The organism is Xanthocytophaga agilis (assembly GCF_030068605.1).
Lineage (GTDB): Bacteria > Bacteroidota > Bacteroidia > Cytophagales > 172606-1 > Xanthocytophaga > Xanthocytophaga agilis.
In genome coordinates, this window is the sequence record NZ_JASJOU010000015.1 from 57,672 (window position 1) to 115,342 (window position 57,671).

The 57,671-nt window shown below is 40.2% G+C and carries 46 protein-coding genes and 1 pseudogene (2 of these 47 cut by a window edge); 35 read left to right on the forward strand and 12 right to left on the reverse strand.

Translation table 11 applies throughout. The features are described 5' to 3' along the window. From QNI22_RS31215 to QNI22_RS31230, 4 genes are all read right to left on the reverse strand, one after another. On the reverse strand, positions 1-3,488 hold the 5' portion of the coding sequence (locus tag QNI22_RS31215) for a DUF6443 domain-containing protein (RefSeq protein WP_314517043.1). Its footprint begins 2,182 nt before the window's first position; the window shows 3,488 of its 5,670 coding nt (coding positions 1-3,488); its start codon is at positions 3,486-3,488; its stop codon lies beyond the left edge, outside the window. A 77-nt stretch (positions 3,489-3,565) separates the two neighbouring features. Continuing rightward, a complete protein-coding gene (locus tag QNI22_RS31220) occupies positions 3,566-6,031 on the reverse strand; it encodes a LamG domain-containing protein (protein ID WP_314517045.1) in 2,466 nt (821 codons plus the stop codon). Positions 6,032-6,106: 75 nt separating this feature from the next. Next, positions 6,107-7,399 carry a hypothetical protein gene (locus QNI22_RS31225; RefSeq protein ID WP_314517048.1) on the reverse strand — a complete coding sequence of 431 codons (1,293 nt, stop codon included), beginning with the start codon at positions 7,397-7,399 and terminating at the stop codon, positions 6,107-6,109. A 136-nt stretch (positions 7,400-7,535) separates the two neighbouring features. Then, complete coding sequence (locus QNI22_RS31230) at positions 7,536-11,213, reverse strand: hypothetical protein (protein ID WP_314517051.1); 3,678 nt, start codon at positions 11,211-11,213, stop codon at positions 7,536-7,538. A gap of 525 nt (positions 11,214-11,738) precedes the next feature. Between QNI22_RS31230 and QNI22_RS31235 the strand changes: the two genes are divergently transcribed. The 3 genes from QNI22_RS31235 to QNI22_RS31245 are packed head-to-tail and all read left to right on the forward strand — an operon-like array spanning position 11,739 to position 15,141. After that, a complete protein-coding gene (locus QNI22_RS31235) occupies positions 11,739-13,409 on the forward strand; it encodes a leucine-rich repeat domain-containing protein (protein WP_314517053.1) in 1,671 nt (556 codons plus the stop codon). Between the two features lie 23 nt (positions 13,410-13,432). Continuing rightward, positions 13,433-14,488 carry a T9SS type B sorting domain-containing protein gene (locus QNI22_RS31240; protein ID WP_314517054.1) on the forward strand — a complete coding sequence of 352 codons (1,056 nt, stop codon included), beginning with the start codon at positions 13,433-13,435 and terminating at the stop codon, positions 14,486-14,488. Between the two features lie 35 nt (positions 14,489-14,523). Beyond that, the gene (locus tag QNI22_RS31245; RefSeq protein WP_314517055.1) at positions 14,524-15,141 is read left to right on the forward strand and encodes a hypothetical protein; all 618 of its coding nucleotides are present in this window, start codon (positions 14,524-14,526) and stop codon (positions 15,139-15,141) included. Positions 15,142-15,176: 35 nt separating this feature from the next. Here the strand turns inward: QNI22_RS31245 and QNI22_RS31250 are convergent, their stop codons facing one another. Together QNI22_RS31250 and QNI22_RS31255 are read right to left on the reverse strand one after the other, a co-directional pair. After that, positions 15,177-15,563 (reverse strand): DUF6876 family protein, encoded by a 387-nt coding sequence (locus QNI22_RS31250; protein ID WP_314517057.1) that lies wholly within the window; start codon positions 15,561-15,563, stop codon positions 15,177-15,179. A 458-nt stretch (positions 15,564-16,021) separates the two neighbouring features. Further along, positions 16,022-16,465: a JAB domain-containing protein gene (locus QNI22_RS31255; protein ID WP_314517060.1), complete on the reverse strand. Its 444-nt coding sequence runs from the start codon at positions 16,463-16,465 to the stop codon at positions 16,022-16,024. 621 nt (positions 16,466-17,086) lie between these two features. Here QNI22_RS31255 and QNI22_RS31260 point away from each other — a divergent pair. The 6 genes from QNI22_RS31260 (at position 17,087) to QNI22_RS31285 (ending at position 21,526) form a co-directional block, all read left to right on the forward strand. Further along, complete coding sequence (locus tag QNI22_RS31260; RefSeq protein ID WP_314517061.1) at positions 17,087-18,220, forward strand: tyrosine-type recombinase/integrase; 1,134 nt, start codon at positions 17,087-17,089, stop codon at positions 18,218-18,220. A 144-nt stretch (positions 18,221-18,364) separates the two neighbouring features. Beyond that, entirely contained in the window at positions 18,365-18,892 is a 528-nt protein-coding gene (locus tag QNI22_RS31265) for a hypothetical protein (protein WP_314517063.1), read from the forward strand. A gap of 58 nt (positions 18,893-18,950) precedes the next feature. After that, positions 18,951-19,343, forward strand: coding sequence for a hypothetical protein (locus tag QNI22_RS31270; RefSeq protein ID WP_314517065.1), 393 nt, complete (start codon positions 18,951-18,953; stop codon positions 19,341-19,343). A 102-nt stretch (positions 19,344-19,445) separates the two neighbouring features. Further along, positions 19,446-19,838, forward strand: a complete 393-nt coding sequence (locus tag QNI22_RS31275; protein WP_314517066.1) for a hypothetical protein — start codon at positions 19,446-19,448, stop codon at positions 19,836-19,838. 279 nt (positions 19,839-20,117) lie between these two features. Next, positions 20,118-20,330: a hypothetical protein gene (locus tag QNI22_RS31280; RefSeq protein ID WP_314517067.1), complete on the forward strand. Its 213-nt coding sequence runs from the start codon at positions 20,118-20,120 to the stop codon at positions 20,328-20,330. A 185-nt stretch (positions 20,331-20,515) separates the two neighbouring features. Then, positions 20,516-21,526, forward strand: a complete 1,011-nt coding sequence (locus QNI22_RS31285) for a HEPN domain-containing protein (RefSeq protein ID WP_314517068.1) — start codon at positions 20,516-20,518, stop codon at positions 21,524-21,526. 6 nt (positions 21,527-21,532) lie between these two features. Here QNI22_RS31285 and QNI22_RS31290 read toward each other — a convergent pair whose 3' ends face one another. Together QNI22_RS31290 and QNI22_RS31295 are read right to left on the reverse strand one after the other, a co-directional pair. Next, positions 21,533-22,099: a hypothetical protein gene (locus QNI22_RS31290; protein ID WP_314517070.1), complete on the reverse strand. Its 567-nt coding sequence runs from the start codon at positions 22,097-22,099 to the stop codon at positions 21,533-21,535. A gap of 724 nt (positions 22,100-22,823) precedes the next feature. Next, the gene (locus tag QNI22_RS31295; protein WP_314517071.1) at positions 22,824-23,171 is read right to left on the reverse strand and encodes a hypothetical protein; all 348 of its coding nucleotides are present in this window, start codon (positions 23,169-23,171) and stop codon (positions 22,824-22,826) included. 208 nt (positions 23,172-23,379) lie between these two features. Here QNI22_RS31295 and QNI22_RS31300 point away from each other — a divergent pair, with 208 nt between their 5' ends. Together QNI22_RS31300 and QNI22_RS31305 are read left to right on the forward strand one after the other, a co-directional pair. After that, positions 23,380-24,399 carry a leucine-rich repeat domain-containing protein gene (locus QNI22_RS31300; protein ID WP_314517073.1) on the forward strand — a complete coding sequence of 340 codons (1,020 nt, stop codon included), beginning with the start codon at positions 23,380-23,382 and terminating at the stop codon, positions 24,397-24,399. 557 nt (positions 24,400-24,956) lie between these two features. After that, positions 24,957-25,205, forward strand: a complete 249-nt coding sequence (locus tag QNI22_RS31305) for a hypothetical protein (protein WP_314517074.1) — start codon at positions 24,957-24,959, stop codon at positions 25,203-25,205. A 110-nt stretch (positions 25,206-25,315) separates the two neighbouring features. On the opposite strand, the gene QNI22_RS31310 is transcribed toward QNI22_RS31305, so the two are convergent. After that, on the reverse strand, positions 25,316-25,948 hold the full coding sequence (locus QNI22_RS31310) for a phosphoribosyltransferase (RefSeq protein WP_314517076.1): 633 nt from the start codon (positions 25,946-25,948) through the stop codon (positions 25,316-25,318). Then, on the reverse strand, positions 25,938-26,618 hold the full coding sequence (locus QNI22_RS31315) for a DNA-processing protein DprA (protein ID WP_314517078.1): 681 nt from the start codon (positions 26,616-26,618) through the stop codon (positions 25,938-25,940). Before QNI22_RS31315 ends, QNI22_RS31310 begins: the two co-directional genes overlap by 11 nt. Before the next feature lie 492 nt (positions 26,619-27,110). Between QNI22_RS31315 and QNI22_RS31320 the strand changes: the two genes are divergently transcribed. The 3 genes from QNI22_RS31320 to QNI22_RS31330 all read left to right on the forward strand — a co-directional run bounded on the left by QNI22_RS31320 (position 27,111) and on the right by QNI22_RS31330 (position 33,684). Then, complete coding sequence (locus QNI22_RS31320; RefSeq protein ID WP_314517080.1) at positions 27,111-29,291, forward strand: peptidase domain-containing ABC transporter; 2,181 nt, start codon at positions 27,111-27,113, stop codon at positions 29,289-29,291. Between the two features lie 86 nt (positions 29,292-29,377). After that, positions 29,378-30,544: an HlyD family secretion protein gene (locus tag QNI22_RS31325; protein ID WP_314517082.1), complete on the forward strand. Its 1,167-nt coding sequence runs from the start codon at positions 29,378-29,380 to the stop codon at positions 30,542-30,544. A gap of 29 nt (positions 30,545-30,573) precedes the next feature. Beyond that, entirely contained in the window at positions 30,574-33,684 is a 3,111-nt protein-coding gene (locus tag QNI22_RS31330; protein WP_314517085.1) for a lantibiotic dehydratase, read from the forward strand. 7 nt (positions 33,685-33,691) lie between these two features. Here the strand turns inward: QNI22_RS31330 and QNI22_RS31335 are convergent, their stop codons facing one another. Beyond that, on the reverse strand, positions 33,692-34,855 hold the full coding sequence (locus tag QNI22_RS31335; RefSeq protein ID WP_314517087.1) for a S41 family peptidase: 1,164 nt from the start codon (positions 34,853-34,855) through the stop codon (positions 33,692-33,694). Positions 34,856-35,351: 496 nt separating this feature from the next. Beyond that, positions 35,352-35,516 (reverse strand): hypothetical protein, encoded by a 165-nt coding sequence (locus QNI22_RS31340; RefSeq protein WP_314517089.1) that lies wholly within the window; start codon positions 35,514-35,516, stop codon positions 35,352-35,354. 368 nt (positions 35,517-35,884) lie between these two features. On the opposite strand from QNI22_RS31340, the gene QNI22_RS31345 reads away from it, so the two are divergent. The 21 genes and pseudogenes from QNI22_RS31345 to QNI22_RS31445 all read left to right on the forward strand — a co-directional run. Next, positions 35,885-36,697, forward strand: coding sequence for a sensor histidine kinase (locus tag QNI22_RS31345; RefSeq protein ID WP_314517092.1), 813 nt, complete (start codon positions 35,885-35,887; stop codon positions 36,695-36,697). 145 nt (positions 36,698-36,842) lie between these two features. Next, positions 36,843-37,484 carry a LuxR C-terminal-related transcriptional regulator gene (locus QNI22_RS31350; RefSeq protein ID WP_314517095.1) on the forward strand — a complete coding sequence of 214 codons (642 nt, stop codon included), beginning with the start codon at positions 36,843-36,845 and terminating at the stop codon, positions 37,482-37,484. A 194-nt stretch (positions 37,485-37,678) separates the two neighbouring features. Further along, positions 37,679-38,044, forward strand: coding sequence for a hypothetical protein (locus QNI22_RS31355; RefSeq protein ID WP_314517097.1), 366 nt, complete (start codon positions 37,679-37,681; stop codon positions 38,042-38,044). 160 nt (positions 38,045-38,204) lie between these two features. Beyond that, the gene (locus tag QNI22_RS31360) at positions 38,205-38,585 is read left to right on the forward strand and encodes a hypothetical protein (RefSeq protein WP_314517098.1); all 381 of its coding nucleotides are present in this window, start codon (positions 38,205-38,207) and stop codon (positions 38,583-38,585) included. A gap of 83 nt (positions 38,586-38,668) precedes the next feature. Beyond that, positions 38,669-39,166, forward strand: a complete 498-nt coding sequence (locus QNI22_RS31365) for a hypothetical protein (protein ID WP_314517101.1) — start codon at positions 38,669-38,671, stop codon at positions 39,164-39,166. Between the two features lie 368 nt (positions 39,167-39,534). Next, entirely contained in the window at positions 39,535-41,889 is a 2,355-nt protein-coding gene (locus tag QNI22_RS31370; protein ID WP_314517103.1) for a VirB4 family type IV secretion system protein, read from the forward strand. After that, entirely contained in the window at positions 41,886-43,091 is a 1,206-nt protein-coding gene (locus tag QNI22_RS31375) for a TraJ family protein (protein WP_314517106.1), read from the forward strand. Before QNI22_RS31370 ends, QNI22_RS31375 begins: the two co-directional genes overlap by 4 nt. A 90-nt stretch (positions 43,092-43,181) precedes the next feature. After that, the gene (locus tag QNI22_RS31380) at positions 43,182-43,784 is read left to right on the forward strand and encodes a hypothetical protein (RefSeq protein WP_314517108.1); all 603 of its coding nucleotides are present in this window, start codon (positions 43,182-43,184) and stop codon (positions 43,782-43,784) included. A gap of 102 nt (positions 43,785-43,886) precedes the next feature. Next, the gene (locus QNI22_RS31385; RefSeq protein WP_314517111.1) at positions 43,887-45,044 is read left to right on the forward strand and encodes a DUF4138 domain-containing protein; all 1,158 of its coding nucleotides are present in this window, start codon (positions 43,887-43,889) and stop codon (positions 45,042-45,044) included. Beyond that, a complete protein-coding gene (gene traM / locus QNI22_RS31390; protein WP_314517113.1) occupies positions 45,034-46,785 on the forward strand; it encodes a conjugative transposon protein TraM in 1,752 nt (583 codons plus the stop codon). The genes QNI22_RS31385 and traM overlap by 11 nt, the downstream gene beginning before the upstream one ends. Positions 46,786-46,878: 93 nt before the next feature. Then, a complete protein-coding gene (locus tag QNI22_RS31395) occupies positions 46,879-48,087 on the forward strand; it encodes a hypothetical protein (protein WP_314517114.1) in 1,209 nt (402 codons plus the stop codon). Positions 48,088-48,121: 34 nt separating this feature from the next. Next, positions 48,122-48,964 carry a hypothetical protein gene (locus QNI22_RS31400; protein WP_314517116.1) on the forward strand — a complete coding sequence of 281 codons (843 nt, stop codon included), beginning with the start codon at positions 48,122-48,124 and terminating at the stop codon, positions 48,962-48,964. A 109-nt stretch (positions 48,965-49,073) separates the two neighbouring features. Further along, the gene (locus tag QNI22_RS31405) at positions 49,074-49,604 is read left to right on the forward strand and encodes a hypothetical protein (protein WP_314517117.1); all 531 of its coding nucleotides are present in this window, start codon (positions 49,074-49,076) and stop codon (positions 49,602-49,604) included. Between the two features lie 670 nt (positions 49,605-50,274). After that, positions 50,275-50,709 (forward strand): annotated as a pseudogene (locus QNI22_RS31410) (recombinase family protein); the annotation flags it as partial. Continuing rightward, a complete protein-coding gene (locus tag QNI22_RS31415) occupies positions 50,709-51,008 on the forward strand; it encodes a hypothetical protein (RefSeq protein ID WP_314517119.1) in 300 nt (99 codons plus the stop codon). The pseudogene QNI22_RS31410 and the gene QNI22_RS31415, both read left to right, overlap by 1 nt. A 514-nt stretch (positions 51,009-51,522) precedes the next feature. After that, positions 51,523-51,576, forward strand: coding sequence for a hypothetical protein (locus QNI22_RS40520; RefSeq protein WP_474004537.1), 54 nt, complete (start codon positions 51,523-51,525; stop codon positions 51,574-51,576). A gap of 742 nt (positions 51,577-52,318) precedes the next feature. Next, a complete protein-coding gene (locus tag QNI22_RS31425) occupies positions 52,319-54,640 on the forward strand; it encodes a TonB-dependent receptor (protein WP_314517123.1) in 2,322 nt (773 codons plus the stop codon). 29 nt (positions 54,641-54,669) lie between these two features. Further along, entirely contained in the window at positions 54,670-55,407 is a 738-nt protein-coding gene (locus QNI22_RS31430; protein WP_314517126.1) for an HmuY family protein, read from the forward strand. A 66-nt stretch (positions 55,408-55,473) separates the two neighbouring features. Further along, on the forward strand, positions 55,474-56,289 hold the full coding sequence (locus QNI22_RS31435; RefSeq protein WP_314517129.1) for an HmuY family protein: 816 nt from the start codon (positions 55,474-55,476) through the stop codon (positions 56,287-56,289). Between the two features lie 145 nt (positions 56,290-56,434). After that, positions 56,435-57,175 carry a hypothetical protein gene (locus tag QNI22_RS31440; RefSeq protein WP_314517131.1) on the forward strand — a complete coding sequence of 247 codons (741 nt, stop codon included), beginning with the start codon at positions 56,435-56,437 and terminating at the stop codon, positions 57,173-57,175. 27 nt (positions 57,176-57,202) lie between these two features. After that, positions 57,203-57,671 carry the 5' portion of a hypothetical protein gene (locus QNI22_RS31445; RefSeq protein ID WP_314517133.1) on the forward strand. The gene runs 464 nt beyond the window's last position, so 469 of the gene's 933 nt are visible here — the first part of the coding sequence; it begins with the start codon at positions 57,203-57,205; its stop codon lies off the right edge, out of view.

Consider the following 57,671-nt stretch of genomic DNA (forward strand, 5'->3'; position numbering starts at 1 on the left):
TTTGAGAGTTGATTACCACTTGCGTAGCTATACTCCAGATTATCTACTACATCCCACTGGGTGGCTTTACTGGCTGTTCCAGCAACCATCCCTTTGCGTACCAGAGAAAGAACATTGCCGTTCTTATCATAACTCATCGATGGAATATCATACTTTTCATTGGCATTGGCAGCACTGGCATAGGTAGCCTGAATCAGACGGTTCAGGGGATCATACGAATATGTATAACTTCGTTGAACGCCATCCGTGCGTGACATCCACTTCTGAGACACAATATTTCCACTGGCCTGGCCACTTTGAGCCGACTCATAGGAAAGTTCAAAGCCAAATTTATCATCACTATCTCCACTAAGCAGCGCATCATTTACACTTTTGAGCCAGCCCCGGATATTGTATTTGTAGTCTACTGTCTGTAACGCGTTGCCCTCGGAAGAAGTATTGCCATAGGCAGGTGAGTATTGGCCCAATTTCTTCTGAGTCATTTCACCCAATTGGTTATAGACCATCACAGCCAGTTTTTCTTCCACTCCGGTTCCAATCTTCTGATAGGAAACAAGTACTCTACCTGCATGATCATACTGAGTACGTCCCCGAACAGTAAGCGTTTTGCGGTCCTGATCCTGAGCAGCCGGATTTTCGTGACGAACAAAAGATTCAAGCATCTTACCGGAAAAATCATAGCGGCTTGAGGCAATATCCACACCATTCTGGTGATTTTGTGCATGAGATTGAATTACCCGTCCATACTCATCAAAGTAGGAAACATTGACTAGCCATTGTGTGGATTCTGCGCCAGTAGACGTAGTCAACATTCGCACACGTGTTCCCGTTGGTTTCCCATACACATTCATATCCGGTGCATTGTCAAATAGAGGTGCCGGTTTACTGTATACAAACTCAGAAGAATTCTTAAAACTATAATCATCATAATACTTAATAGTCAGCGGGATATAGTTTTGTGCATTGTTCCCCGGCTGCGGAAAAGCAACTGCGCTATAACCTGTTTCGGTAGAGGAAGCAATAGTTGTATTACGTTCTTCCCATAACTGTGTCTGACTGTTAACTACCTGCTGTAAGGTAGCACGATCTCTTGCAGCCTGGTCAATCCATCGTCCAGTGATTACCACCCGTCCTAACACATCATATTTGGTAAAATTCCATTCATTGGTGATCTGACTAACACCATCAGCTGATTTATACCCTTCTGCCTGATGAGCATCCTGACTAAGCACCACTTGATCATTCACGTTATAAACCATTTGGGAAAGTCCACCCCCAGGCACTCGTTTGCGAATCATCCGATGGCGCTCATCATAGTCATAGGCAAACAGCCAGGTTTTGGTAAACTCAGCAGTAAAGTCAAAGCTATAATTTGCAGACGCAAGCTGATCGGTTGCTTTGGGTGGAATTACATAACGCAGTAAACCAAAATCATCATAAATATAATAAGTGGTAGCCCAACCTGAGTTTACACTTTCCTGCAGGTTTTCCAGACTGGCCAGATTCTGAGTTTCTTTTTCCTGTACCCGCTTGCAGATAGTTTGTCCGTCTCTGTTAATGTATTCGAATACTTTTCGCTCACTTTCACTAGTCCCTTCAACCACTATCAATAATCCTTCACTGGTAGACGGGTCATAAAAGCCACTACTTCCATTCACACTTGAGGCAACTCCTGTTGCAAAGTTGTATGTCCAGCGGCGAACTTCTCCTGGTAGATTGGTTCTCTGGCTCCCACGGGTAATCTGATTAATCGGATCATCCAGATTGGCACGATTCTTAATCTGCCAGGCATCGCCCACTGCCCCACGAGCCAGTGTTTTGCTTAAAGGCGAATTGTCAAAAACAGTTTCAGAAAAAGCAGCTCCTTCTCCTGGTTTAATAGCAGAATAGAAAGCTTCCTGTTCAGGCAACGGATTACTTCTGAAATGTAGTTGTGCATTGGCTGTATTAACTAAATCAGCGGTATAGGATAGATAGCTTTTGGGTTGTCGTCCAAATGGATCATATTCTACAAATGAGACTATATCGTTTCGTTTTCCATCGATCTCAGGAGCCCCCTGCACTACCACCGATTGTAAAGATCTACCCAGTCCATCTACATAGGTAATCTTCTGACCAATCTGGCCCACCGGAAGTGTTTTCAGACTCGCTTCAGTAGTTTGTGCTTCTTTGAAAACAGTATTTTCCACCACAAAGTTACGATCGGTTTCGGCTGGCAATCCTACAGCGGGTAAAGCTCCCTTCACAGTAATCGTGACTGTTTCGACAATCTTGCTATTAGTATTATCATTGGCCAGTGATACGATAAAACGGTGAGTACCCTCAGTAAGTTTAGTTTCAGCAGGAGCATCATTTGTTGCACACAACTTGATAGTTCCATCAGGTTGCATAGGTAGAGCTGTTGAGCTTCCTTCTCGTGTCCAGACTATAGCGGAAGAGGTAGCCTGCAAACTGACTGTGGAGGAAACTCTGGCGGCTCCATTGAAAAGAGTCCCTGCCGCACCATTGGTCACTTGATTGGGAACCTGAGCACTCAGATCGGAATTGTCCATCGACCAATACCCTACCAGATTGGCACTGGCAGGATCTGTTTTCTGCTGAAAACCAGACTTGATATCTGTTTCACTCCTTTCCACACTCCATACTTTGACTTCATCTATCTGTCCGGCAAAATACTGAGACGTACCTTGTCTGCCTCCTATGCGAAAATCATTCTGGGTGGTAGCTGCATCCCCAATCACCCCTGTTCCTGTATAGGTATTGGCAAGGGTTCCATTCAGATAGGTCTTCACTACTCCATTCTGATAACTAACTGCCACATGCGACCAGGTGTTTAAGGGAGCCACTACACCTGTGTTTATCCAGCCCCAACCCGGAGTGGTGTTGGCAAAGGCACATTGAATGGTTCCATTGGGAAAACGGGCCAACAGATATTCGCCTTCTTTAGAAAGAATAACTCCTCCAGCGGTTGCATGACTGCCTGCTCCTGTAGGATAAATCCAGGCTTCAAAGCTAGCAGTAGTAGTAAACTTGAGGGCAGCGACAGTGCCTACCTGTACAAAGTCATTGACTCCATCAAACAGCAGAGCATTACCAGCAGTAGAGCTAGCTGTGGCAGAAAGCGAAGCACACTCTCCTACTGAAATGACCTGATTGGCCACTGTGGTAATAATTGCATTTTCAGATGCAGGTACTTCCCCACTGACAGGAGCGACAATCTGCATATCCAGATCCAAGCCTGCTGGGATCACTACTCCAGCAGTGCCTGCACCGGGATAAAGGGTAATTTTCTCACTGGCACGGGCAGGAGACTGATACGAGTTCAGGTTCAATTCCTTGGGCACACTCTGGGCATAGGTAGCCCATCCATTCCCCACTAAGCTACTCCAGAACAAGACCAGCAGAAGTATACCTATCGGGAGTCTACCTAGCTGGTAATACTTTCGAAAAAAGAGTGTTTGTTTCGTAATTTGTATAGAAGATAACATAAAATAACAATAGTGAGTCAATAAGGTGGTAAGGATAAGAATCAGACAGGCTGTCTATCAAAAGATCTATCTGAGACCTACTGACTTTTTACAGTTTGATCTTGGACCTGAGTAGCCATCTGAATAGTTCCTGAAGAAGCCCGGTTACGGATCAGTACCTTGTCATTGAACACATTGCCCCCAAGACTCACATTATCGCCTGTGCCAGTTTTGGTGAAAGTAGAAGCCTTCTTAAAGGTGCTTCCATTCAGATACAACCTGGGGGCTGTAGCAGTGAGAACACTAGTGAAGATAGTACCTGCACCAAAAACCAGCCCTGCACTGCCTGTTAAACTTAGTGTTTGTTCATTATCAGACCCGAGTTGAGTAAAACCTTTCAGACGCAGTTCTCCAGCAGGGAAAGTGACAGTTTTTAGCTTAAATCCATCTTTCAGCAGCGTAGTTCCTCCATTGCCACCAAACTCAATATACCCGGTTGTGCCTGCGGAAGTGGTTAGTGTTACGTCATTATTTAACTGGGTACCTGCCGCCTGATACCCAATCCCAAACACACTGCTGCCTCCATGGGTGATAAACAGTTTACCATTGAAAATATCCGGATTGCTGCGACCCAGAATCATCTGACCCGAAGCAGACGAATTAATAAAATAGGTATCTCCTTCAAATCTGTTACGTCCCTCACTGATGCCTCCATTCACTAAGTTTCCTGCTGTTTTCTCAAAAGTGGCTTTTTCTGCGAAAACACTTCCACTGATATTGACATCCATGGATTTGAAACTAACCTCCCGATTGAAAGTTGAACTGGCAATGCTAATACTTGCAGAGGCCACAGCCGGTTGATTCTGAGCAATGGTCATTGGTCCTGTTCCTTGCTCTACAGTCACATTATAAAAATTCAGTAGCCCGCTCACATATCCACTTGTCCCTTTTTCCATAGAAGCGGTCGATTTAAATAGTACTTTTCCCACTCCACTGGTCGTTCCAAACTCAAGTCTTCCTCCACTACAATTGTAGGTAACTTTGTCATAGAAAATAACGTTTCCTGCTGTTCCGACTGTAATCCAGGCTTGCCAGTTGGTCGGATCCCACTGGTTGGTAAAAGTCACTGGTCCATAAAAGTTTATCACCGAACTGGCAGAAGTACCAAGGTTTAACTGACTGGCTGAAGAATTATACATCAGCGCTTCTTTGCGGAAATTAGACGCTGACACATTCGTTGATCCCCCTTCATTGCGGATTTCAGCATACTCTTTAAATTCTCCCTGTGGCCAGTGATAGCTACCCGATTTGCTGACAAACTTATAGGTATCTTCATAGGTATTCCATCCGGGACGATAAGCTCCACCCCCTGATTCAAACGTGACCACCACAGGACCTTTGAATGTATTACCTGTAGGAGAACTAGCCGCATCATTTTTCTGGCGCATGATATGGCTCAAAGCCCCGAAGAAAGTACAGTTTGTCCAGCTAGGATAGGGTGTGATGATGGTTCCTCCATTACTTTGAATGGTAGCTGAGGTCCAGGTAGTAGTAGCAGCTGTCAGGGTTTGTCCATTTAGATCCAGTTTACCCCCTGTATTAATAGCAAAGTTACTCACTGTGGTAGCAGCGGGTAACACAGGACAGGTGGTACAACTGTTAATCACTATATTACTTACTGAGGTAGGTGCCAGTTCTCCCTGCCAGTTGGAAGCAGTGCTCCAGTCAGTGGAAACAGGGGTGCTTTTCCAGACAGCTGTAGCCGGTCCATGCGGGTAAGCAGCCAGGTTAAATACTTCTGTGTCAGTAAGTGCACGGTTATAAATACGCACCTCATCTATTTTTCCATGGGTGGCATTGGCAGCCGTGGCACTACTCATATAAAATCCACCCCAGGTAACGGGATTAGTCATGGCTTTGGATCCGAGTAACACTCCATTTTTGTAGACTCTGCCTGTTCCGGTAGTACTGCCACTACTCCCAGCGGTAAAGGTAAAAACCATGTGATACCATTGATACGTACCAAACTGGACATTAGAAACGCCTGAGGTATTGTAGGGACTGATACAGGTATTCTGATCGGTTCCTACATACATCCCACCATAATTATCCATATAAAAAATAAATCCTCCCCATCCTACTCGTGATCCTAATTGGGACACTGTGGTTCCAAATGAATAGGGAGCAATCCAGAAGGAAACCGTAAAGTTGGTTGGTTTCCAGTTAAGCCCTCCAGTAGCCGAAGTCACAGCCGTCCAACCTGTTCGGCTCGCAGCTTCCAGACACGAGCCTACCCGACCTGCAGTAGTAGAACTTACTGTTCCCGATAAGGTTCCTGTATTGTTATTGCCTGATCCATCGGCTAACGTGGTAGAAGCCCCATCTTCCAGTGCCCAGTGCATCACCAGCCCATCGGTTGGAGGAGCAGTCTGTGCCTGTACTCTTTGGCTGAACAAAAGCAGTAGTACTAAAACAACGCCTGGTACGGGTTGTATCAATACACCTTGAATACGTTGTTTTATGATTTGTTTGAGAAAGAATCGTATATAAACTGTGTGTTGCATACATGTGTTGATTAAAGTCCGGATAGGTGAGAAGGTACTACCATTTTCAAGAAAAGAGTGAGTTAACTATCCTTCTCAGATCTTACGAATAGTCAGATTCCCATTGTGCACCCATAGACGAATGAGCTTATTTCCAGCGCCAATCTGTTGCTCTGAGTAGGTGTTAAAGCCGATGAATCTTCCTTCCTGATCGGTTTGAGGGCGGGCTTTTCCAGCCCATATCTGCTGCTCAAGCGGTAATCCATTGGGATATAAGCGGGTATCTGCTGTCAGATTCTCAACAGGGGCAAATCCATTCTCCACCTTATAGACAGCAGGCACTATCTCTGTGCTAGGTGCAGAAAGGTCTTCCTGTTGAATGATCACTAACTTACCTTGAAAGCTAGCCGGAATAGCCAGTGTGAGATTGGCACTCTCTACCCGAATATCCACTGGATCCGTGCTTTTTGCTCCGCTAGCACTTAGTTGCAGTGACACATCGGATTGCTGACTGGTGAGGGTAATAGCTCCTTCTGCGGAAAGAATCTGAGTAGGGGAATGATCCAGACCCAGTGTCAACTCCTTGGTTGTTTTTTCGATTTTGACTGACCCATTGGCAATAAACAGATTACCACCATAGGGCAAGGTTTCGATTTCTACGATCTGATTATTGCTTTGCAAGGAAAGCGGCGTTTGATTGGAAGTAAAATAAGCTGAACTATAGCGCCTGGTTATGGTTCCATCCTGGGTAAAAGCAGCCAGGTTCCCTTTCAGATTTTGTAATGTCAGATTACCTTTCTGCACACTGATAGCTCCTTCCAGTTCTGAATCGGAAAGCATGACATTGCCTTGTCCAAGCTGCATACGCAGATTTCCTTTCAGTCGGGTCAGCATGGCATTTCCCTGTTGTAAATCTCCTTCCAGAAAAGCAGACAAATCCGAAAGCTCAATATCTCCTTTCTCCAGTTGAAAAGACAGCGAATGATTTGTAGGAAAAGCGAGCTGTAGCTTCTGATGAGAAATCTCAGAGTATTTGGAAAAAATATGTATCCCATCAGTCGCCTCCAGGCGGTTAACAAGGGTATCCAACTTTTTGTCAGATGTAGTATTAGCTACAAATACAGATGTAGTTTGATCCTGACCTAGAGTATTAGCTTGTGTAGCAGTCAGATTAGCTGACTGAGAAGCCAAACGCATGGCAGCTTTGATTTGGGAACTGCCTACTACCTGTAATCCGCCTTGTGTACGTAGATTTATCTCTATTTTTTTTATGGATGGGCTATTGGATGTAAGTGTATCTGATGGTAAATAAACCAGCCTTGTCCTATATGAGCTGGCAGACAAGGCTATCGACCAGAAGAAAACAAACAGATAAAGACAATATTTCATAATAAGCAATTAAAAGCAGAATGGTTACAGATTAAATGAATCAGGTATCGTATTTCTCTTACCAGCAGACAGTAAAGTTATCCTCTGATCTGAATGACAGACAAGAAAATACTTCACACAGGATATATTTTAGTGTTTACTCGAGTGCAGGTTGTCCCTGATAATGATAGCGATACTGCTTGACAATGTAACCTTTCTGATCTCGGATTACACGCAACCGTTGCAGCGAATCATACTCATAGGTGAGTGTTTTGCCATCTACTCCACTGACTGTCTTTACTCCTATCAGTGGCAAATACGTATAGGTGCTTACCATCGCTTTGGGAATGGTACGAAGCTTGGCCAAATCATCCAGGTAATCATCTATTGTAGGACTCTGGGCAATGGCATCCACCACACTTTGTCCGCCTATCGCATCAAGCACCTGCTGATAGGTAGCATTTTTAATCTCAGCTACCGGATACTGATGGCCATAGCCCCACAGATAAATCAAAGGAATATCAGAGGGTTTGCTTAGCTGACGGATATTGGCAAATGAATCATAACTATAACTGATACGGCTCTGATAGCGGTTGTCAATAGCAAAGCCTGTGGCAGTAGTGTTGCCAAACGGTAATTGTCCCACTGCCCGATTAGAAAACTTAAAGTTAGCCAATGCAACTGGCGAAGCAGTCTCAAGTAGAAAGGTCTGATCTTTGCAAATTGAGCAGGTTGTCTGATAGGTAGTGATCTGTCCGGAAAGAATGCTGGTGGTATTGTCTGCATTGACCTGATAGCTTACAGTTTCGATTGGCAAGGCATGCAGGAAACGGGTTTTCATCGCATCAATGAAAGGAGTACCTGCTGGATAATCTTCCGGATAGGTAGTAATGCTAACTAGTATTTTGCCATCACTGCCAGTTGTTTCACTACGTGTAGGCAAATAGTGTGACGGGTTGTCTGAAAAACTTCGGCTTACAGAAACCACCGGATGGGCAGTTCCCTGGGCATCATAGGAAACCGCAGTTTGAGTTTGGGTAGTATTATTCTGCCAGCGAAAGGTCATCGTGTACGACTTCCATGTCCCCCAGAAACGATAGGACTTTACCGATTGTAATACGACAGTGTTAAAACTGGATTCCTCTTTCTGAATCAAACGTAACTGATTGTCTTTTTTCTCATAAATGTTTTTCTCCTGTAAAAATCCATTCATGTTTTTATCTTCATTCACTGGAAAGTCAGGAATATAAATACACTTATTTTTAGCCGTCGGATAACGGATCAAATCTGGTTCATTATAGTAATAGTATACCTCTCGCCCTGCATCATCGTTCTGTCCTGTGCTAACAGAAACCTTACTATATCCTACACTACTACCCTGTGCAGTAGAACTTAAAGGATAGGTTGAGGACGAACGTATCAGATATCCTTTATAAGATAAATTATTTTCATCAAAGTAATCTACAGGAAAAAGGTACTTAATCACATTGGACATTAGTTTTCCGCTGCTTTTCTCTATACCATCTGTATAATTATAGTTGTAAGTACGCACAATATCCTTGGAAAGATTGATTCCATCTGAATCGATTGTTTGTCTAATGCGAAGTCCACCTCCGATTCGGGCGGTTGCTGTACTAAAGTTTGGAAACAAAATCTTAAAAGATATATTAAGCACCTCAATCCCTGTCTTAGGATTCTCATATAAGGGAGTACGAACAAAGATGTTTTTAAATACGATTCTGTATCGACCTGGGTACATAGTAAAGTCGTATCCAGGCGAAGTAAATGTTTCACTCGAACAGTCGTAGGGATTGCTTTGTCCCGGATTCTGCACCTGCCCCAGACAACCTGTTCCTGAACTGGTATACACAGGAGTAGGTCCTAACGTTCCATCAGAGTTAACAGGATAAATGGCAATCATATCACTTGGGCGTGCATAGGCTTTAAGAAAAACAAAAGATCCATTGGTCACAGAGAACTTTACATTCGTAGTTTGAGAGACCTCGAATATGTCTGACATTGTAGTGGGAAGTAAATTTCCACTAGCATCGAATTTGTCTACATTCCCTGCTGTAATGATTCTCATCTCATAACTGTCATCGCTTTCATTGACTAATTCTGGACGCAGTTCATAAGTATTAGGTTCAAATTCAAAACTGGTGAATCCTCCTGTAGGATAGATTATTTTAGTTAAAATACCAGCCTTCATATAAGGATAATCTTTTTTTCCATCGCTTCCAGTACTTCCATAATCTGGAGTCCGGATACAAAATACATCCTGCCCTTCGTCTGAAGAGTTCAGAATGGTAACAGCAGTTGAGCCAGAAGGTTGATAACGCATTAGAGGAATTTGTGTTCCTGTTACGATGGCATTGTTCCACTCACCATTGTAATATCCCCAGTGGTCCTTATCAAAACTATTTTTGGAAGGAAGAGACTTTCGTTCATCATAAAAGAACTGATGTCTTTTTTCTGTATTTTCAATCACTTCCGTTAATTTCAATCGTTGATATTCTTGTGTTTTTCCCTGATTAAAATAGCCATATTTCAGTTCAAACATTTTATTGAATACTGCATTGGCGGCATTCAGTGTTCGATTGGTCGCAGTAATCTTAATTTGCTTGAGCCGCTGGGGAACCGCTGGGGTGAAGGTATATCCACTAGGAGTAGTAAATGTGCCCAGATAGCCTATATCCGTTCTGTTTTCAGTAATAAATTCTACTTTTCCATCGCCAAAATGAATTTCTTTCAACAATCGTTCTTTTGTTATTAATTGTGAGGTGGACACACTAGTACCTGCTCCGCTTACAGAATACCAAGCTCCACTGCTTTTTTCATTGCGCATTAGAGGAGATAAAGAAGCATAGTTGGTCGTCATATCATAGACAAAATCCACTGTTGTACCGGAGGGAGAAGTAATTTGATCCAGTTGCCAGGCACCAACCTGTTTGCAATTGATAGCGGAGTTGACATAGTCGTTATTGTAATCCTGTAATGCAAACGTCGAGCCATTACTACCAGGCTCTTCTCCATTAGATATATTTTCGATACACTTATTGTCTGCTGCTGCCAGAGTCGGCCATTCGCCAATACTTCTCCGAGTAAAGGTGAATTCTTTCGTTTCAAAGTGATATTTCATTCCATCTGCTGTAATGATTTCCCAGTAACCAGGTAAGTTGGTAGGAACTGTAGGCGTTGAGTTGGAATAATAGGTAATCGATATTTTCTGAGCATCCAACGGAATCCCTTTCATAATGATCTTTTGACCGGCAGGGGTAGAAGAAACTTTATCCAATATAAATTTACCGCTTTGTCCTCCTATGTTGTAATAAAATATATCAGGCTCATAATCAGCAACATTCTGATTATGATACTCAGTACCAGGATCATCCTCTTGAGGAAAATCCCATCCCTGCTGAGTCATAAAAGCCTCTGTCAGAGAAGGGTATCCCACACGTGTATTTTCCTGTAGTATATCATCATACCCTCGAATAGTCCGTGTAATGGTCCCACCAGCCATCAACGCCCAATTTAGACCTACTAAACTTGCTTCCTGGTCTACTTTTACTCCCTGAGCATGATAGGATAAAGATATGGGAAGTGTAATATCCCGATACTGAATCGTGTAGATGGGAATAGTCACATTGGGTAAACCAGTGTAAAGAGAAACAGGTACATTGCCAAATACACCCAGCGAAGCTGCATTAGGTGAGGGAGGTACAACCTTTGGCTGCCAATCTTGAGCTTGGACTAAAATTGTCGTTAGTAAGGCCAAAAAAAGCAATCCCCATTTCCTGTGACGGATTAGTGGAGATAAGAGTAAAATCTTAATCATAGTAAGTGGTAGAACTATACAGGTAACAAATTAAAACAGACAGACAGGAATTTTACAAATGAAACAGCAAGGCAAAGCTATGTACATCAAGCACTTAACCATGGCAAAATCTTTCTTTCAATAGGTTATTAAGAATTGAATTTATCTAATGCAAAGTACATGTAAACATAAGCTTGATATCTCTCTGGAAGGTTTAATTACAGAAAATAAAAAAGGTAAACATAGATTTTATCAAAAAAGAAGAAAATATTTTCTCCCTGATAAAATCCTATTTTAAGCTTAAAATCAAAAGTTTTTTCTAGGAAATGTTTACCTTTTGCTTTATTTGAAAACATATATACCTATTCCTATCATTGGGGGCATTGGTTAGTATATATAGCTTAACAAGCATAAATTCCTTACATTACCAATTTTAGTATTTTTTTCACACAATCGGCTGATTTGAAACACTTTAAGTAGAAAAAATTCATAAAATCCATATTTATCAGTTATAAAACGCTAATTAGTAACAAAATATAAATTCATATGATTTTATCTTTATTCTCGTCCATCTTTTCAGCAGCCACAATCTCAGAGAAGAAAAAAATATTCTCAGAGGTAAGAAGAAATTCCATTGTTCAGTCTCTATGTCTCTTCCTGTTTCTTTTAGGTGGACTAATCGAAGTTTCTGCACAGCAAACTAAAACACAGACAAAGCCGGGAAAGGTAGCATCAGCAAAAAGTACGTCTGCTAAATCGAGCAAAACAGACTCACTTACCTTCATCAAATCTCCAATATATACTTCTTTGCAGGAGGCACTCAAGAATCCTAAAAAAGTTTATAAACTTAAACTAGCTAATCTGGATTCGTTACCTTCTTCAATTGGGTCATTTCCTAATTTGAAAGTATTGGATCTGACCGGCTCTCATCTAAAAACACTTCCGTCTCAGATTGGTAATCTCAAACAACTACAAGTACTCAAAGCAGACTCCAATCAACTGTCTTCCCTGCCAGAATCGATTACTCAGCTCAAACAACTACAATTCCTTTCTCTGACTCATAATAAACTGACTTCTCTACCTGAAAAAATTGACTCGTTGCCTAATCTGAAAAGTCTCCAGATTCGGGGCAATGCAGAACTGAATCGTCTTCTTTCCAAGGACGAACTGGCTATGACCAAAACCTTCCAATCACTACAAGAAGCACTGGCACATCCGGATCAGGTGTATAAACTAGCGTTGAGCAAAGTGACTCAGCTACCTGAATCGATTGGTAGTCTGAAAAATCTGCAATCACTTTCAGTAGACAATGGAGCACTCACTACACTACCCGATCAAATTACTCAGTTAACCAAACTGCAGGATTTGTCGCTGGTTAATAATTCGATTAAGGAATTGCCTGCTTCGATTGGAAAGCTGCCCAACCTGCAAAGCCTGAATCTCTCACTCAATCCACTCGAAAAACTGCCAACAGAACTGGGTAATCTGTCTAAACTTGAATCGCTGACAGCTTTGCAGAATCGGATTTCTTCGCTCCCTTCTGAGTTAGGTAATTTGTCCTCATTAAAATCGCTGAATCTGACAGGCAACCAGTTAACGTCTCTGCCCGAATCGATTGGAAAACTGGGTAATCTACAACAGTTGAATCTGATGGGAAATAAGCTCGAAAAACTGCCCTCTTCTCTGGGAGATATTTCCAAACTGGAAAAGTTGAATCTGTTTGGAAATAAGCTCACATCACTTCCCGAATCCATCAGCAAACTCGAAAAATTGCAGTCAATGAATCTGTCTCAGAATGCCTTGCAAACCCTGCCTTCGCTGGATGGACTGAAAGGACTGGAGTCTCTTTCATTGAATGAAAATCCGCTGATAGAGCTTCCATCTTCGATAGGAGAACTAACTAACCTGAAAGAGCTGAATCTGGCTGGAGGAAAACTCTCTAGTTTGCCTGAATCAATCGGTAAGCTGAAAAACCTTTCTGCGTTGGATTTGTCAGCCAATCAGTTATCAAGCCTACCTTCTTCCATTGGAGGACTCGAGAAATTAGAATCACTCGATGTCTGGTCGAATAAAATTACTTCGTTACCTGAACAGATTAATGGACTAAGCAGTTTGCATGATCTGAAGCTGCCTACTCAGTATCTGTCACGAACTGAACTGGATAAGCTCCGAATGAGCCTGATGAAAACCAAAGTGGTTTCCCTGCCTGGATTGTAAAAGCATAAACATCTCTATTCGTAGTGAGAATCACTTTTTTTTATCAGCTTTTCTTATTGCTATTGCTGAGTATATCAGCCGTAGCACAAACACCTATTGTGTTCTCCAATCCCAGTATGGAAGGGTATGTTCAAATAAATATTCCTCCGCCAGGCTGGGATATTTGTGGAGAAGGAAGCACTCCTGACACACAACCAGGTTATTTTGGCGTGGTTACCCCTCCTTCAGATGGTAAAAGTTATGTAAGCATGGTTTGCCGGAGTAATAATACCTATGAAGCTATTTCACAAAAAGTCTTTCTTCAACAAGGCAATTCCTATTGCTTTCGGCTGGATCTGGCTTTTTCTGCTACGTTTACAGATGCAGATGGGGATCACCGCCCTGCCTGCCTGAGGGTATGGAGTGGCAATGAATCTTGTGACAGAAAGGAACTTTTATGGGTTTCTCCGAGAATTGATCATTACAACTGGAAAACATATCAGGTCTCTTTTACATCGCATCAGGCACAACCCTTACTCATCTTTGAGATTTATTTCACAGAAAGTAAACCCTATCTGGGTCGTCTGCTGATAGATCATATCCAGAGTGTAGAAAAAGCAGACTTTCTTCCCGAATCACTTACTGTCTGTGTAGATGATTCGCTTTTCGTAACAGCGGCCTCTTCTTTGCCAGAATCAATGACTCACTGGCAATGGCAGGATGAGCAGGGAGAATTACTCTCCAACGAGCAGAATCTCTGGATTCAAAAAACAGGAAAATACTATCTGACTGCCAGTAATGGATGTGTGATTTACAGAGATACCATGCTGGTAAAAGACAAAGAATGTGAGTCGGTATTTTTTATTCCCAATGTATTTACCCCCAATGCAGATGGACGAAATGAAATATTTGCTTTTCGGGGATTCAAACGGGAAGGATGGAATCTGCAAGTCTGTAACCGATGGGGAGAAATTGTCTATCAAAGTACTAATTATCAACAGGACTGGACAGCAGAAGGTCTTTCATCAGGTATGTATTATTACCGCCTGGAAAAAGCTGGATTTAAACCCAAACTTGGTTGGGTAGAAGTGTTACGCTAAAACTATTGTAGAAAATCATTGTCGATGAAAAACGTATGAAAACCTATTTATTCGGACTGCTCATACTTATGTCTGTTCTTGTTCAGAAAAGTTTCGCTCAGTCTGCTTCCGATTCGCTTTACACGCCACGAAAAGAAAAGCCCCAAAAGAAAAAGTCAAAAAACAGTCCATGGGTATTTGCGGGCAATGTCAGCTTTCAGATTAAACCGCTACTAATCAATGCATCTCCCCTACTAGGTTATAAGTTTACAGATAACTTGGTGGCAGGCTTGGGACCTACCTATATTTACAACAACGAAGGGTTGGTTTCCCCAGCGGTTACCAGCAAACCCAGTAGTAGCAAACCGGGTCCGATGCATGTGTATGGAGGCAGAGTATTTGTAGCCAGAAGGCTCTATAAGCCATTGTTTTTACAGGCCGAGACCGAAGCGTTGAATTATCCTTATTATGATGACAGGGAAGACAAAAAACGTGATTGGGTAGTCAATCCACTGGCAGGGATTTCGTTAAACATGAATATGGGTGGAAAATCGTTTTTTCAAATCACAGTGCTATACAACTTTACTTACAATAACAATGCTTTCAATAAACAATTGTATAATTCTCCCTGGATATTCCGCTTAGGAGCTGGTTTAGGTGGAAAGACGAAATAAATAGAGGTAGGTTGTCACACCTACCTCTATTTAGATTAATATTCAGAAGGCAGCAGCAGCACTCCATCTGAAAACCACAATGTGAGATAATCTGCTACAAAATCTGAGTAGGGAATGATCTCTTTAAACAATTCCCTGTCATTGCCGTCTGAACAATGCAGCTCAAAAACGTCTTCTCTGAGCCATGTAAGTTTCCAAACCTGAAAGTCTTCTTTAAGCAGATTCTTATTGAGCGCTGCCTCAATCAGGATTTTGTCCACTAGCCAGTAGCATCTATAGTGTTCAGCCATGTATTGTACTCCTTCCGTATAGTAGAGGCGAGAGAGCATATGGCGGTAATACGATTCGCTGCCTGTAAAGTGAGCCAGCTGTTGGTTTAAGTTCGGGATACGATTCGAAGAGCCGTTAGAAGAAGCATTCATAGAAATAAAAGATTTTGGTGAGGCCTAACCCTGTGTCAGGCGATAGCTTCACACCAGATGAAAAAAAAGGATCGGCTTTGGGTGGGTTTAGCAGGTAGCCTCTTGTTTTCAGGGGCTGAGTCCGTTTTAGGGCGGGAGGGGAATACTAAATGAGCTAAATAGGAATCAGGACACAGTCTTTACCCTTGAAAAGATCCTTTTTTCTCATCTATCTTTGCTTTCGCCTGTCACATAGTAGTGGGCGGGATAAAAGATAAGGAACAGGTCAATCCTGGACTTATCTTAAAAGTAGTATTTGTGAAGATGCATGTGGGTTATAATGGTTCAATCAAATCATCCACATAGAAGAATCCATATTTATTCCTCCAACCTATCTTGCGTAAATTCTTGCATAAGTAGTAGTAAATAAGAGGTCAACTAACTATAGTGCTATAGGCCATACAGGTAGAAAAGAAGGGCTATAAAAGCCCTTCATCGGCAAAGGAGAAATAGCCTTCACTGCTAAGAATCAGATGATCCAGAAGCGGAAGTTCCAGCATCTTTCCGGCTTGGCGAAGTTTTTCTGTCAGATCCTTGTCTGCCTGAGAGGGTTTGAGATTCCCGGAAGGGTGGTTATGGGCAACAATGATAGAGGAGGCATTGCAGCCAAGCGCTGCCTGGAAGATCAGTTTCACATCGGCTACAGTACCTGAAAGACCACCTTCACTGACCCGAAAGTAGGATACTACCTGACTGGATCGGGAAAGAAACAGTGCATAGAAGGATTCGCGATGATCGAGTGAGCCTTCTTCCCAAATTGACCGGAAGATAGATTCTGCTGTGTGGGAGGAGTCAATGGTTTTGGAAGTGATTTCCAGAGAGCGGCGTTTGTAGTGGATACGGATTTCGTTTAGATAACGCATGGTAGTGAAAGTTTAGGATACGGCCCGACCCTGTGTCAGGCGATAGCCCTCTCCCACCCGCCTATACGCACAGATCTATATTGGCTATAGCAGAGTCAGATCCTTGCTTTCCAGTGCCTTTTCCGATTTACGGTGCGTTAGAAAACTAAAGGATTAGTAGTTGGGAATGAAGAGCTAAAAAGGAAAAGGCAGCGTTTACACTGGAAAGTGTACGGATAGTAGGGTAGTTTTGCTCTCGTCTGACTCAGGCCACAGGCAGAACTTAGACTACAATAAAAAACTCGTTGTTACAGGGTTCGAATCCTAGTGGGATCACAACCCTCAATTATAGCTCTAAAAACGGTGTTTTTAGGGCTTTTTTTATGCCCTTTCCGGAAGAAAAAGCGCCCTGCTGATACTAATTTCCGTGTTTTCTACTGAATTCGCTTGCCCTGTTTTACAAACCACTTGCTCATTTCACTTGCTCTCTCTACTTGCTCACCTAAATGTGCTACTTGCTCACTTTTATGCGCTTGTTTGTAGGTGTTACTTGCTCTTTAGAAATATTTCTTTTTTTTGTGAAAAATTTACAGATGTTACATCTACTAACTTTTCACTAATTCATTTAATCATGCTTAAAAAATGAGTATTCTTTATTGGCTTAGAAAGAATCAAGTCAATCGTAAAGGTGAGTGTCCACTATGGTGCACTATCTCCATTGAACAAAGTAAAGCAGAGTTCTCCTGCAAGATTACTATTGATCCTGTTGATTGGGATCAAAAAAATCAAATAGCCACTGGTCCGCTTGCTGGACATATAAATGTTCAGCTGGAGTTGATTACTAAAAAGCTCCTGGAAATCAAATTAGCAAGCCATGCACTTGAGAAAACAGTAACACCTGCATTAATCAAAGATCAGTTTTTAGGGAAAACAATTTCCCGATCTACATTTCTGGAGATGTTCGAAAAATGTCTCAAGCGCAAAACTACTCTTAGCCAGACTACTAAAAAGCGCTATGAAAGAAGACTCAAGCACATAGAAGCATTTCTGAAGCTTCAGCGCAAAGACAAAATTTTACCTGAAGAATTCACGCCTGGTCTGCTCGAGGAGCTGGAGCACTATTTACGAACTGAGAAAAAAATTAAATCACAGGAATACCTCTATCGGTATATTGATTCTGTAAGAGAGGTATTACGATTTTGTAAAACAAAGCAGATTCCCATACACCTGGGAGCACTAGATTATAAAATTTCAAAAGGTAAACCTAAAACACCAATCTATATGACAGAGCAACAGATCAGCGACATGGCCGCATTTGATCACCAGAATTTTCACCTTATTAAAGCTAGGGATTTAGCATTATTTCAGAGATACACTGGCTTTTCTTTTGGTGATATGATGAGTTTCGATTACGAGAAAGATGTTATTATAGCCAATAATAAAAGGTGGATAAAGAAAGCAAGGGGTAAATCCGGACAGATAGCACTGTTGCCTTTTTTTGATGAGGCGCTGAAGATCCTGCAAGCCTATGAGTATACTTTGCCAAAAATCAGCAATCAAAAGTATAATGCATACCTGGGAACAATAGGAGAGCTGATAAACTTACCTTTCAAACTTACCAGCCATGTGATGAGAAAAACAGCTGGCGCTCTCTGGCTCCAGTCTGGTGTTCCGTATGCTCTTGTAAGTAGTATGCTTGGACATTCTAACATTGCTACCACACAAAAGCACTATGTAAGAGTAGATCTTACAGTATTACAAGCGTATTTCAAATAGGAAATTATTTGATTTGTCAAAAGGTGTTTTTCCCGTTTTTAACTGGGGAAAATACCTTTTTTCTTTCAGATACAATCCTTTTCATTTACCTGGATAGTCATTTTTAGTATTCATCAAAAAAATAGCATACTCAAAAACGAAACAATGAATAAAAAAACTCTCGTCATTTTAATGACGGTTATGCTTGGCACAACTTCACTGGCATTTAGTCAGACATTAGAAGAAAATAAGGTTGACGAATTCACCAACAATAAGGTCAAACGTACTTCTTGGGAAGCGTTAAATATGACAATGAAGTTTACTACCTATTTCAGGATATCACGAATTAATGATCAGGACTATTTTGATTTAAAGATGATGAAAGGAGCAGGTGTATTTTCTATTGATAAGGATCAGGAAATAATGTTTAAACTAAGCAATGGAGAGTTTGTTAAGCTTCCTAATCTCAGATACACTGTTACTTGTACAGGCTGTGGCGCTAAAGGATTAGCAGGTAGTACTGGACAAGGAATAGAAGTATCCTATCCTATTAATAAAGAACAATTTGAGCAATTGAAAAATAATATTGTTGTTAGAGACAGAATCTATACAACAGATGGCTATGTTGAGGATGACACTAAAGAAAAGAATGCAAAGAAAATTTCAGAAGCTTTAAAGTTAATAGAGAAATAAAATATTTGACATTAAGCAAAATACCTATTTAATCATACTCACTTTAAAGAAAAAAGATATGAAACTTAATATTTCTAAAGTAGAAGCCTGGCTTAGTTATATTATTACTCTTTTTGCTATAGTAAGAGAAAAAAGTGAAACACAGAGGCTTGTTTTTATAAGGGAAGATAATCACCATTTTCTGGTAAGGCTTGAAAAAGATCCAGAGGATATTGTAAATCTTGAAGTCGAATATGATGACATTCGCAATAAAATTTTAGATTGGATGGAAGATAGATATAATCTGAGACCTGTAGAGTTGAACGAAGATGAGTCTAGACGTTTCATATTATTATCTGATGCAGCTTATTATTTTGTTACAGAACGTGAACAAGAGGCTTCACCGGCAGAGAAGAATTTTATTGCTTGTCATTTAGATATTAAAAGAGTTTGGAATACCTACAATAGATAATATACTATTATATAAGAGCATTAAGAAAAGCCTGGTCAAACTAACCAGGCTTTTCTTATATTGAAATGTCTTATTAAAATTATTCATAAAAACCTAAATGTAATGAACAATTCATTAACTATTAGCCATGTTGTAAAACTTGGCAATGAAGGTCGAGAGATGACTATTTTCGATCAAAGTGTGGGAATTAGTCATTGTATGTATTTCGATGCCAAAAAAAACCTTCACACTATAGAAATACCTACTGAATTGCTTGGAGTTGTTGAGAAAGGCTTGCCTAATTTAATGACTTTTGAGATGGGCAAAAAAGTGTATTTAAGATCTAATTTAGACATTGAACTATGGTGTGCTGGGCTCAAAGACCATAAAGTAGCATGTTATTGGTGGAATGACGATCATATACTGCAACAAAAAGACTTTGATTCCAGGGTTTTAACTCCTGGTCCTGAACCAACACCTTATATTGGTTTTGCATTTTCAAGACGTAGAAATTAAATAAAAAACGCCTGGTCAAATTGTCCAGGCGTTTTCTTTAGCAATATTGTAATTTCGGACTGCAAATATATATTTGTACAGCTTATAAGTGGCAGGCTCTAGTTATCCTGCTCAGTTGTGCGAAGCCAGACGGGAGTGTCTGGCTTTTGCCTTTTATGCATTAGTAGCAAATTGAAATTTATAAAGGGTGTTTTTCCTATATACAACATGGGGAAAATACCCTTTTTCTTTCATAAAGAAAGACGTTGATTTACTGCAAACCTAAACTCTATTCAATATATGGACCCTATCAAATTTAAAGATCTGGATACCGCTAGTTTTATAAGTCATGACCTTACTGCACTTACAACGTCCTGCAAAGAGTTCTTTCTTAAGAACCCATATTGTATTTACTCAGAGTCTCATCTAGTCTTCAATGGAGTTGAATATGTGCTCATTGTCTTTTATAAAAAAGGAATGGCTCCAACACCTGCTAAGTCAGGTATAATTTAAAAATATTAATAAAATTGTACTAACCCGTTATTTGCCCTATGGTCCACGATGGAACAGGCTTGCTAACGGGTTTAGTTTTCTCTTGGAAAAATTTCTTAACATAAAAGGCGTTATTTTTCGACCCTCTTTTTTGTCCTATCCTTTATAGAAATAAAGAATTAAAAAACTTCATTGTACTTTCTAACATGCTTACTGTCTCTAGATATTCTATAGTTCAAAATACTAAATCTTTTGTTTTTTTGGGAGATTGGATTGATGCTAAACAATTAGTGCCACTTCAACTATTCGATCATTATCAATTAGTCAAAGCTTCAAAAGTTCAAATAGAGTACATCAAAAGACAGATTGACTATTTATTGTTAGCAAATGTACCTAATATATGGACAAACAAATTTGAAATAGAAAGAGTCCCTACAAGCAATGGCGTCCTTTATCAGGGTGTTCCTGAAGCAAAGTGGAATTATTATGTGATTGAACACAAAAGAAGGCAAGCCGGAAACTCTTTAAAACTTGCGCTTACGTTATCATCGCTTGATTTAACTGTTTTATTTGAAGTATACTTTGATCAAAATAATGACATTTCAACACGGCATATACCAAATTATTTAATGGATGGCCTTTCAACATTTAATTATACCTATGATACATCAAGCCCTTTTTATTTTTATCAACAAGGGCCTAAAATAATAGATAATAAAGGTATAGAAGAACTCAATTTTATTTATCAGAAATGTATAAATTTTAAACATAAACCAGCTTTTGATTTTATTCAAAAGGCATTAAAGGATTTCTTAGAAGTAAAAAGCATATCTGATAGCTCTGCATTTAAAATATTGTCATATTTCTCTATCCTAGAATTAGTTTTGACTACTAATCAGAATAGAACCCCAGGAGGAGTCTCCTTGACTCATCAACTTCAAAAAAAGATGTCTCTTCTTAATAATCGATTCTCCGAGCCAATTGATTTTCAAAAACATTTTAAAACACCAAATACAGTTAACTGGGATAAACTCATAGAGAAACTCTATGACTATCGAAGTAGTATTGCTCATGGTACACAAGCTGACTTTAGTGACAAATTATCAATGCTTAAAGACAGATATAAGGTGTTAGATTTTGTAAAAGAATTGTGTCGAAAGGTATTACTTCAAGCACTCATTGAACCCCAATTAATTACAGATTTAAAACAGTGCTAGGCTATTTTACCCAAAAGAGCTTTCGATATCAATTTCATTCTGCAACTCCTGAGCTGCATTCATTTCCGAAAGAACAGTATATGCTTTCAATAACTTTGGAAAGTTTCGAGTATTGACATTGATCTCCTGTAGCAAGCTAATCATCTGACCAGTCAGATCTGGAGCTGTTGCTGTTGATTGGTTATTATCTGAAAGTGTACCTGATGCAGAGCCGGCTGTCATGATCCCTCCATCTTCAAATCTACGACTCACAATAGGAGCTCCATTCCGGTAAAGACTACTATGCAACAAAGAATCTACAATCTCCCGATTATTTGCATAGGTATTCCTAGAGAGAATCATATAAGGCTCCCCTCTCTCCCATTCACCCAAGTGTTCCCCTGTCGCTCCATCAATCATTTTGATTCCTCCAATACTATGCAGTTGGCCAGCCGACGGAACACCAGCCGTAGCATTAATTTTACCACCCTTCGCATATTGCAATGGAGTTGATGCTACTTTAGCAATCTGTAATGCACCAATTACATCTGCTGCAATAGCTGAAGGAAACGGAGGAATAGCAGGTTTTGCCATAGCTGCAGTAACGGCAACAGCTGTATTTATGATCGCCTCTCCTAGCTTTACTTGTTTGTCAATTCGTGCCTGGCGTCGTTTGATTTCGGTTGTCTTCTTTTCTATTTCTGCTTCAGCAGCCTGGACTGCAGCATTGTATTGATCCTGATTCAGACGCTTCGCAACTTTAAGGCACTTACCTTTCTGTCTTTGGCAGTTTCAGCTGATTTGATTCCCTTCTGTGCGCTGATACCAGCAAAATCAGATATTGCCTGTAAGCCTCACTATCAATATGTAGTTGGTCGGGCGCATACGTTGAATTAATTAAGGATTTAGGAGGTCATTAGTTATTATTTAACTAAGCCCCGGAATATTGCTGGAGTTGGTCATCTATCTGGATGCAGGCAACAAAAGTTATACAATCATAGGGTAGTGCCCGGATCGATACTATCACATCATTGTTCACATTCATTGCTGGTATGTTTCGCGGAATTGGTAGATTTCGCTTTTAGGCACTAAGTGTCTAGCTCCGGATACAAAGTTGGATTTACAGACAGGCAAAAAAATACAGCCATTACGGACATATCCATAAGGGCCATTTACTTACTTTAAGTAAGTATATATATTCTATATAGTATATTTTCTCAACGTGTGAGAAAATGGGCCATTTTACAGGAAGTAGATTGCACTAAATCAGACAGGGGCTTCTCTGAATGTAATAAAGTAATGTGAGTTCTGAATTATGTTATTTATATAAAGCTTTTATTGTCATGTAATTATCTTTTATTGTAATGATTCCTTTATCTGCACTCTCATCACCATACCAGTTTACCTCCCCATCCAATTTAATACCCCACTGCTCAAAATAGTTTTTGATCAAATAGTGTAACCACTCGATATAGGTATTAAACTTTTCGCCTCCATCCCATACTAAAGCCGTACCGTTTTCATTGGACACCCATTGACACCAGGTACTTGGCATTATTGCCACATCATGTGTTTTATCTGTAAACTCTTTCAAAATGTTTCTTTCTGTTTCAGTCAATGATCTGGAGAAATTAAATTGACCTTCGAACGCTGTTGAATATCCCATGTTGGTTTTACTAGCTAAGTAATAAGTAATACAATAAGGTGTGATACAATATAGCAAAAAGTAGAAAAGAGGAATAATCCGGATATTCAGAAAAGTAATAAGAACTACTAATCGAAAATAGCGAATCAGAGATAGCTGATCAGAGATAGCTAATCAGGGATTCACGTTAAAATAATTATCTTGCTATCCTTATCTATTTTATTTTTCTATGGATACTACACTCGAAAAAGAAAATTGTATGCAATTATTGCAGTCCGGGCAACTGGAAAATATTCAGCTTGGATTAGAAACCGCCCAATCGTTATCTCTTGATATAGGCGAGTTCATAACCGATATGGAAATCCTCTATAAATGGATGACTACCGGCCAGGAACGAAAAGAGTCCACACTGGCAGAAAAGATTTTGCGGGTTTATTCCGGCTGGGAGTATGTGCATCCAAGAGAGGTACTGGATATGAGCAACACAAGCCCCTATGAAATTAAAGAAGTTCCTACACAGATCCGCTATCTGACACATCTGAGAGAATTTATTATCAATGGGCAATTCGTAAAAACGCTTCCCGATGAATTAGCACAATTAACTGGATTGCAGAAAGTTGATTTGTATTTCAATCCGCTTGGTCATTTTCCAAAGGCTATTGGCTCACTAACCCAATTGAAAGAATTGAGGCTGGGCATGACTAAGTTAAAAGAACTGCCAGATGAAATCTGGAATCTAACTCAGTTGGAAACACTGGATCTACATTCGAATCAGCTTACAGAAATATCGCCACAGATTGAACGTTTAGTAAACCTGCAGGATCTGGACTTGAGAGGTAGTAAGTTAGATGAATTTCCAAATATTTGGAATCTGACAAAGCTTGAAACACTGGTTCTGTCACATTGCCAGTTACAGAAGATTCCTACCTTGATTGGAAACCTGGTTAAACTAAAGGTGCTTGATTTGGGTACCAATCAGATTGACAACTGTCCGGCAGAGATAGGAAAATTAACTCAGCTGATAAGTTTGGCTCTTGATACCAATCAATTGACGCAAGTTCCTTTAGAGATAGTGCAGCTAAAAAAACTACAAACATTAGAGTTACAACGTAATCAACTTCAGCACCTGCCCGAACAAATACGGTTACTACCTGAGTTAAAGTATATATACCTAAAGGGAAACCCTATGTCTGAGCAAACCATAGCCCAGATCCGCGAGTGGCTACCTAACTGTAAGGTAGATTTCTAAAGGTTTTGGTGTTTGGAGAGTAGAGCATACGTTTTCCTGAAAATGAAAAATGCTGAAGTTATAAATAAGCGTCTAACTTGGAATGTAACTTAGAATGTAACTTAGAATGTAGCTTGCACCTACCCACATGGGCATTCAATGCAGATTGGTTTTTGAAATTAGCTCGCTGACAGTACTGACAGCTGAGCTGATTAGCTTCAGCTGATTTTGCTTTTGCTGGCTGCTTTTTAGCTGGATTAGCTGAGCGAACCGGATTAGCTAAGTACTTGCTGGCTATATTCTTGACTGTGTTCAGCAAATAGCTCACAGAAGTACCAGAGCAAAGAGGAGCTGAGCGCATAGACCAAAATTTTAGCACCTGTATGGCTCGCTGAAATCAATCACCTGATTAGCTAACAGGTTAATCAAACATGCTTTATTTGCCTGTGTTGAGCAATTTGAAAGCTCAATTACCTATGTATGTTTAGGTCAGTAATCCAAAATAAATCAGACCTATTTAGTTTACCTTTACAGAGATTTAATTCCAGGTAAACTTGTGTCCTTTAAATCTTCCATCTATGATTAGTTATCTTGTATTCTCCGATTTGCCATTAAATCAGAAAGCCGAGCTTACCTGGCAGGGAGGAACTTTTCTGGATTGCCATATTGAGCAAGACCATTCCTTTAGTTTGTATTCCCTGGGGGACTTTTATGTAGAGCTCCGCTATGATCCTCAGGCAAATCAGATCGTTGACCTGATGGCTTTTAAAGACATATCCAGGCTGAGTGCTTATCTGGATAAGATACCTTACCCTTGCCTTGAGTAGCACGATCCAATCAAAGTATTACTAAGATCTAAAAGAAAAATACCGAATCTAGACACCAAATCTACCAACACCTTAAATCTATTTACATATTGACTATCCTCTTACATGTTTTATCCAGAGCGTGATGCTTTGCCTGTATTGGGGTTATAGGTTATTTCACCCACATAGGGCTCAATAAATTGAGTAATTTCAGAGATACGGCTCTTTGTCTGTAGCAATACAAAAAGCTTTATTTCTACCTGTGGATAGGCCTCTCTAAGTTTTAATGCACAAGCGATTGAGGTTCTACCAAGCGTTAACACATCATCTATCAAAGTAATTTGCCTGTGCGTTATCATTTCCGGTTCAACATGTAAGCTCTCCAATTGCGTTTCAATGGATGGCCTTGACTCGGCGCTGTAGCTTCCGGAAGATTTAGGCACAGCTCTGGTTCTTTGTAGACAGGTAGATACCTGACTACCATGTCCAGAAGCTACTAACAGATTTGAGATAATTAAGCCTGGCCACACTGAATCAGGTTGTAATAAAGAACTCCTCGGCACAGGAATAAGCAACGTATCTGCATTCAGAAAAGGGCTAAAGATTGTCATGGTAGCAGCATCAAAGTACACAAAAGCACTGCTAATCGTCTTCTCAGACCCTTTCTTAACTCTTGCACATACGTCTCTGGACTTTACCGAAAGTTCACTGCTACCTCTTGGTGAGTAATTTGCCAGACAGGCATAGGGTAGATTAAAAGACAACTTCTTTCCTTCCTGTTAAACTGGGTATGGCATACAGATAATCTTCCAGATTTTCTCTTGTCAGAATCTGAGCACCATAATTTAACATTTCCTGTGCCCAGGTATTGGCCTTATCCTGGACAACATTTTCTAGTAAATACACTATGCGCCCTAACCTCAACGCTTCCCAACCCTGATGTCTTGTCCCACTGTTTTCTTTTGCTTCAATAATGATGGTTGCATCACTGATTAAAGCCATTGTTCGATTGCGAACAGGAAAGTTCTTTTTTTGAAAGGGGTAGTTTTCAGGAAATTGGGAAATAGCCAGATGATTGGTTTTAATACTTTCCAACAAGGCCGTATTTGACTTTGGGTATACCTGACTTAAGGGTGTTCCCAGGACAGCTATGGTTTTGCCTCCATTCTCGATTGCTGTCCTATGAGCAATGGTATCCACTCCTTCGGCAAGGCCACTCACTACAGTGATTCCATGTTTTACCAAAGCCCTGGTTAAAGATTGTGCTCTTATTATACCTGAAGGGGAAACATTTCTTGATCCTACAACAGAAACTCTGATTCCTTCCAAAAGGAGGTTGATATCTCCTTCACAAAATAATATGTCCGGTGCATTTTTTGCCTCCGAAGTTGTCAATTCTCCAAGCGTTTCCTTTATATTGATTTGTAAAGTCATATAGGTTGTCAGGATTAAAAAGTCACTTCAGATTATTTTCTTCCAGAGTTGATCTTTAGACCAAATATAGTACATTTCCAATGTATCTATCAAGGAAAGTACAGGAAAATTAAGACAAAAGGTTTTCGTTTTGTATACAGCTATACTAACTAGAAACTACTAAGCTCTAGAGGGTTTTTGCCACTTGATCCAAGCCCAAAGATACTATAATTGCATGTAAATATTTTCACTATTGAATTACACCAAAAAAATATTTTAGATCAATACTAACCAAAAACAACTGATTTTCAATTACCTACACTATAAAATTATAACTTTTACTCAGACAGTCTCGCCATTCAAAATTGAACATACTTATGCATTTCACTTCATAAAAATCTTTTTTGTTCTAAATTTACCTGCTTCACTTTTTACTTCATTTTTTAGAAAACCAATTCCTCTAGTGTATTTGGCCTTCTAACAACCAAGCCAATGCAAAGCCAGCTATTTTACATGAGAGCCATACAAATCAAACAACACGATCTTACAGATTGCGGAGCTGCCTGTCTGGCGTCCGTTGCAGCATACTACAAATTGCATTTACCCCTTGCCCGAATCCGTCAGTATGCAGGCACAGATAAGAAAGGAACCAACCTGTCAGGTCTGATGGAGGCTGCCACCAAGCTGGGTTTTCAGGCCAAAGGGGTAAAGGGCAGCTTTGAAAGTCTTACTCAGATACCACTTCCCTGTATTGCTCATGTTGTACTAAAACCAAACACCTCGGCAGAAAAAGAGCAGCTAGTTTCCCATCACTATGTAGTGATTTACCATGTAAGTAAAAACTACATCAGGGTAATGGACCCTATTGATGGAAGACTACATAGAAAATCACATGAAGACTTTAGAAAAGAGTGGACCGGAGTTCTTCTACTTTTATTACCTGACGAAGGAAGATTCAAGCAGGGCAATGAGAAGATTTCGTTCTTTCGACGGTTCTGGACTTTGCTTACTCCTCATAAAACTGTCATGCTCCAGGCACTAGCAGGGGCTATCACTTATACAGTCCTTGGGCTCTCCACCTCGGTTTACATTCAGAAAATAACAGATTCAGTGCTGGTGGAAGGCAATAAAAACCTATTGAACCTGCTAAGTGTGGCAATGATTGTTATTCTGGCTTTTCAGCTTCTGATCAGTTGGTTCAAAAGTATGTTTATGCTCAAAACGGGTCAACAGATTGATGCCCGCCTGATCCTTGGTTACTACAAACATCTGATGAGGCTGCCCCAGACATTTTTTGATACCATGCAGGTAGGTGAAATCATTTCACGGGTCAATGATGCGGTGAAGATACGTGCCTTTATCAATGATGTTGCCTTGAATCTGGTAGTGAATCTGTTCATCGTATTTTTTTCCTTTGCACTAATGTTCACCTATTACTGGAAGCTGGCTTTTATCCTGACGGCAATCATTCCCCTCTATGGGGTTGTCTATTTTATTGCAAACCAAATCAATAAACGGTTGCAGCGGCAATGGATGGAAAGTTCAGCCAATCTGGAAATTCAGCTGGTAGAGTCTTTGAATGCGGCAGCAACCATCAAACGATTCGGGCTGGAAGAGCATGCCAATCTGAAAACAGAAATCCGTTTTGTTCAACTGCTCAGAAATGTTTTCCATTCCGGAAAAAATACATTATTTATTTCAACAGCCGGAGAGTTTCTGTCCCGTTTGTTTACGATTATTCTGCTTTGGACAGGAAGTTACTTTGTGATCGATGGAGAGTTAACACCTGGAGAATTGCTATCATTTTATACCCTGGTTGGGTATTTTACCCTTCCAGCTACCAATTTACTTGCCGCCAACAAGTCTATCCAAGAGGCTGTAATAGCCACAGATCGGCTGTTTGAAATCATGGATCTGGAACGGGAGGAAAATGAGAATAAGGTTGATCTGACACCAGAACTAATAGGAGATATACAATTTAAAAATGTTTCATTTCGGTATGGAACCCGTCAGAAGGTATTTGATAAACTTAGTTTTACCATTCCCAAAGGCAGTATTGTTGCAATTATTGGCGAGAGTGGTTCCGGCAAATCAACCCTTTTATCCTTACTCCAAAACCTGTATCCCCTCAGTGAAGGAAACATTACCCTTGGCCAGTATGATATCCGCTATGTTTCCACCAAAAGCTTGCGCCACATGGTAAGCGTTGTTCCTCAGCAGATTGATCTGTTTAGTACAAGCATACTGGAAAACATTGCTGTTGGAGATCATACACCCAATATGCAGAAAGTGCTCTCCCTTTCGGCACAGTTGGGGATAAGCGAATTCATTGAAAAACTCCCGGGCGGATTTAATGCACTCTTAGGAGAAAATGGCATAAATCTTTCCGGTGGGGAGCGTCAACGGCTGGCTATTGCGCGGGCATTGTATCGCAATCCGGAAATTTTAATTCTGGATGAAGCCACTTCTTCGCTCGATAGTATCTCAGAGCAATATGTCCAAACTACTATTGAGAATTTACGTAAAGAGGGTAAAACTGTTTTAATCATTGCGCACAGACTTTCCACTATCAAAAATGCAGATAAGATCATTGCACTGGAAAATGGACAGGTAATGGCAGAAGGTACCCATGAACAGCTACTTGAACAGGATACTATCTATAGCAAATTATGGCGAGTACAATTTGGCATGTAAAGCAAGTTGGTTTGTAAAGTATATCCGTTAACTGCTTAAAACACTACAAAACCAACTAGAAGATTGTCAATCAGAAAATTGTTACAATGAGTGAGCTTAGATTAGTCCCCACAGAAATTATTACCAACACAACAGAAGCGTATTTGCCTACTGTTTCTGTGAAAAGCCAGATCATTTATCTATCTGTGTTAACCCTGATTCTGCTTTCCATTATAGTACTCCCTTTTGTCAAGGTCGATGTTTCTGTAAAGAGTGCAGGTACCATCCGGACAGCAGCAGAGAAGAATGAACTCAAAGCAATAGTCTCTGGAATTGTAGCCGAGGTTTATGTAAAAGAAAATCAGTCTGTAAAACAAGGACAGGTATTGTTTAGCCTTACCAGTAAAATTGCCGATAGTAAGCTAGCACTGAGCAAGTCCAGCCTTTTAGAAAAAAAACAGTTTATAACCGATCTGAAGCATCTTATCAGTACCCCTCGCACACAATTACTACAACGGATAAAAACACTCTCTCCTGTTTATACCCAGCAATACAACCAGTTCAGATTACAAACCCTTGAAAAGCAGCATATTCTCTCCAAAACCAGAAAAGAACTGGAACGCCACCAGTTACTTTATACCCAAAAAGTGATAGCTCAGGTTGAACTCGAAGAGAAACAATTTGTCTATACCCAAGCCCTCAATGAGTATAATACGCTCATTGAGACGCAACTTTCACTCTGGCAGGGACAACTTAATGCTTATCAGCTGGAAATAGATGCATTAGAGGCGCAGAGACAGCAACTCTTTGCTGAAAAAGAATTATATACCATCAAATCACCAATTGCAGGCACAGTACAGCAGCTAAGTGGTAAATATGTTGGCAGTTTTATTGAGGAGGGGGAAATGCTGGGAATTATCTCGCCGGATTCCAACCTGATCGCAGAGTGTTATCTTCCTCCTGAAGATATTGGACTCGTGAAAGAAGGGATGAAAGTCAATCTTCAAATAGATGCCTTTAATTACAATGACTGGGGACTGATTTCGGGGAAGATCATTGACATTGGGAATGACTTTACCCTGATCAACAACAAACCTGTTTTTAAAGTGAAGTGCAAATTGGATAAGCAAACACTTTCTCTCAAAAACGGATATATGGCGTATTTAAAGAAAGGAATGACACTACATGCCCGTTTTGTGGTTACCCAACGCAGTTTATTTCAATTATTGTATGATACAACTGATGATTGGTTAAATCCACTTATTATAAAGTGATCATAGCCATTAAAATATTTAAAACATTTATGGATTTAGTTTCTTCAGATTTCTTTGTTCTTAGAACCCCCATCTTTCCTTATAAGCTACTTGATAAATTAAAGCTAAATGACATAAGACAGGATTCACGTTTTCTTGATGCACTTTATAGTGCTTCTTCAAAGCTTCCACTTGAAGAACTTAATAATGGCAAACTTGATGAGAAGAAGAAAAGAAGATTGATTATAACAATAGGTAAATATTTACTACGGGCTCATACTCGTTCTACCCCTTTTGGACTATTTGCTACTATATCTTTAGGCCATATCGGTGATTCTACTTCATTAAAGTTGCAAGGAATTAATTCTGTTCAAACCAAAACCCGATTAGATAGTGAATTTATTACCTATTTATCAGAAGATTTACTAAAAGAGCCTACTGTCAGACAGCAAATACGTTATTGGTTAAATTCTTCTGTTGTGAAAGTTTCGTCAGTCTATCAGTATATAGAATACCGCATAGAAAATGGCATTAAAAGGTTTTTTCTTTCAGAAATTGAAGCAATAGAAGCATTAGACTACATTGTAACTATTCTTAACCAACAACCTGGATTCCACTATAGAGATTTGTTAAAAAAGATATGCAAACAATTAAATACCTCAACACAGGAGGAGGAAGCTTCTGAATTTATTGATAGCTTAATTGCAAGTAAATTCTTACTATCTGAACTGGAATTATTTCCTTTTCCAGTACAAGGCCAAGATAAGGCGGAACAACTAGTCCAAATTTTAAAAACAGAAAATAATCGGTGGAGCCCAATCTTAGAAAATCTTTTAGAGGTGGCCAATCGGGCAGATCAGAATCGCATAGGGGATAAAAGAAAATTCTATTTTGAAATAAACAAGCAAATAGAAAAGGCAGAATTACTTACAGTAAAGACAATAAATGATTTTTACCAGGTTGATAGCTTTCGACCTTTAAAAGGTCATCTTACAAGCAAAATCGCTCAAGAATTAAAGGATACTATTGAGTTTCTTTCTTATCTACCCAGACCTGTAAATAAGCAGTTTGAGAAATTTAAAGAAGTTTTTGCAAACTTGTATGAGGAGGCAGAGGTACCGTTGCTTCAAGTGTTGAACACAGAAACAGGATTGGGATATCCAATCAACTCACATCAAATCGAAAGCTCATTTATTGAAGGGTTGTTTGAAACAGACAATGATAGAAGAACAGATTGGCATTCATGGAACAATCATCTTTTAAACTTATATACCAAAGCTATTCAGAAAGGACAACTTGAAATAAACCTTACTAATAAAGATATTGAGTCGATTGAGAAACAAAAAAATATTGCTGCTTCCTTATTTTCGGTAATAACAATTCTTGCAAGTACCCAAGAAGACATAGACAGTGGCAACTATCAACTCTTACATCACCTAACAACAGGTCCATCCTCTAGTCGTTGGCTTGGTCGATTTTGCCATCTTGATGAAAATCTTACTATACTTCTTAGGGAAGCACTTGAAAAGGAACAAGAATTCTATCCAGATTGTGTGTTAGCCGAAATTGCCCATATTTCACAACCACGTAGTGGAAATGTCATTTATCGTCCCCCTTTACGTCCATATTATATACCATTACTTTCTCCTTCATTAGAATGTGACTCGGAACCCATCACGTTGGATGATATTTATATAAGCTGTATTGCAAATGAATTAATTCTACGAAGCAAACGATTAAACAAAAGAATCCTTCCACGATTAAGTTCCGCTCATGATGCACAAAAATACTCTCTCCCATTATATAAATTACTTGTAGATATTCAAGATCAGGAAATGGGAACACTTAGTTTTACATGGGGTCCTATGGCAAAAGACCAACCTTTTCTTCCTAGAGTAACTTTTGGAAAGACTATTCTCTCCCCATCTATATGGCAATTAACCAATGACCAACAGATACATTTAAGTACGTTAGAGGAAAACAGTTTTATAGAAGAATTTACTAAAATAAGTTGGGAACTTAACCTTCCTGAAATAGTACTTATTGGTGAAGGAGATAACAGACTCCCCATTAGCATTGCCAGCATTGCTAAGGATGCTGTTACCAGAGCAATTTTGATGCAGTGGATTCAAACAACGAAAGACAGAATTTTACTAGAAGACTTGTCAATAAATTCTAAATGGGTTTCTTCACCAGAAGGGAAACATTCCCATGAGATAATCATTCCATTTTATAATAGGGCTCCAGAACCTAAACGGCTTCTCAAACTTGACATGAATGCAGTCATATCTCAAAAACGTCGTTTTGGTTTCGGATCGGAATGGATATATTTTAAAATATATGCAGGAATACAGGCAACAGAGAAGATATTACTTAATGTATTACCCAAATGGATCCAATCTATTGAGCAAAGAGGATTGATACAGAAATGGTTTTTTGTTAGATATCAGGATGATAAGGGACACCATCTCAGGATCCGCTTTTTTGGAACCGACAACTTTTATTTAACAGTAAGTCAGGAATTACATACTCTTCTTAATCCTTTCCTAGAAAGCAATCAAATTCAGAACATTGTAATAGATACTTATCAGCGTGAAATTGAAAGGTATGGTGCAGAGCTGATCGAAGTCACAGAAACTTTGTTTTATTATGATAGTAGAACAGTAATGAATCTACTTGGTAACATTGATGAGGATTCCAAAGAAAATAGCCGAATCTTAATTGCATTTTTGCTTGTGGATAGCTTCATGAGTGCGTTTGGGTTAAGCCTTCTAGAAAAGTATCAGATGATGAATTGGCAACAATCTACATTGAAGAAAATATTTAAAATTCACAAGTCCACTCAACTCAAAAAACTTAGTGATAAATACCAAAAGTCTAAATCTCTTCTCTTTTTTCTAGAAAAGCCAATAAATAGTGAGTCAAATGATATAAGTCAGATTCGAAAAATTATAGATATACATTGGTCAAAGTGTATAAATGTAATAACAATACTTAGTAAGGACAATGACCAAGCTGCTCCGATCAAAAGCAGGTTAGCCGCATATTTACATATGAGCCTTAATAGATTATTCACCACTAATTCGAATCATCATGAATTAGTAATTTATTATTGCCTATGCAAACACTATGAGTCAAAAATTAAGCAAATCAAGAACTAAAGGTTGGCTATCTTAGAGTGCCTGCTTTTTTTATGATATACTGAATCCAGTCCTGCGTTTGCTCAGGAATCTTAAGAAAGGGAATGATCTTTACAGGATCAAGAGTAGAATCTACATTCTTATAATTGCCATTCCGGGTAATTGGATACATAATCTGATAGATAGGACAGGGTAAATTAACTGATACCGCATCTAAATTATCAATAGCACCAGCAGAAGGTTGCCCACAGGTGATTACTTTACTACTCTGTTGCGCCAGTTCAGCAAACATCTCTGCTGCACTAGCTGTTCCTTTGTCAATTAAGACAAAAACCCGTTGAGGGAATCGACTTTTTGGAATAGCAGCAATACTATCTGTTTGCCAGTAAAGCTGATCGGGATGAGATTTCATATCAGAAATTAGCTTTGTAACCAGATTGATCTCATAGGGTGTTACATCTGGGTATGTTTTCAGTATATCTATAATTTTTGAATATGCGTTAACATTAGTTAAAGTAGCAAGAGTGCCCGCGCCTTTCATTACTACTTCACCATCTGAAACCAGAGTAAGAAGCTTTGGAAAAGTGGCGATCCCACCACCTCCATTTTGTCGCAAATCGATAATTAAATTCTTCACTGAAAACAATTGATTTTTATATCGAGAGAAGACAGAATCAATTGGTTCAACCAAGCCAAACGAGTTAATATCTAACAAATTCCAGTCAGCAGAAAGAGACTTAAATGAAATAATAGGTTCTTCTTTAAAAGGCTTTTCTTGATCGGATTGCTTTTGCCAGTTAAATGAAATCTCGGAACCTTGAAGGCTCACAAGTTGATTTTGAGCAAAATGATATTTGATTTTTCTGGGTAAATGGTCTCTCGAATACAATATACCTTCATAGATTGAAGGGCTTCTGCGAGTAAGCTTCACTTTGATCTGTCCAGGTTTCCAGAAGGCTGTGTCAGCAAAAAGTATCAAACCAATAAAGGAATCTTTAGACCCTTTTTCCCGAGATATAGATATCTGATAAGCCCCAGAAGTATTATTCCATTTGCCTTCAATCGGGTCATTCCTTGTACTCTCATTTTTTTCAGATATTTCAATACTCTGATTTGGTGCAAAATTTAGAACCTGAGAAGCATTTTTGCGATTCAACGAAATAAGAAAATGTCCATCTTTAAAAAAAGACACCCATGAATCCAAAAGGTTTAAACATGCGAATGGATTAGTGATATTCTTGCTAGTTCTTTGCAGACTGTCCTGAAAGGAAATAAATAGATTTTTGTTGCCAGAATGTATTTTATATTTAAACCCAATATAATTTGTTTTAGTATGTTCAATGAGCGCATTTAATGTTGATTCACAAGAACATGAGCTTTGGGCTTTGCCTTCCCAATTGCTTAATAACAATATTATAAGAATAACAGAAAAGTGTAATCGAATCATTTGATGAGTGATAAATATGTATTGGAAATTCAAGTATCATACAAGTATCCGAGGTCTACTTATATAATATTAGTCTATACAATTTTTAATTTTGATCAAATATTATTAATCTTATATATGGTAATTTCTCTAAAACAGGAAGTGGTACAAAATATATTTTGTACCACTTCCTGTTTTAGAGAATCTTTCTATTTTTAATACTCGTTATTATACCATCTTTCTTAAATGGAAAGATATTCTTTCAAATACTAATACCAGTTGTACAGGCAGTGATTGTCGTTCCACAATTACGACCACCAGAACCTCCGTTTATTTGTTTAGTTTCCAGTTCAGTTAACGGTGTCAGGCTACTCAATGTCTTCTTTTTAAGATTGAAGTGGGTTGAAGGATTTTTTTTGCTTTTCATAAATAAATGCTGGTAAATTAATTAAAATTACAACTGCATAAAAATAGGAAAATCATTCAAAATGACAAGATATTTTAACCTAATTAAAATGAACAATGAATGTAGAAAAAATATTGAATTACAAAATAACACTACCTCTGATACTCTGGTTGGTATATGTTTTTTGTGGTGCGTTAAATTTGTATATAGTCAGTCGGGCCGACAAAATCGTATTCTTAGATCCGCTAATCTATTTCATCTATCTTTCAGGTGTATTTTATATAGCCGCCTGTGTGATCTATCCGATTTGGCAAACAAAATATAGTAGAATTATAAAAATAGTATTCATACTATTTTCTGAAATAGGAGTACTTCTATTGTTAACACTTATGGATTTTATACTCGATTATGTTCTACCAATCCATAACTCTGAAATTCCTCCTCCAGAATGGAAATTATCCTGGATTTTTAACTTCATAATAACTGGACATGTCTGGCATACAATTCAATATTCCATCTTTGGTTTTTTATATGCATATGCAAAATTCATCAATAAAAATAGAACAGAGCAACTTATAAAAACAGAGCGGGAAAAATATGTATTGGAAACATCCTTTCTGCGTTCTCAATTCCATCCTCACTTCGTATTCAATGTGATCAATAGCATGTATAATCTGGCAAGAAAAAAAACAGACACACTACCAGTAGTCATTCAAAAATTTGCAGATTTGATGCGACATTCCTATGAATACAGAGAAGCTACAATCCCAATAGAGCAGGAGATTCAACATATAACAAACTATCTTTCTATTGTCCAGTTTCAATATAATCATACCCTTCAATATGATATCTCATTCGCAGGAGACAAACAACTCAAAGTTATTCCTTCCGTTCTGATAACCTATGTGGAAAATGCGGTAAAACACGGATACCTGTTAGATCAAAATAACCCTTTAACTGTTGCTATTACTGCGGAAAGTAATCGCTTACAGATCAGTATTTCTAATCCGGTCAAATCCAGTCCAATCACTTCTACAGTTGAAAAAGTTTCTACAGGTATTGGCCTAAAAAATGCGCAAAGACGTTTAGAAATCCACTATGGTAACAGACAAACGCTAAAAACAACCAATCAGAACAATTACTATAAGGTAGATATTCATATCAATAATCCAGCACTGATAGATTCACTTATCCAGGATTAGAACAGAAGAGTATGATGTACACAAAATATCTTCCGTTTTTATAGCTATAGAGGCTTTTTTTATGATATAGCTTAATTATTCAAAAACTATTCTATATGGTTATCGTTAAAGTAACATAAACAAACCATACAATTCTTTTATTCCGATGCAACCCTCAAGGCAAAAAATCAAATGTGTTATAGTAGATGATACTCCCATTCAGTTGGAAATCTTAACAGAAGACCTTCAAAAGATACCCCAGATTGAAATCCTTTTAGCCACTACAGATCCTGTAGAAGCCTATAGCTTCTTGATGGATAATCAGGTAGATGTTGCCTTTTTAGATATACATATGCCAGTGCTGACAGGAATGGATATTATTGAACAATTTGGCAACACCATTAACTTTATTGTCATCACTGCCTATGATGATTATGGGCTGAAAACTCATAAGTATCATGGTTCTATCGATTTTTTGTTAAAGCCTGTGAGCATGGACAGTTTACTGAATGCTGTAACAAAACTGTCCAAACGGCTTGAGGAGCAAAACGCCTTAAAAAATGCAACAAGACCCTGGGATCATAAACTAGAGGAAACGTATAAGAATTTTAGAAGTCTGTATAGCTTAACAGATCGGGAAGAACAGATCACCAAACTTTTAACAGACGGATTATCGAACAAACAGATTGCAGATAAAATTTTTCTGGCAGAAAGCACAGTGGCTAAACACATTCAGAATATTTACAAGAAATCCTCTGTCAAATCCAAGTTCGAATTGATCCACAAAATCAGTCAGTTAAACTCCTGACCGGCTACATTTAGAAAATCGTATTGGCTTAGAAACTCACTTTAAATTAGCTTCTTCTACAACGCTTATCTACTAGCATAAAGCGGTGTTCTGATCAAAAAGCCTAAAATTCAGTACTAAAATACTCAATTTTGAGTATTTTTTTTTGCTTCACTTAGCAAGACCTTCGTCATAGAAACTTAAACGTTACTTCTATGCAAGATCATCATCCTATACAAGATCATCCTATAGCACGAGCTGTTCCACAAACACAAAACAAGAAAGCAGAGAATAGCATCGTAGAGACTGCTCCAAACCACTTCCTTAATGAGTATGCGCAAAGTCTGGTATTAGCTCTTGCGTGTTACTATGATCTATTGGATGAAAAACTGCGAAAAGATCTCTTCATCAGAGGTATGCTCTGTAGTCCGCTTGAAGATCTGATTGATAGTCTTTGCCTCCATGAGCCATGTGCGCTACTGCTTACCCAGATAAAGCTTGAAAAAGTTGATATTGATGAAATTCCAACAAGTAAGATTTTAGATACCATCCGGCTGAGAGCCATTACTCTATTGCCTTAATCCTGTCCTGCCAAAATCTTGTCTTGCCCAATTGTCATTTTTACTTCCTATTTCAAATGACTTATCAAGTTATCAACCATTAGGTATTTCACCTATTGAATTCCTATACGATTCGCATAAACTCTATATCATTTTTTATTCACCGTTAATGCTTACTTATATGCTTGCCAACCTTTTTCAATCTTCTTTACCTGAAAATTTAACACAGACTGGTCTAAAGACTCACATACCCTACTCCAACAAGTACCTATGGGGATTTGTATTTCTGTTTTTATCTCAGACAGTCTCTGCTCAGCAAACTGTTGGCGGTCTTACCCAGATTGTCGAGCAAATTAAACTCGTTGCCAATGTTCTTTTTATTGGGGCTATTGTCTGGGCAGCAGTCCGTACGGTACTCGCCTTTGCCGGAGGGAGTCCCAATGCCATGGGAAATGCCATGCAAACGATTCTGATCGCCATCTTCTGGTTTGGCTTTAACTACTTTGTTGAAGATATCGCTTCCTCACTGGGTGGAGCTGGGGCAGGTGATTATAACCGATGATCTACCCTTGTTAATCACACTCTATTAATTTATCCATAGTGATAGATCTTTATTAGCTACTCTGACTTATACAAACCCTGATTATGATAACAAGACGCTATCTGGAAAAAGAGTCTACTGTTCTGGGTCTTCCCATGCTGCAGGTAGGCATGCTGATTATGCTCACTGTGGTGCTGATCATCTTTTCGACCTTTCTGAAATTGATGGCACCTGGCTTTAAGTGGTTCAATCATGCGACTGTGATCATTGTTACATCTGCTTATTTTGGACTCAAGTATGCTTCCCGTCAGAAGCATCCGAGCTTTATTACTTCGTATCTGAGCTATCGCTTTCAGCAAAAGTCCAAACGGTTTTCTCCAACAGCGGACTCGGTGTTAAATGCAGAGTCCATACTGCTGGCTTTTCATCGCAATCAGGCACTTCTGAAAAAAGACACAAGCAACTGGACACAGGGTAACTCTTTGCAAAGAAAAACGATAAGAAAAGAAGCTGACAATCCAGCGAAGAATGAAACCAAGTGGACAGATGCTGCCAGAGACTATTCCGATAGGGAAGTAAGTCTGAATGAATACGGGCAATGACCACTCTCAAAGTGGTCATTGCTTTTTGGGGAGGTCAGTATTTTTCCTTTCCTATCAATCCCTTACACCATCTAACTACTACCATTTCTATGTTTTCCCCAAAAGAAAAACCATTGGATGATGCCCTTCCCATCTTTGAAATCGAGGATGGAATCATTGTCTATAAAGACGGACGGGTAGCAGTCGGCTTTGAACTTGACGTGCTGGAAATGGAAAAGTTTCCTGCTTCGCGCTATGAGCATCTGTCTGATGTGTTCACAGGAGCAATCAAGATTCTGCCCGCCGGTTGCTCGGTCCAGAAGCTGGACTACTATTACTTTGAGCCCTTCCAGGCTGCGACAGCCGATAAAGGCTTTTTTGAGAAAAACATGATCCATCACTTTTACAACCGGCAGTCTCTTTCTCACAAATCATATCTGTTTGTCTCACTCGGAGAGCCGTCCCAGCCTCCTTCCAATCCGGTCAATACCCTGTTTGCCTTTGGCAAAGCGTTTCTGAACAGCTCTCCTTTCAAAGGGATTGAGGAAAGAATGCTGGTGTTAAACCGGGTAGGTCGTGAATTTGCCTCCAGCCTCGCCCTAGAAGGGATCAGAATCAAGCTGCTTTCCAATGAGGATCTTAAATGTGTCTGCCGGATGTATTTTAACCTCGAATTCAGCCCCGTACCTCAGAGCCTGGAAAGACCGTTAAAGGTAGCAGAAAATTACTGTGTACTCGGGGAGAAAAAGGTAAATGTGATCTCGCTGCAAAACCAGCCGGGACAGATCTTCCCTTCGGTGTATAATTACACGGGAGTCGCTTCACCTTTTGTTTATCCGCTGACACATTACCTGCAACTGCCCCATATTCTTTCTGTTACAATCACGGTCAGCGATACGGACAAAACGCTTAAAAAGCTCGACGATGAAAACAAGCGCAACCGTTTTTTAGACTTTCTTACCACACAGGACAATATCAAAAAAACGGAAGAGATTACCGACTTTACCCATGAGATCCGGACTTATAACAAAAACACAGTCGAAACATCTGTTTGTGTGATTGTCTGGGAAACAGACGATACCATCCGGGGTGAATACTGTCAGGGGGTGGCGAAGGCTTTTCAGATGATGGGAGGTGCTACAGCCCTGATTGAAACGGTTGATTCGGCAAATCTGTATGTTTCCAGCTCTCCGGGAAACAGCTACCATAATTACCGCAAGCTCCTGATGAGTGGAGACAATGCTTCGATGTATATGAATCTGATCACTAACTACAATCATCTGACCAAAGGAGATGAAATCCTGTGTGACAGGTTCCGCAATCCGCTCCGGGTAAAGCTGTTCAATACCGATCTGAACAATCAGAACCAGCTCACCATCGGTCCCTCCGGATCAGGTAAGTCCTATACGATGGGAAATCTGATCACGCAACGTTTTGAGCTCGGGCACAGCCAGATTATCATTGATGTAGGAGGAACGTATCTTTCGCTGATTTCTGCCCTGGATGGAAAATACTTTGAGTATGACCCGGAGGCTCCACTAAACCTGAATCCCTTCATTGTTGACCGGGTCAGAGCTGATCAGCTGGAAGATAAATCGCATCAGGGATATGAGCCCTATAAGCTTTCCGGAGATAAAATTAACTATCTGACAGCGCTTTTATCAGTCATCTGGAAAGGGTCAAAAGGGGATATCTCCCAGGCGGAACGGGCTATTTTCACCAAACTACTGCCCCTGTATTATGGGCATTACAATCAGGAGCTGCTGGAAAACCCGGCCAAAGAAGCTCCAAGCATCAAAGGGTTTTACCATTGGGTGGAAACCTTTGAACGGGAAGGGTCAGCTGACTATCTGCGGCTGAAGAATTCGTTTGACTTTAATGAATTTCTGGTGGTATTAGAGCCTTATGCCATTGGCAACTATGCCGATGTGTTAAACTCTTCTTCGCACGCAGATGTATCCGATCACCGGCTGATCTGTTTTGATATGGCCAAGATCAAAAAGAATCCGATGCTCTACCATGTGATTGCCCTTTTGATCACAGAGCTCGCCCTGGATGTAATCCGCAAGTATCCCGAGCAAAGAAAGTATTTCTACATGGATGAAGCCTGGTCAATGCTTTCAGACGGCATGGGGAATTTTGTCGAATCGATGTACCGCACAGTGAGGAAAAACAACGGGTCGATGTGTATCATCACCCAGGGGATTTCAGAGATTGTTAGTTCCAAAATCGGCCCGGCTATTTTGCAGAATGCAGCTACCTATGTGATTCTCAATCACAGTGATCAGACTGAAATCACCAAACTGGCCTCTCACCTGGGCCTGACCTCGCATGAAGTCGAGCTGATCCGTTCGATTCGGAAAAACGATGCAGAAGGCTGGCGGGAGCTGTTTATCAAACAGGGGGATTTTGCCAAAATCTATCTGATGGAAGTCTCTGTTAAGATCGACGCCATCCTGACCTCCAAGCCCGAAGAAAGGGATTATTTGCGAAGACTTCAAAAGCAGTTCAAGGGCAACATTCATTATGCGATCAATGAATATGTAGCCTGGAAAAAGGCTGGAAAACCCACTCCAAAAAAGCAGGAAATGAGGGAAAAACACGTAAATGAGCTGAATGTTGCTACACCACTAACTACTATACCATCAACTGCTGCAATATCAACGGCTACAATATCAACGGCTACAACAACTATGACAGAATCAAACCCACTTACAGGCAAAAGTAAAGAAGAAATCCGATGAACAACTGGGGACACATCAATCAGGCATTTTTAGACCTGGTCTTACTGCTTATGAATACAGTGCGTCAGAACTGTCTGTTTCTGGTACCCGCTTTTTTAGTGGCATCGCTTATCGTAGCCATCATGCGGGCCGTGTTTTCTTCCGGGCCTATGGTTGTCAATGGCGATTTTATGCTGCGGGGCATTATCATCTGGTGTATCCTTTTTAACTATGTCGAGCTGCTGGACCTAATCTCGGGTGGCATTGAAGGATTTCGCAATCTGATCCCGCAACCCGCCTCCATCCTGGAAGATCTGAATCAGTTTTCCAACCGGGCGCTGGCGATGAAAAAAGATGCAGACAATCCGAATATGTCAACCGGAGACAAAATAGCCGAGTATGCCAAAGGGATTTTTGATATCCAGTTTGGCATTACTTACTTTATCCGCTCAGCTATTGAAGAGGGAATTACGATGGTAATCCGCATTGCCCTTGAAAAAATACGGGCGATGCTGCTTGCCTTTCTGACTGTGGCAGGACCGTTATCACTGGCCATCTCAGTTTTTCCGGGCATGGAAAAAGTAGCCTCCCACTGGTTTCGGGGCTGGTTCTCGGTACACATGTGGTCTGTGACCCTGCGCATTCTGGATGCAATCATTCACAACTACAACCAGGCTGTGTTTTCTACCCTGTGGGAAAACGATCCATGGATGGTTGATTCGCTTATTGTGAACCTGGTTTGCATGCTGATGTATCTGATGGTACCGACCCTGACAGCTTACTTTATCGGACAGACCCTAACTGGTGGCTTTCTATCCAAACTGGCAGGAACGGCCAGTGCTGTACTAGGTGCTGCTTCCAGTATGGCCTCTTTTGGAGCAGGTGCAGCCAAAATAGGGGCAGGTACAGCCAAAGGAGCGAGCGCCGGAGGCGCTATGAATCTGGGCACTATCGGAGTTCCTCCTTCCGGAGGGGGTGGCTCGCCTGTTCTTACAGGGGGTGCCACTGCCAATCAGCTTAACTATGGAAATAGCCCGGCGGGCTTGTTAGGGGGCGGCTCACCTTCCCCTTTGCCCGGTGGAGGTGGTGGTTTTCCTCCCATGCTGTCTGGAGGTAACACCGCTATTCCCATCAGGCAGAAATCCCCTGCTCCCCAGCCCCGCATTAACACCTATTCACAATCAAACAGCAAGGTGGAATATACGCCTTATGAACTGGTGTAAGAATACAATGTAGAATAAGAATACGATGTAGAAAAGGCGGTAAGCATCCAAACATATGTAAGAATTCATTAACCATTTAAGTAAGAAAAAATGAAAGCTCCTGACTTTGATAAAACCCTGAAAACAACCCAGCGCATTGCCACTGTATCTTTACTCTTACTGGTAGTGAGCAATCTGCTCTGGTCGTTTATTTATTTCTCCGCTAAAAGAAAAGGAGAAGAGCGTGTGTATGTTGTCTCGGATAATACCACCCTGGCTGCCAGTTTGGCTTCCAACTACAAGCCAACCATCTACGAAGGCAAAAACCATGTTCGCAATTTTATGACGCTGATGCATTCGCACGATGCGTCCAACTATGCAGACCGGATCAATGCAGCCTTAAAGCTGATTGATAAACAGGTAGGCGCAAGGCTGTATAATAAAATGAAGCAGGGAGGCATCTTAGAGCACTATACCCGCTTTAACTCCCGTACCGAGATGGAAATCGATTCGGTCAATATTAACATGAGTGTAGAACCCTATAAAGGAGCTATTTATGCCCGTCAGAAGTATTTGTATGACAATGAGTCTGAGATTATACCTATTGCCGCTGACTTTGATATGATCCGCACGCACCGCAGTGATGCCAATCCGTTTGGCCTTCAGATCACCAACTTTGATTACAAGGCCTATAATCCACCTGTTGAAAAATAGAGGATGAGTGCTAAGATCTTCTCTCGAGAAGGTCTTAGCCTGTAAAAAGCTATCAAACCAGTAACAACTTATCAATTCAGCTACTTTCTACCTGAGTATACCATGAAAAAAGTAATTATAAGTATTCTGCATCTAAGTGTATTATGCCTGGTCTATCCTTCACATATGATGGCACAGAAAAAGACCTCTCAAAGCGTTCCTTCAAAAAATCAAATACAAACTCAATCTTCATCTACCCAATCTAAACAGATTCAGAAAGATCCCGTTAACTATGAATCATTAGATCATCGGGATGGCGATCAGATACCAGCTGCTGCAGGAACCTATATAGTGGATAGGAAAATGGAACAGGCTCGCTATCATTCTTATGACTCTGCAGGGTACGACACAGTATATGTATCTACAGAGATAACAACCTATCTGATTTTTCACGCCCCTGTTAAACTGCTTGATCTGGGTTCGAAAAACTTTGTGGGTAAGATTGAATCCAATAAGCTTTTGTTAAAGCCTGTCAGGGGATATGTCTCGCCTTCTGCTATGCTGATTGAAACAGAAGATGGTCAGATCTTTTTGCATTATATCGCCTATCAGCAAAGACCTAAACGCATTTTCTGGGATTACAGAAACCAACTCGCCAGTGGATACAGACCAAAGCCGGATCAGGCTGGGCAAACAGAAAAAGGACAGCCTGGTTTAGCACAGGGAAGCATAGCAGATAGAGTTGCAGCAAACGGGAACAGACAGGAGAGTAAAACGGAGGATGCCAGAACCATTTATACCTCCAAAATTGCCTATCTGAAAAAACAACGTCGACATAAGCTGTTCCGAAAAAAAGAGAACAGGATTGATCTGTGCATTACAGCCCTGGCAGTGGATAATACAGCAACGTATATGATCCTACAGGTAGGCAATCAAAGTTCCATTCCCTATAAACTCGATTATGTGAGCTTTGCCTATCAGGAAAAAAGAAAAAGAAAGACCCGGCGCAAAATCGTAGGAGAAGAAAATCAGGTACTACCACTTTTCTCTCAGACGGTGGAAATGATTAAGCCACAGGATCAGAATGAGCTCGCGTATGCGCTTCCTCTCTTTGCCAACACCCTGAAAGGGAAACTGGAAATCATCGTTCGTGAAGCGGACGGTAACCGGGTAGTGAAAGCCTATGTTCCAGCCAAAACGCTGGCAAAAACACTCTATATCCCAACCCTCTCTGCTATTACATCTTCCATCATTACTAACTCTTTCTCTTATGTCAGATAAAGAACAGGTAACCAAAGAACATATAACCAATTCTGAGAGTGACTCTCCTGAGTATTCTCAACAAGAGACACCCAATCCAAAATCTATGACTGAACAGACAACAGATGAATTTAGAGAGACTGAAACTGATGATGAAAATGACTGGAATGATAGCGAGCGGAATACGCACGGGCAGAATAATGATGCGAGCAAAAATAATATCTCAGAGCCCAACTATGGCTCACTAGTGAGTGGTGTATCAGCGAGTAAAGCAGGTGCAACCGCTCAATCTCCTGTAAAGACTTCCTCTTCCCTTTCTCAGACAACTCAAAAACAGGAGAAAGCTACTGGATTACCGCTTGGAAATAAAAGTAAAAAAGAAGGCGCTCCTACTACAAACTTTTTCAAAAAAGTGCCCCTAACTGAAAGGCTGAATAAAATGGATAAGAGAAACAAAGCTAAAATCCGTAAAACGAAACTGCTTATCTATGGGATAGGAGCACTGACTCTTGTTTTACTGGCTGGTTATTTTACCCAGAAGATCCGGAGCATGGTAGCGGCCTCGACAACCGGCATTCGGACTCCTGATCGGCATGTCCGACTGGATAGCACTTCTACCAAGCTTGATTCACAGTCTCGCATCTACGAGACTGAGGAAAAAAACCGCTATCAGGATTCGCTTCGTCAGGCGATGGATGATGCTGCACTCGGCCATATTGTAATGGACTGGCAAAGACTCTATGATATAAGAGATAAAAAGAAAAAGGATCAGCAGACAGAACAGCCAAATGAACTTTCACAGAACGGTTCCCTTTCTGAGATGGATACGCTTTCACTATTGATCAGCTCATTATCCCCTCAGAGCGACTCTGTTCGTAGTATAAAAGAAGGAGAAGGAAGTATCTATGATCGGAACAGGGCAATGCTCTCAGCCAATGAATCCAAATCCGAAAAAAACAATGCTTCAATGCCTAACGCTGTTAAATCTTCCTCTGAGAGTACACGAATCTCGCATCCTAAGATTGCTAGCGTAACGGACAAAGGAGCGCCTGTCTCTAAAAGATCTGCTTCTTATAGAAGTAATCAGACAACAAGAAGCGAAACGGCCTATCAGGGAAACAAATCAGACAATAACCCTTTTAATACCATTTCAGCTGCTTCTGATCAAACCGATCAAAACTTAAGCCGTAACTCGGTCTCCAAAACAAAAAAAAGAGCTGTATCAAACGCTAAAGCGGAGAAAGAGATAGCAGAGAAAGATGTAGCTGAAAATGTAATTGTGCGAGCTGTAGTACATGGAAACCATAAAGTCAAGTCAGGTTCCAAGGTGGCCTTTCGCTTGCTGGAAGGGATAAACTGGGAAGGAATGTATTTTGAAAAAAACACGATTCTGATTGGTATGGCTGATTTTGGAAATGGAAGAATTAGCTTTTCCAACTTCCGTTCCAAATCCCTTTCTGCCTCCACCTCAGCATCAGTTCATTCGGTTGCACTTCCAATTAATTGTTATGATACCGATATGATTGCCGGCATCTCGGTTCAGGATCAGTCTGCTGTGGAGACAGAAGCTCGTCGGGCGGGTTCTTCTGCGGTTTCGGATGCTGCCAATGATTTGAGTTATAACATTCCCTATGGGGCTGTTGCCCGTGCAGCTTCCACGCTGACAAGAGGGGTTTCGGGTGGAAAAAAACGAAACCGGGAAATGTATATTGATCTGGCCGATAACTATCCGGTTTTGCTGGAATTAGTCCCTTCCAACTAAAGAATTATTCAATCACAGATAGCCCTAGATTACAAGCTTTCTGTGATTGAGCTATCTGTGATTGAATAGTATAAACACTAATCTAAAAATGCCATGAAAAAAATTCTCATGTCCGCTCTATTAGTAGGAGCCTTGGTGTTTCCTGCAGTGCCTTCTCAGGCAACCGGCTTTCCCGTTACCGATATTCCCCGTCTGATCTTTGAGTACATCCAGAATAAGGTGCTCATGGAAAAAGATGAAAAAGTACAAAAACAGAAGCTGGAAAAACTGCTGCAAACCCTGAAGGAAGTAAAACAGATCCGCGCCCGTCAGACCGAGCAGCTTGATATGGATGTCGATATTGATCAGGAGCTCTGGAAAGTGCGTCAGTATAAAGAGCTGTCTATGTCGGATTTGCGCAGACTGGCCGAAAAGATCATTCGTGTATCCACTGCCCTGTATGCCAATGATCTGCCCACCCTGACTGAGTATCATCTTCTAAAGCAGGCCGTACCAGGTATTCAATCCTCTAATCAGATGTATGAGTTTCTGCAGGGCGGAACCTCTGCCTATGCAGTGGCCACAGGATTAGCCGCCAGGGATTATAGTGAAAACATGGTTATGCTATCGGATCAGAGAGCCAAACAGTATGCTCTTGAGATAGAAAGTTCACAGCGCGCCATGCATACGGCCATGACCTATCAGCAGGTTTCTACCGAACTGGCCGATCAGGCAATGGATCTGTCGGCCAAAATAAGCAAGGATGGATCGTGGAATATGTTTGGAATCGGCAATATTCTTTCAGATCTGAATGAAATCCTCAGCGGCGATGTCCTGGGAGATGGGAATGGGCTGGAAGGAATACTCAATAACCTGGGAGGTAAACTCACAGAGCAGGTAGAGGATCTGGGCAAAAAGATCAAAAAAGAAACCGGGATGAATGATAGTTTTATTGACAAGATTTTGGGAGGCGGAAAGAATGATGTAAGTAATAAGATCATGGATAAAGTAACTTCCAATATCGAAGGTTTGGATGCCTTGAGTGGTATTTTATCCCTTTTCTCAGGAGTAGTCAATAATCTGAGTCAGATTCCCAGTTATACCACCCGTATCGAAAAAGAAGGTTTGAAAATGACTACCGGAGAGCGGATCGAAGCGCAGGCAGCAGCGCTTGACAATATGGAAAGGTCTTTTGATCTCCAGCTTCAGGCCGATCAGATGATTATCGAAGCCTCTAATAAAAGTCAGACGATGGAAAGGCTTGATGCCGCCTATCAGAACGCACTGGTTCGCAAAGAGCTTACCAGAATGAGTGTTGAGTAAAACGCAATAAAATACTTTAGCTAATTAGTGAGAGATGAAAAAGAAACTAAAATATTTCCTTTTGAGTGCTTTCCTGACAGGAATCTTCTCTTCAGCACATGCACAGATACCGGTTGTAGATGCATTAAGCAATAAGCAATTGGTCTCCGAAATTTTGAAGTGGGTGCAGGACTATGCCAAGCAGAAACTGCAGGATGCACGCCTTCAGAAGATTATGTCTGAAAATACCTCTACCCGTGAGAAGCTGGGAAAACTACTGGAACTAAAACAGCAGGTAGAAAAAGAATTGTATCTGGCAAAAGACTTTCGCAAGCTTCGGTTTTCAGATCTGACCAAGATCAGGCAACAAGTGTATGGCCTTGCCTCTACTGACAAGTATGTAACCGAAGTTCCCTATGTAGCTGAGTTTGTCTCTATTACTTCCCGCACAGCAACAGTAGACAATGCTAAACAGGCTTATAACTATTTGTTTGATGGTACAAGTGCTTACAGACCGGAGAATTCAGGTACTTTGAATGGGTTTGTGGCAAAAAATAAACAGCAGAAAGCAAAGCAGTATTCCCTTGCCATTGCAGCACAAAAGCGTAAGATGGCTGTAGCCATGTCTTACGAAAAACTCAGTGAAGAATACAAGCAGCTTGCCCAGGATCTGTCTGATCAGGTAGGAAAAGACGGAGAGCAGAAAATGTCTACCGGAGAGCGGATCAAAGCCCAGAAGCTGGCCAGTGATTATATGGTTAAATCGCTTGAAATGAAACACAAATTGGATCAACTTTTAAAGGAAGCCTCGCAGAAATCGGCTGTTGTGCAGCAGGTAGACAATGCCTATCAGGCATCGCTGGTTCGCAAAGAGCTTTCCAAAGTAATAGTTGAGTAGTGACTCTTTTCTCCACAGGCACTAACTCAGCTATTGTGGATAGTAAATAATTACTCAGCATTCTCAACTCAGTAAATCTCTACTCAGCAAAACCTTAAACGAAAAAGTCATGAAACCATTACCATCCATTTTGTCTCCATTGACTGCAGAGTCTTTCCTTCTACTATTTTTTCTTATCCTTTCATTTAGCTGCCAAAAGAACGATTCAGAGCCGGAGCCTCACTCGCAGATGAGCCTTACTGCAAAAATCAATGGAAAATCATGGACGGCAACCGAGTTTAGAGTCGATGAGGAAGATATTACAAGTCAGAATCCCTATTTAAGCATTTTAGCTACTGACAGTAGAGTCCTTAATCCATATACCTCACTTACACTTATTATTTATGAGTATAAAACACCAGGGGCTAAAATAACAGACCGATCTATTAACAGTATACATCAAACCTGTATTCTGGGAATTACTACTAATGGAGTATATAAAGATTATAGTGGTCCTGTCACATTTGAGCTTACCAGTGTTGAAAATGGAAACTATGAAGGCACATTTAAGGGTCAGATGTGTCATGAGTGCCAGGGAGATGCAAAGCTTTCTATTGAAGGCTCATTTAAAGTTAGAAAAGAAGAGCAGGCGCTAAAATAAACACGCTCTTAACTAGTGAAGAATCAACTTATTCTTCACTAGTTAAACTAATCATCAGTACTATCCAAAAATAAAGAACAAGGATCGGAACAATGTATGCGTTCGACCCTGACCATCTCTATTTACAAAAACAAGGTATTATATTTAGTCTTGCAAACAAACACGGTATTGCTCGGACGCTTACGTTGCATTAGTGCGACTTAGTACTCTAACACTGATATACTTATTTTCTTTTTTACATCTACTTCAAAACCTGACTTCTCCCAATCATTTAAGTATTTATGAGTTAATATAGTATTCACTCAAGATTCAAGAAGATTCAAATTGAATCATGTACCAGATCAATAAACTGAGTCAATATTTACTCCTCGAAATACTTAAATGATCGATAGAATATCAAACTGCTTAAGCCATCTACTCATCAAGCCATCACCTCATGGTAAAGAGTAATAAAATAGGCAGGGTAAAAATCCACAAACGTGCATTTGTTGATCTTTACCCTGTTGTTTTTTACCTTTGCAAACAAGACAAACTGTCAGGTTTCTGTCTTTTTTATCCTTACAATCATATAGCTATCCTATTTTCTATATAACTTCTCTATAAAACTAGTACGGAAGTCAACCTTCATTTAATCATGTCAACATTCATTTCTTACTAGCGGGTCTCAACGCAGAAACAGGGCCGCTCCGGTTTAGGGCTTGATGCCCAAAGAGCGGATGTGGAAAGATACATTGCTGGTAAGGGCGAGCTAATCGCTGAGTTTACCGAAATCGAAAGTGGCCGAAAGAATAACCGTCAACAGCTTCACAATGCCATTGAGAAAGCCAGAAAAACGGGATCAACCCTGATTGTTGCCAAGTTAGATCGTCTCAGTCAGGATGCTGCCTTTACCATTCAGCTCTCCAATAGTTCGGTAAACTTTGTTTGTGTCGATAATCCCCATATCAATAAAATGACCATTGGTATTTTAGCGCTCGTCAATCAGGAAGAAGCCGAAAGGATCAGTTTACGGACAAAAGCCGCCTTAAGGGAAAAGAAGAAAAAAATTGAAATGGGAATTTATACTAATTCACACACAGATCCACTCACTGGAGAACGAAGGTAATGAAGCCTGATAAAAATGGGAACTATCGACTCGGTAGTCCTCAGGGATTTACTGCTGATATTACCCAGGCAGGAATGATGGCAGCTAAAGAAAAAGCACATGCAAATGAAAATACCAAACGTACCAAGCATGTCATTCGGGACACACTCAAAGAGAACCCTGATGCTTCATTAACCTTTTTGGCAGAGCGCTTAAATACGTATGGAATACCTACCAGTAGAGGAAAACGCTTTAACAAGTTCAATGTAGCCTATTTTAGAAAGCTTGTCAAAGAAGAGATGAGTGTAAAAAACGAATGAGTTTTCTGATTCATACCTCTTACTATTTTCAAACTAGTTGAGATGGAAATGAATCGAAGATGATTTAATCTCAAGTTTTCAATACCACCGATTTTTCAATAGTTCTGAGAAGAAGCGACTCCGCTGTGAAAGACTCCGCTGTGATTTACCCAGTCCTACATTTGGGTGGAGTCGCAAACGATCAACATTTATACTAATTTCTTCTTTAGTCTTGGGAAAGTGTGGTGGTTATATGCAAATATATAATCAGTCATACTTCCCAAGACAAAGTCGTTCAATATATTGTTTTCGACCATTTTTTTAATGCGGGCTTAAAAAAATTAATATAAAAATCAGAATATTCACTACAAATGAATGCAGAGAATAGATTTCAAATGAATGCGTTTTTTCTTCGGTTAGCTGTTGTCCAAACCTGATAATCTTTATAACATTTCCACTCTGATCAAAAACAGTTGTGTAACTGGCGCTTAGCCATCCCCATGTACCCCAGGCAGATCACTGGGTTCTTTTACCGATTCCGCAAAGTCAGATTGATGCCAACAAAACTTTAGCTCAGAATCCAGGGTAGTAACAACATCCAGGGAAGTAACTGTGTCTGCGATCCATACCCAACTGCGTGGATCGTTTTTTCGTATTGACAGGCAAGTGGTCATTTTAAAAGGATGTTTTTCTAACTCATTATTGTCAGATAACCTCTGCTATTACTCTCAATTGTTACTCTCTGTTGCAATTCTGTCTTTCCTGGCTTTATATTGTGATTTATACATGGAGCACACTCTCATTTCAAATTTATTGTTTTTTTCAGCCAGATAGACTATCCGTTCAACTGGTAGAAAACTATCTACCAGCAGTAAGCAATCCGATTATATCCGGCTATTTTCAGACCCATATAAAAAAATTGGCGATATCTTTACCTGTATTTCACTACAGATGGGAACGAAGAATATATGGTTCTTTCCAAGTTTGGTTCTCCAAATCTTGATTAACTGGACACCGCAATAGGGCAACCAGCCCACTCCACCAAAGGATAGAATTTCATACATTCTTTTTGGCTTCACAATAAAGTCTCCCTACCACCAATTGTTTTGAAAAAAAACATAACAAGCTAACAGCGAATGCATTAACAAAATTATATAGAATAATTCTAAATAAAATTTGACAAAAACGAGAATGCTTCGTAAGATTACACTCAGTTAAGAATGATTCTAAATAAAGGGCATTTATTTGTAATAGGTATGTTTCGAATGTTACTAATAACTCACATATTATCTATTTGTTATTTGCCTTCCAGCCTTAAAGCGCAGTCCAAAATGCATAACAACACAGGTGTATTAAAAGGAAAGGTAACATCTGAGTCGGGAAAGGCTTTGGAAGGAATATCTATCCGCTTGGAGGGAACGAAACTGGGAAGTACTACTAATACAATGGGTGAGTTTGTTATATATACTATTCCACCAAACATATACTCTGTTATTGTCTCAGGGATTGGGTATCATACCTGGAAACAGATTGTCAGAATAAAGGATGGAGAAGTACATTCTACAAACATTGTGCTTTCAGAGGTAACGCATACTATTGACGAAGTGGAGGTCAAAGCCAATAAAGCAGATGCACCTATACAAGCTGAAAACCTGGCTACCCAACTTCCGTTACCTGTGACAGTTATTACTCGTAAGACCATTGAGATGATGGGCAGCCGTCGCCTGGATGAAATCCTGAAAGAGCAAACTGGTTTGGCAGTTGTTAACGATGTCGGTTCAGGATCCAGAGCAGTAGGACTACAACTACAAGGATTCGATGCTGCCTATACGATGATTACCATTGATGGACTTCCGTTGATAGGACGCAACTCTGGTAGTCTGGATTTATCCCGTATCACGATCGCCAATATTGAACGGATTGAAATTGTAAAGGGGGCGTCTTCCAGCTTGTTTGGTAGTGAGGCACTGGCAGGAGTAGTCAATATTGTCACCCGTCAGGCAAGTACACAACCACAGGCACTAGCTATACTGCGCTATGGTACTTATCAAACCTGGGATGCTACTGTAGAAGGGGAAACACCTTTCGCCAAACACAAAGGGGCAATTTCTTTGTCTGGCAACTATTATTATACAGGGGGTTTTAATGTCAATCCATACCTGAGCAGTGGACAGACTGCTCCTCCCTACGGAAGTTATACTCTTCAAGGTAGAGGAAAATACAGAATTAACGACAATTATACAGTTTCTTGTTCAGGTCGGTATTCACTACGTACCTCTACTAACCGATACATGTATGGTTCGGAAGCATTTAGAGATCTGCTGGATGAAAAAGACTTTAATGGGTTTGTTTCCATAAATCGGCGGCTAGGTTCCGTTCCTGCTACAGAATCCAATATCAGACTGTTTTACTACCTTACCCGTTACTCTTCTGAGCAGGATATCCGGCAGGAAAGAAATCAAGTAACTCTCCAATCTGCTCATTTTATACAGTATCTGCATCGGATGGAAATGCAGGGTAGCAAACACATTAGTTCACAACTGTCATTAACTGGAGGAATTGGAGGGACTGTCGAATCCTTATCAAATAGCACATATAAAGGCACCAAAGATAGGTTTAGCTATTTTGGTTATTCGCAGGGAAATTACAAGCCTACCTCGCAAATAAATATTATTATGGGACTTCGTTATGATTATTTCAGTCAATATGGAGGGCGTCTGAATCCAACGCTAGGAATAGAGTTTAAACCTTCAGCAATAGTTGCACTGAAAGCATCTGTAGGAAAAGGATACAAAGCCCCTGATTTTAAAGAAATGTACCAGGTCTTTACCAATGTGCAGGTTGGCTATACAGTAATCGGAGTGGAAGAATTCTCAAAAACAATTCAGGAGTTGCAGCAGGCCGGACAGGTAGCTTCTATTCGACCTGTTGCGGGTAAAATCCGATCCCTAAATGCTGAGACGTCAACTTCCTATAATATGGGTTTGACAATCACTCCTTTATCTTCACTTAAGACAGATGTTAACCTGTTCTATAACAATGTTAAAAATCTCATTACTACCATTCAGGTAGGCACCCGTACCAATGAACAACAGATATTTTCCTACATCAATCTGGCAAAGGCATACACTGCCGGTCTGGAAGCAAGTTCCACCTGGGCTCCGATAAAGAATCTCGCTTTTTCGGCTGGTTATCAACTTTTATATGCTATGGATCGTGGAGTCATTGATTCCATTCGGGCAGGAAGTGGATTGTATGGCAGAATCCGTAATCCCCAGACAGGCACTACGCGAGAAGCTCACGTATCAGATTATATGGGTATGGATAACCGCTCCCGTCATATGTTCAACATCAGGGTCTTCTATGAATATACACCCTGGGCGATGACAGGCAGCATACGTCTAAACTACAGAGGTCGGTATGGGTATTCAGATGCGAACAACAATACCTACATTGACCGCTATGATACTATCGTAGAAAGTACATTGATATGGAATGCCTCTATCGAGAAAAAGTTTTTTCAGAAACACTTGTCCGTGCAGCTTACCGGCACCAACCTGTCAAATTACACCAATATGCTTATGCCGGGTAGTCCTGGGAGAATGCTCGTAGGGGGGATTTCCTGGAGATTTTTTTCTACTCCAAACTCTTAAATCACCTTTGTTAAAATCTCTAATAATCCATGTACTTTTTATTATACAAACTACTACCCTTGCAACATTTACCCGTCAAACCCATCTGTATGATTGGTTTGGTTTTGATAGTTGCTTTTTCTTCCTGTAAGAAAGATGATGCTACACCTGGCACGCCAAACTATGAGGATGGAGTAAGCACAGTAGTATATGACTTGGCTGGTGATACCACCACCACTGTTGGAGGAGAAAATGCTCAACCGTTTAAGACTTTTTACTATTCGTTAAAGACCAGTGCTGTATTTCGGGATACTACAGATCTTGATCCAAAAAGTCTTTCCTGGGACTTAGCATTTACGGGTGTTTATAATTCAATTATCTATCCAAACAATGGTATAGCTGCGAGTAGCCCTGGATATGGAGGAGAAGGAAAGGCAGCCATTGTCTACTATGATGCGGCTTACGAAGATGTAGTGCTAGCTCCGGATAACGATTATTTTACCAATAACAGCTTGTCATTCATCGGCTGGGATGGGTATCCGCAACCTTACAATACAGGTTGGTACTTTTATGAGATCAATACACATATTGCCACTCCAATAAAAAACCGAACGTTTGTAGTACGCACTGCAGAAGGAAAATACGCCAAACTGGAAATAATCAATATATATAAAGGCAATCCGGCAGTGGTGACTGATCTCAACTGGCCTACACCCTACTTTACGTTCCGGTATTATGTACAGGAAGATGGTTCCCGAAATCTATATACGCCACCAGCTACCTATTAATCACTCTATCAACAACATAAATCAACAAACAAATTACTCTATTTATAGATCTTTACAACCTGTTTTATGAACAAGCACTGGTACAAACTATATATTTCTTTCAGACGCATTTTTTATCTGGTGACAGCTGTAATAGCAGGACTTTCTGTTACTAGCTGTGCTGATTCAGATGACAATAATACTCCAGATCCACAAGAGCCTGTTGAGGTTACCACAGGTGTGTATAAAGTTGTTAATCTGGCGGCTGATACTACAGCTACTTCGTCAGAAAATGCAAATACCTTGTATTACAGTCTGGAGAATGGCAAAGCCGTTTCATCCTCAATGTCCCAGACAGATCAGTGGGATATTGCTTTTCTGCAAACGTACAATAGCAGCATTGCTGCCAATAATGGCAAAGGGTTGTATTCACCAGGATATGGTGGTCCTGGCAAAGGAGGAATCTATCTGGTCATCAATCAGGATGTAGATGCAGCCTATTATACAAGTGCGGGCAAACCAATCAAAGAAATTCCAGACTCTACATTGTTTCAGCAAGCTTTTTCAGCCATAAAAACAGTCCCTGTCAGTGATGATAAATTCCTGATCAGTGATTATATCGGACTAGATTACTTTCAGGGTAGTGGAGCAGGTTGGGCATGGTATGATTTCTATAACGAACTATTTCCGGATAGACCAGCTTCTGAAAAGGCACACGTAGCCTATGCCCTTCCACGACCGATCATTGTCAGGACTGCTAAAGGAAATTATGCAAAAGTAATTATCTACAGTGTATACAAGGATGCACCGGCAAATCCTGACCGATCAAATAAAGCCGGATACATCACTTTTTCATATGCCATCCAGAAAGATGGTTCCAAAAACCTGGATATTTCACAATGATCTAACCACATAATGATCTAACTACATAATGCGGCTTTTTCTGAAAACAATGTTTTCGGCCATTTTATATGGTTGAACAGGGATTGTTTTGTAGTAACAAACGCTAATAAAAATTTAACCATACATTCTATTTTCTATATATTATATGTCTTACCTCTCCAAATTAGCCAATACCTTACTGCTCAGCCTGGTGTTAATGGCCTGTACTAAAACAGAAGTTATTGGACCACCAACACTATCCTCTAGCCGGATTCTAAGCTATAAAGTCACCAATGTATCCGGTGATCCCATTGAAGGAGTTATCAATGAGGCAGATCAAACAATCACTGTATATCTTCCTTATTATTATTATTCTACCTCGTTGTTGCCAGAGATAGAAGTTTCCGAAGGTGCTACCGTTACTCCTGCCAGCGAGACACTATTATCTGGCCTGTTATCCTATATTCAGGGAGATAGCATACTAAACTATACCTATACAGTAAGAGGAAAAGAGGGTAGTTCCGCTACCTATAAACTGATGCTGCAGGTTCAGCAACCTGACTTTACCCTACAGGAACTATCTTCAGATGCACAAAACCCAACTACCTATACTGTTACTACCTATGACGGAGCGGCCATTAACCTAAATTGGTCGGGTGATTTTCCTTCTATCTCTGATGAAACCGGACGCATCATCACCAAAATTACACTTATTGCTGAAAATGGACAGAAATATATTATAGACAATAACATCGGTTTCAAATCCTGGTTCTCAGACACAGGTATTCTCTTTTATATTCCTGTTAATAGTGCTACACAATTACCTACAGGCTTGTATCATGTTCAGGTGACATTTTATAGCAAAACAGTAACTCTTCAGAACCCAATCCAGTTAATCCAACCCTAACCTATCTTTAGTTTAAACTAACCAACAATGAGACTATATATCACTTTTCCATATAGCATGTGGGCAATCTTGTTTCTGACAGGGGTACTTACATCCTGCAAGAAAGAAACCGAATATGCTCCCTATCCTTATTCTTCCATTACAGCCTTCGAGATTCCTACAGGAGCTAACTCCATCCAGGCTGCAGTCTCAGATAATAGACTAACGGTCTACTGGCCATACTATCAGATGATACCTGACTCAATAGCACCAGTGGTTTCTGTATCGGAAAGAGCAACAGTAGAACCAGCCTCCGGAAAGAAAATACCGTTGAAAGATGGAGTGACTTATATTGTAAAAGCAGAAAGTGGAGCTACTACAACGTATACACTTAAACTGGTTATCAATCAGGCAGAACCTATTTTTGATCAGGTTCCAGCTACCATTCCACTCTATTCACAGTTTTCATTGACAGGACAGAATTTTCTGGCAGATACAGCCAAAACCTCTCTGCTAC

Excerpts from the sequence above, each read along its gene's own strand:
- QNI22_RS31220 (WP_314517045.1), bottom strand. The coding sequence starts at position 6,031 with ATGCAACACACAGTTTATATACGATTCTTTCTCAAACAAATCATAAAA.
- QNI22_RS31225 (WP_314517048.1), bottom strand. The coding sequence starts at position 7,399 with ATGAAATATTGTCTTTATCTGTTTGTTTTCTTCTGGTCGATAGCCTTG.
- QNI22_RS31230 (WP_314517051.1), bottom strand. The coding sequence starts at position 11,213 with ATGATTAAGATTTTACTCTTATCTCCACTAATCCGTCACAGGAAATGG.
- QNI22_RS31235 (WP_314517053.1), top strand. The coding sequence starts at position 11,739 with ATGATTTTATCTTTATTCTCGTCCATCTTTTCAGCAGCCACAATCTCA.
- QNI22_RS31245 (WP_314517055.1), top strand. The coding sequence starts at position 14,524 with ATGAAAACCTATTTATTCGGACTGCTCATACTTATGTCTGTTCTTGTT.
- QNI22_RS31250 (WP_314517057.1), bottom strand. The coding sequence starts at position 15,563 with ATGAATGCTTCTTCTAACGGCTCTTCGAATCGTATCCCGAACTTAAAC.
- QNI22_RS31255 (WP_314517060.1), bottom strand. The coding sequence starts at position 16,465 with ATGCGTTATCTAAACGAAATCCGTATCCACTACAAACGCCGCTCTCTG.
- QNI22_RS31260 (WP_314517061.1), top strand. The coding sequence starts at position 17,087 with ATGAGTATTCTTTATTGGCTTAGAAAGAATCAAGTCAATCGTAAAGGT.
- QNI22_RS31265 (WP_314517063.1), top strand. The coding sequence starts at position 18,365 with ATGAATAAAAAAACTCTCGTCATTTTAATGACGGTTATGCTTGGCACA.
- QNI22_RS31270 (WP_314517065.1), top strand. The coding sequence starts at position 18,951 with ATGAAACTTAATATTTCTAAAGTAGAAGCCTGGCTTAGTTATATTATT.
- QNI22_RS31275 (WP_314517066.1), top strand. The coding sequence starts at position 19,446 with ATGAACAATTCATTAACTATTAGCCATGTTGTAAAACTTGGCAATGAA.
- QNI22_RS31280 (WP_314517067.1), top strand. The coding sequence starts at position 20,118 with ATGGACCCTATCAAATTTAAAGATCTGGATACCGCTAGTTTTATAAGT.
- QNI22_RS31285 (WP_314517068.1), top strand. The coding sequence starts at position 20,516 with ATGCTTACTGTCTCTAGATATTCTATAGTTCAAAATACTAAATCTTTT.
- QNI22_RS31290 (WP_314517070.1), bottom strand. The coding sequence starts at position 22,099 with ATGGCAAAACCTGCTATTCCTCCGTTTCCTTCAGCTATTGCAGCAGAT.
- QNI22_RS31295 (WP_314517071.1), bottom strand. The coding sequence starts at position 23,171 with ATGGGATATTCAACAGCGTTCGAAGGTCAATTTAATTTCTCCAGATCA.
- QNI22_RS31300 (WP_314517073.1), top strand. The coding sequence starts at position 23,380 with ATGGATACTACACTCGAAAAAGAAAATTGTATGCAATTATTGCAGTCC.
- QNI22_RS31305 (WP_314517074.1), top strand. The coding sequence starts at position 24,957 with ATGATTAGTTATCTTGTATTCTCCGATTTGCCATTAAATCAGAAAGCC.
- QNI22_RS31315 (WP_314517078.1), bottom strand. The coding sequence starts at position 26,618 with ATGACTTTACAAATCAATATAAAGGAAACGCTTGGAGAATTGACAACT.
- QNI22_RS31320 (WP_314517080.1), top strand. The coding sequence starts at position 27,111 with ATGAGAGCCATACAAATCAAACAACACGATCTTACAGATTGCGGAGCT.
- QNI22_RS31325 (WP_314517082.1), top strand. The coding sequence starts at position 29,378 with ATGAGTGAGCTTAGATTAGTCCCCACAGAAATTATTACCAACACAACA.
- QNI22_RS31330 (WP_314517085.1), top strand. The coding sequence starts at position 30,574 with ATGGATTTAGTTTCTTCAGATTTCTTTGTTCTTAGAACCCCCATCTTT.
- QNI22_RS31340 (WP_314517089.1), bottom strand. The coding sequence starts at position 35,516 with ATGAAAAGCAAAAAAAATCCTTCAACCCACTTCAATCTTAAAAAGAAG.
- QNI22_RS31345 (WP_314517092.1), top strand. The coding sequence starts at position 35,885 with ATGGATTTTATACTCGATTATGTTCTACCAATCCATAACTCTGAAATT.
- QNI22_RS31350 (WP_314517095.1), top strand. The coding sequence starts at position 36,843 with ATGCAACCCTCAAGGCAAAAAATCAAATGTGTTATAGTAGATGATACT.
- QNI22_RS31355 (WP_314517097.1), top strand. The coding sequence starts at position 37,679 with ATGCAAGATCATCATCCTATACAAGATCATCCTATAGCACGAGCTGTT.
- QNI22_RS31360 (WP_314517098.1), top strand. The coding sequence starts at position 38,205 with ATGCTTGCCAACCTTTTTCAATCTTCTTTACCTGAAAATTTAACACAG.
- QNI22_RS31365 (WP_314517101.1), top strand. The coding sequence starts at position 38,669 with ATGATAACAAGACGCTATCTGGAAAAAGAGTCTACTGTTCTGGGTCTT.
- QNI22_RS31370 (WP_314517103.1), top strand. The coding sequence starts at position 39,535 with ATGATCCATCACTTTTACAACCGGCAGTCTCTTTCTCACAAATCATAT.
- QNI22_RS31375 (WP_314517106.1), top strand. The coding sequence starts at position 41,886 with ATGAACAACTGGGGACACATCAATCAGGCATTTTTAGACCTGGTCTTA.
- QNI22_RS31380 (WP_314517108.1), top strand. The coding sequence starts at position 43,182 with ATGAAAGCTCCTGACTTTGATAAAACCCTGAAAACAACCCAGCGCATT.
- QNI22_RS31385 (WP_314517111.1), top strand. The coding sequence starts at position 43,887 with ATGAAAAAAGTAATTATAAGTATTCTGCATCTAAGTGTATTATGCCTG.
- traM (WP_314517113.1), top strand. The coding sequence starts at position 45,034 with ATGTCAGATAAAGAACAGGTAACCAAAGAACATATAACCAATTCTGAG.
- QNI22_RS31395 (WP_314517114.1), top strand. The coding sequence starts at position 46,879 with ATGAAAAAAATTCTCATGTCCGCTCTATTAGTAGGAGCCTTGGTGTTT.
- QNI22_RS31400 (WP_314517116.1), top strand. The coding sequence starts at position 48,122 with ATGAAAAAGAAACTAAAATATTTCCTTTTGAGTGCTTTCCTGACAGGA.
- QNI22_RS31405 (WP_314517117.1), top strand. The coding sequence starts at position 49,074 with ATGAAACCATTACCATCCATTTTGTCTCCATTGACTGCAGAGTCTTTC.
- QNI22_RS31415 (WP_314517119.1), top strand. The coding sequence starts at position 50,709 with ATGAAGCCTGATAAAAATGGGAACTATCGACTCGGTAGTCCTCAGGGA.
- QNI22_RS31425 (WP_314517123.1), top strand. The coding sequence starts at position 52,319 with ATGCATAACAACACAGGTGTATTAAAAGGAAAGGTAACATCTGAGTCG.
- QNI22_RS31430 (WP_314517126.1), top strand. The coding sequence starts at position 54,670 with ATGTACTTTTTATTATACAAACTACTACCCTTGCAACATTTACCCGTC.
- QNI22_RS31435 (WP_314517129.1), top strand. The coding sequence starts at position 55,474 with ATGAACAAGCACTGGTACAAACTATATATTTCTTTCAGACGCATTTTT.
- QNI22_RS31440 (WP_314517131.1), top strand. The coding sequence starts at position 56,435 with ATGTCTTACCTCTCCAAATTAGCCAATACCTTACTGCTCAGCCTGGTG.